The sequence below is a fragment of the Shewanella sp. SW1 genome (assembly GCF_025653545.1).
Classification (GTDB): Bacteria; Pseudomonadota; Gammaproteobacteria; order Enterobacterales; family Shewanellaceae; genus Shewanella; species Shewanella oncorhynchi.
Genome location: NZ_JAKKSG010000009.1, coordinates 115,344 through 173,014 on the forward strand (window position 1 = coordinate 115,344; position 57,671 = coordinate 173,014).

General features: G+C 45.4%; 47 protein-coding genes, 3 tRNA genes and 1 other RNA gene (2 of these 51 cut by a window edge). 25 read left to right on the top strand and 26 right to left on the bottom strand.

Annotated elements, in window-relative coordinates:
• The 3 genes from L5M71_RS10050 to L5M71_RS10060 all read right to left on the bottom strand — a co-directional run.
• On the bottom strand, nt 1–1,493 hold the 5' portion of the coding sequence (locus tag L5M71_RS10050) for a TonB-dependent receptor (RefSeq protein WP_028760444.1). The gene continues 1,144 nt to the left of window position 1, outside the view; 1,493 of the gene's 2,637 nt are visible here — the first part of the coding sequence; the start codon lies at nt 1,491–1,493; the stop codon falls past the left edge of the window.
• A gap of 270 nt (nt 1,494–1,763) precedes the next feature.
• Entirely contained in the window at nt 1,764–2,975 is a 1,212-nt protein-coding gene (locus L5M71_RS10055; RefSeq protein ID WP_263205629.1) for a porin, read from the bottom strand.
• Nucleotides 2,976–3,197: 222 nt separating this feature from the next.
• Nucleotides 3,198–5,627, bottom strand: a complete 2,430-nt coding sequence (locus tag L5M71_RS10060; protein ID WP_263181112.1) for a DNA polymerase II — start codon at nt 5,625–5,627, stop codon at nt 3,198–3,200.
• Nucleotides 5,628–5,764: 137 nt separating this feature from the next.
• On the opposite strand from L5M71_RS10060, the gene dinG reads away from it, so the two are divergent.
• Genes dinG through L5M71_RS10090 form a run of 6 tightly spaced genes read left to right on the top strand, consistent with a single transcriptional unit; the run spans nt 5,765 to nt 11,241 of the window.
• The gene (gene dinG / locus L5M71_RS10065; protein WP_106650158.1) at nt 5,765–7,837 is read left to right on the top strand and encodes an ATP-dependent DNA helicase DinG; all 2,073 of its coding nucleotides are present in this window, start codon (nt 5,765–5,767) and stop codon (nt 7,835–7,837) included.
• Nucleotides 7,838–7,846: 9 nt separating this feature from the next.
• Entirely contained in the window at nt 7,847–8,620 is a 774-nt protein-coding gene (locus L5M71_RS10070; protein ID WP_263205632.1) for a sulfite exporter TauE/SafE family protein, read from the top strand.
• Nucleotides 8,611–9,279, top strand: a complete 669-nt coding sequence (locus L5M71_RS10075) for a primosomal replication protein (RefSeq protein ID WP_411568970.1) — start codon at nt 8,611–8,613, stop codon at nt 9,277–9,279. The genes L5M71_RS10070 and L5M71_RS10075 overlap by 10 nt, the downstream gene beginning before the upstream one ends.
• Nucleotides 9,280–9,289: 10 nt before the next feature.
• Nucleotides 9,290–9,979, top strand: coding sequence for a DUF2057 domain-containing protein (locus L5M71_RS10080; RefSeq protein WP_261274054.1), 690 nt, complete (start codon nt 9,290–9,292; stop codon nt 9,977–9,979).
• A gap of 29 nt (nt 9,980–10,008) precedes the next feature.
• Entirely contained in the window at nt 10,009–10,917 is a 909-nt protein-coding gene (locus L5M71_RS10085) for a histone deacetylase (protein ID WP_263203203.1), read from the top strand.
• A gap of 33 nt (nt 10,918–10,950) precedes the next feature.
• Entirely contained in the window at nt 10,951–11,241 is a 291-nt protein-coding gene (locus L5M71_RS10090; protein WP_028760452.1) for a late competence development ComFB family protein, read from the top strand.
• 217 nt (nt 11,242–11,458) lie between these two features.
• Here L5M71_RS10090 and ffs read toward each other — a convergent pair.
• The 8 genes from ffs to pspA form a co-directional block, all read right to left on the bottom strand.
• Nucleotides 11,459–11,556, bottom strand: an RNA gene (ffs, locus tag L5M71_RS10095) — signal recognition particle sRNA small type.
• A gap of 259 nt (nt 11,557–11,815) precedes the next feature.
• Nucleotides 11,816–12,178 (bottom strand): ComEA family DNA-binding protein, encoded by a 363-nt coding sequence (locus tag L5M71_RS10100; protein ID WP_263178541.1) that lies wholly within the window; start codon nt 12,176–12,178, stop codon nt 11,816–11,818.
• 226 nt (nt 12,179–12,404) lie between these two features.
• Nucleotides 12,405–13,598, bottom strand: coding sequence for a methionine gamma-lyase (gene megL, locus L5M71_RS10105; protein WP_263205635.1), 1,194 nt, complete (start codon nt 13,596–13,598; stop codon nt 12,405–12,407).
• A 341-nt stretch (nt 13,599–13,939) separates the two neighbouring features.
• The gene (locus tag L5M71_RS10110; protein WP_263205638.1) at nt 13,940–15,148 is read right to left on the bottom strand and encodes a YcjF family protein; all 1,209 of its coding nucleotides are present in this window, start codon (nt 15,146–15,148) and stop codon (nt 13,940–13,942) included.
• Nucleotides 15,145–16,605 carry a YcjX family protein gene (locus L5M71_RS10115; RefSeq protein WP_263205641.1) on the bottom strand — a complete coding sequence of 487 codons (1,461 nt, stop codon included), beginning with the start codon at nt 16,603–16,605 and terminating at the stop codon, nt 15,145–15,147. Before L5M71_RS10115 ends, L5M71_RS10110 begins: the two co-directional genes overlap by 4 nt.
• Before the next feature lie 113 nt (nt 16,606–16,718).
• On the bottom strand, nt 16,719–17,105 hold the full coding sequence (gene pspC / locus L5M71_RS10120) for an envelope stress response membrane protein PspC (RefSeq protein ID WP_028760457.1): 387 nt from the start codon (nt 17,103–17,105) through the stop codon (nt 16,719–16,721).
• On the bottom strand, nt 17,092–17,331 hold the full coding sequence (pspB, locus tag L5M71_RS10125; protein ID WP_006081138.1) for an envelope stress response membrane protein PspB: 240 nt from the start codon (nt 17,329–17,331) through the stop codon (nt 17,092–17,094). Before pspB ends, pspC begins: the two co-directional genes overlap by 14 nt.
• Nucleotides 17,332–17,348: 17 nt before the next feature.
• Complete coding sequence (gene pspA, locus L5M71_RS10130) at nt 17,349–18,032, bottom strand: phage shock protein PspA (protein WP_263205644.1); 684 nt, start codon at nt 18,030–18,032, stop codon at nt 17,349–17,351.
• Between the two features lie 177 nt (nt 18,033–18,209).
• On the opposite strand from pspA, the gene pspF reads away from it, so the two are divergent.
• From pspF to L5M71_RS10170, 8 genes are all read left to right on the top strand, one after another.
• Entirely contained in the window at nt 18,210–19,301 is a 1,092-nt protein-coding gene (pspF, locus tag L5M71_RS10135; protein WP_219250257.1) for a phage shock protein operon transcriptional activator, read from the top strand.
• Nucleotides 19,302–19,370: 69 nt separating this feature from the next.
• The gene (locus L5M71_RS10140; RefSeq protein WP_028760460.1) at nt 19,371–20,996 is read left to right on the top strand and encodes an ABC transporter substrate-binding protein; all 1,626 of its coding nucleotides are present in this window, start codon (nt 19,371–19,373) and stop codon (nt 20,994–20,996) included.
• Nucleotides 20,996–22,027 (top strand): ABC transporter permease, encoded by a 1,032-nt coding sequence (locus L5M71_RS10145; RefSeq protein ID WP_028760461.1) that lies wholly within the window; start codon nt 20,996–20,998, stop codon nt 22,025–22,027. The genes L5M71_RS10140 and L5M71_RS10145 overlap by 1 nt, the downstream gene beginning before the upstream one ends.
• Nucleotides 22,014–22,904: an ABC transporter permease subunit gene (locus tag L5M71_RS10150; RefSeq protein ID WP_263205647.1), complete on the top strand. Its 891-nt coding sequence runs from the start codon at nt 22,014–22,016 to the stop codon at nt 22,902–22,904. Before L5M71_RS10145 ends, L5M71_RS10150 begins: the two co-directional genes overlap by 14 nt.
• A 3-nt stretch (nt 22,905–22,907) precedes the next feature.
• Nucleotides 22,908–23,915 (top strand): oligopeptide/dipeptide ABC transporter ATP-binding protein, encoded by a 1,008-nt coding sequence (locus tag L5M71_RS10155; protein ID WP_028760462.1) that lies wholly within the window; start codon nt 22,908–22,910, stop codon nt 23,913–23,915.
• A complete protein-coding gene (locus L5M71_RS10160; RefSeq protein WP_105252932.1) occupies nt 23,896–24,681 on the top strand; it encodes an ATP-binding cassette domain-containing protein in 786 nt (261 codons plus the stop codon). Before L5M71_RS10155 ends, L5M71_RS10160 begins: the two co-directional genes overlap by 20 nt.
• Nucleotides 24,682–24,786: 105 nt before the next feature.
• Nucleotides 24,787–25,989 (top strand): enoyl-ACP reductase FabV, encoded by a 1,203-nt coding sequence (fabV, locus tag L5M71_RS10165; protein WP_263205649.1) that lies wholly within the window; start codon nt 24,787–24,789, stop codon nt 25,987–25,989.
• Between the two features lie 138 nt (nt 25,990–26,127).
• A complete protein-coding gene (locus L5M71_RS10170; protein ID WP_263205651.1) occupies nt 26,128–26,340 on the top strand; it encodes a molybdopterin-binding protein in 213 nt (70 codons plus the stop codon).
• A gap of 194 nt (nt 26,341–26,534) precedes the next feature.
• On the opposite strand, the gene L5M71_RS10175 is transcribed toward L5M71_RS10170, so the two are convergent.
• The 9 genes from L5M71_RS10175 to L5M71_RS10215 all read right to left on the bottom strand — a co-directional run bounded on the left by L5M71_RS10175 (nt 26,535) and on the right by L5M71_RS10215 (nt 35,631).
• Complete coding sequence (locus L5M71_RS10175) at nt 26,535–28,400, bottom strand: SurA N-terminal domain-containing protein (protein WP_028760465.1); 1,866 nt, start codon at nt 28,398–28,400, stop codon at nt 26,535–26,537.
• 225 nt (nt 28,401–28,625) lie between these two features.
• Nucleotides 28,626–28,898, bottom strand: coding sequence for a nucleoid-associated protein HU-beta (gene hupB / locus L5M71_RS10180; protein WP_006081127.1), 273 nt, complete (start codon nt 28,896–28,898; stop codon nt 28,626–28,628).
• 259 nt (nt 28,899–29,157) lie between these two features.
• Nucleotides 29,158–31,515: an endopeptidase La gene (lon, locus tag L5M71_RS10185; RefSeq protein WP_105252934.1), complete on the bottom strand. Its 2,358-nt coding sequence runs from the start codon at nt 31,513–31,515 to the stop codon at nt 29,158–29,160.
• A gap of 132 nt (nt 31,516–31,647) precedes the next feature.
• A complete protein-coding gene (gene clpX / locus L5M71_RS10190) occupies nt 31,648–32,928 on the bottom strand; it encodes an ATP-dependent protease ATP-binding subunit ClpX (RefSeq protein ID WP_028760467.1) in 1,281 nt (426 codons plus the stop codon).
• 84 nt (nt 32,929–33,012) lie between these two features.
• Nucleotides 33,013–33,621 carry an ATP-dependent Clp endopeptidase proteolytic subunit ClpP gene (clpP, locus tag L5M71_RS10195; RefSeq protein WP_063883148.1) on the bottom strand — a complete coding sequence of 203 codons (609 nt, stop codon included), beginning with the start codon at nt 33,619–33,621 and terminating at the stop codon, nt 33,013–33,015.
• 89 nt (nt 33,622–33,710) lie between these two features.
• A complete protein-coding gene (gene tig / locus L5M71_RS10200; RefSeq protein WP_263205654.1) occupies nt 33,711–35,015 on the bottom strand; it encodes a trigger factor in 1,305 nt (434 codons plus the stop codon).
• A 261-nt stretch (nt 35,016–35,276) separates the two neighbouring features.
• A tRNA-His gene (locus tag L5M71_RS10205) sits at nt 35,277–35,352 on the bottom strand.
• 9 nt (nt 35,353–35,361) lie between these two features.
• Nucleotides 35,362–35,438, bottom strand: a tRNA-Arg gene (locus L5M71_RS10210).
• Nucleotides 35,439–35,554: 116 nt separating this feature from the next.
• Nucleotides 35,555–35,631: transfer RNA gene (locus L5M71_RS10215), tRNA-Pro, on the bottom strand.
• A gap of 268 nt (nt 35,632–35,899) precedes the next feature.
• Between L5M71_RS10215 and folD the strand changes: the two genes are divergently transcribed.
• Nucleotides 35,900–36,754, top strand: a complete 855-nt coding sequence (gene folD, locus L5M71_RS10220) for a bifunctional methylenetetrahydrofolate dehydrogenase/methenyltetrahydrofolate cyclohydrolase FolD (protein WP_014610292.1) — start codon at nt 35,900–35,902, stop codon at nt 36,752–36,754.
• A gap of 98 nt (nt 36,755–36,852) precedes the next feature.
• Here the strand turns inward: folD and cysS are convergent, their stop codons facing one another.
• Nucleotides 36,853–38,232: a cysteine--tRNA ligase gene (cysS, locus tag L5M71_RS10225; protein WP_105252936.1), complete on the bottom strand. Its 1,380-nt coding sequence runs from the start codon at nt 38,230–38,232 to the stop codon at nt 36,853–36,855.
• A gap of 140 nt (nt 38,233–38,372) precedes the next feature.
• Between cysS and L5M71_RS10230 the strand changes: the two genes are divergently transcribed.
• Both L5M71_RS10230 and L5M71_RS10235 read left to right on the top strand, forming a co-directional pair.
• Nucleotides 38,373–38,867: a peptidylprolyl isomerase gene (locus L5M71_RS10230; protein WP_105252937.1), complete on the top strand. Its 495-nt coding sequence runs from the start codon at nt 38,373–38,375 to the stop codon at nt 38,865–38,867.
• An 8-nt stretch (nt 38,868–38,875) separates the two neighbouring features.
• Nucleotides 38,876–39,601: a UDP-2,3-diacylglucosamine diphosphatase gene (locus tag L5M71_RS10235; RefSeq protein WP_263205656.1), complete on the top strand. Its 726-nt coding sequence runs from the start codon at nt 38,876–38,878 to the stop codon at nt 39,599–39,601.
• A gap of 166 nt (nt 39,602–39,767) precedes the next feature.
• Here L5M71_RS10235 and miaE read toward each other — a convergent pair whose 3' ends face one another.
• Nucleotides 39,768–40,538 (bottom strand): tRNA isopentenyl-2-thiomethyl-A-37 hydroxylase MiaE, encoded by a 771-nt coding sequence (gene miaE / locus L5M71_RS10240; protein WP_263205658.1) that lies wholly within the window; start codon nt 40,536–40,538, stop codon nt 39,768–39,770.
• 283 nt (nt 40,539–40,821) lie between these two features.
• On the opposite strand from miaE, the gene L5M71_RS10245 reads away from it, so the two are divergent.
• Nucleotides 40,822–41,418, top strand: coding sequence for a Yip1 family protein (locus L5M71_RS10245; RefSeq protein WP_263205660.1), 597 nt, complete (start codon nt 40,822–40,824; stop codon nt 41,416–41,418).
• A gap of 179 nt (nt 41,419–41,597) precedes the next feature.
• On the opposite strand, the gene glnS is transcribed toward L5M71_RS10245, so the two are convergent.
• From glnS to L5M71_RS10260, 3 genes are all read right to left on the bottom strand, one after another.
• A complete protein-coding gene (gene glnS, locus L5M71_RS10250; RefSeq protein WP_219250251.1) occupies nt 41,598–43,268 on the bottom strand; it encodes a glutamine--tRNA ligase in 1,671 nt (556 codons plus the stop codon).
• A gap of 216 nt (nt 43,269–43,484) precedes the next feature.
• On the bottom strand, nt 43,485–45,779 hold the full coding sequence (gene feoB, locus L5M71_RS10255) for a Fe(2+) transporter permease subunit FeoB (protein WP_105252942.1): 2,295 nt from the start codon (nt 45,777–45,779) through the stop codon (nt 43,485–43,487).
• Entirely contained in the window at nt 45,772–46,011 is a 240-nt protein-coding gene (locus L5M71_RS10260; RefSeq protein ID WP_028760477.1) for a ferrous iron transport protein A, read from the bottom strand. The genes feoB and L5M71_RS10260 overlap by 8 nt, the downstream gene beginning before the upstream one ends.
• Nucleotides 46,012–46,451: 440 nt before the next feature.
• Here L5M71_RS10260 and L5M71_RS10265 point away from each other — a divergent pair, with 440 nt between their 5' ends.
• From L5M71_RS10265 to L5M71_RS10280, 4 genes are all read left to right on the top strand, one after another.
• Entirely contained in the window at nt 46,452–47,411 is a 960-nt protein-coding gene (locus L5M71_RS10265) for a DmsE family decaheme c-type cytochrome (protein ID WP_263205662.1), read from the top strand.
• Nucleotides 47,412–47,424: 13 nt separating this feature from the next.
• Nucleotides 47,425–49,575: an MtrB/PioB family decaheme-associated outer membrane protein gene (locus tag L5M71_RS10270; protein ID WP_263205665.1), complete on the top strand. Its 2,151-nt coding sequence runs from the start codon at nt 47,425–47,427 to the stop codon at nt 49,573–49,575.
• Between the two features lie 35 nt (nt 49,576–49,610).
• Complete coding sequence (locus tag L5M71_RS10275; RefSeq protein ID WP_263205669.1) at nt 49,611–51,527, top strand: OmcA/MtrC family decaheme c-type cytochrome; 1,917 nt, start codon at nt 49,611–49,613, stop codon at nt 51,525–51,527.
• Nucleotides 51,528–51,775: 248 nt separating this feature from the next.
• Nucleotides 51,776–53,968, top strand: coding sequence for an OmcA/MtrC family decaheme c-type cytochrome (locus tag L5M71_RS10280; protein WP_263205671.1), 2,193 nt, complete (start codon nt 51,776–51,778; stop codon nt 53,966–53,968).
• 42 nt (nt 53,969–54,010) lie between these two features.
• Here L5M71_RS10280 and L5M71_RS10285 read toward each other — a convergent pair whose 3' ends face one another.
• Nucleotides 54,011–54,172, bottom strand: a complete 162-nt coding sequence (locus L5M71_RS10285; RefSeq protein ID WP_263205673.1) for a hypothetical protein — start codon at nt 54,170–54,172, stop codon at nt 54,011–54,013.
• A 138-nt stretch (nt 54,173–54,310) separates the two neighbouring features.
• Here L5M71_RS10285 and L5M71_RS10290 point away from each other — a divergent pair, with 138 nt between their 5' ends.
• From L5M71_RS10290 to L5M71_RS10300, 3 genes are all read left to right on the top strand, one after another.
• Entirely contained in the window at nt 54,311–56,263 is a 1,953-nt protein-coding gene (locus L5M71_RS10290; RefSeq protein ID WP_263205676.1) for an OmcA/MtrC family decaheme c-type cytochrome, read from the top strand.
• A gap of 68 nt (nt 56,264–56,331) precedes the next feature.
• A complete protein-coding gene (mtrA, locus tag L5M71_RS10295) occupies nt 56,332–57,333 on the top strand; it encodes a decaheme c-type cytochrome MtrA (protein WP_263205680.1) in 1,002 nt (333 codons plus the stop codon).
• A 12-nt stretch (nt 57,334–57,345) separates the two neighbouring features.
• On the top strand, nt 57,346–57,671 hold the 5' end (the start) of the coding sequence (locus L5M71_RS10300) for an MtrB/PioB family decaheme-associated outer membrane protein (RefSeq protein ID WP_173245655.1). It continues 1,762 nt past the right edge of the window; 326 of the gene's 2,088 nt are visible here — the first part of the coding sequence; the start codon lies at nt 57,346–57,348; the stop codon falls past the right edge of the window.

A 57,671-nucleotide genomic window follows, 5' to 3' on the forward strand; every position in this document is an offset into this window, starting at 1 on the left:
TTTGCTGCTTCTTTACGATTCTCGTATCCAGCAGCAAAGCCCATCATACCCGCTGGTAGCTCAACAATATCACCCGATAAGGTTGCAGCAATAATATCTAACTCACTTCCACCACTATTTACTTCGGTATAAATGAATGGAGTGATGCTCTCACCTTCCCATGAAGACTGTAAAAAAGGATCAAATTCCCCCTTTAAAACTGCTGCATTAATTGAACCTAAATTATGTAGATTTGCCAGAGTATCGACAGAGTCGTTGCGACCTTTATTATAAGAGGCATCCCAACTCCAGCCATTATCAAATTCACCTTCTACGCCTAAAACAATACGAATAGTGTCTACAACTTGACTAAAGTCACGGGTACCGGACTCAACCATGCGACGACCATAAGAGAGTTCCTCTCCAGGCTTAACCCATGGCAGCAGGTCATCGGTCATCCAACCACCAGCTGAAATAGGATTATAAACCCATGCATCGCTGTTCCAAATTGGTTGAGGAGCCATTTGTTGATTTGACCAACGCTTTGAATACATAGCCTCAGTAAAGAAACGAGTTGTATCTGTCAACTCATAGGTTCCAGCAGCCGTGAGATTCAAGCGTTCCATTGGCGTCGATAGATAACTATCTTTCGCATAGTTATATGCATCATTTGCAGTAACATAATCATGGTAAGTACCACCTCTACCACTTAGATCTGCAGTATCGCCCCAAATATGACCACCTTGAGAATAACCACTACCACCGCAAAACAAGCTAATTTTACCACTTGCATCAGGCTTAGTTTCTGTTACAGGGCAATCAGAAAAATCACGGTCAGCTTGGCTTGCCTCGCCACGCTTTGTATACTGTGCGCCTATAACGACATTGCCTTTATCAAAGGTGTTACCCAAAGTCATATCAATCGTAGACTCGTCAGCATCACCTTCTCCAGAAATGCCGGTTTGGGCGTTGACTTCAAAACCTTCAAAGTCTCTTTTCAAAATTACGTTAACCACACCAGCAATAGCATCTGTACCATAAACCGCAGAAGCACCATCTTTAAGTACTTCAACTCTTTGGATCATAGAAACTGGAATCGTATTAAGGTCAACAGTAGAAGCAGCTCCTGTACCAGAAGCAATCATTCGACGACCATTAACCAAAACTAGAGTACGGTTAGTGCCTAATCCTCTGAGGTTTATGCGAGAATTACCACCAGAACCATTATTTATGCCAGCGTTAGTCATAGCACCGCCAGCCGAAGTCATTTTCTGCAAAACATCATCAATCGATATTGCACCAGAGGAAATAATGGCTGAAGCATCAATCACGCTAACAGGACTAGCAGTTTCCATATCTGCGCGTTTAATTCGCGAACCAGTTACAGCTATACGCTCAACTTTTGCTCCATCTTTATCATCTGCAAATGTAAAAGGTACATTTAATACCGTAGCAGTCACACCGCTAATCAGTGCAAAGCGCACAGATTTTGCTATCAAGTTTTTTTTATGCATTGTCAATCTCCCGGGAAAATCATGTTTTTATTATAATTTGCTTATTTAATAAGCAGTTTTAAACAAGGGCACCTTAAACATTTCGAAGTGCTGCGGAAGCATAAAATCATATGAGAGACATTTAATCAACAAAAAGATAACTAAATACAAACAAAAAATACACAATGTTTTTTTTATTACAAATTGACTTATTGTTAAAAACAAAAAGCCAGTCATTGCTGACTGGCTTTTTGTTAAAACAGTGGTTTCTACTATATAGAAACTGAAAACTTAAAGTGTGTAACGGATACCAATGGCAACGCCGTCAGATTCAGAAAGCGCCATTCTAGCTTCTTGTTCTTTATCTGCACTGGTAAAATCGCTGTAATCTTTACGTGCTTCTACGTAAAGCACTGTGTTTGGGTCCCATACAAAGTGCAAACCAACCACGACAAACTGACGTTTGAACTCATCGTTAGGATCGGCATTAAAGTTAGGTTGAATGACATAGTCTTTACCGGCATCAAGCACGTTGTAAGAAATGAATGGGCGTAATCCATTGTCAAACTTGTAAGAAACTAAACTTTCAATACCATAGGCGTCTTTAATCAAACGACCAATATTGTCTGTGTCATGATTTTCTTGTCTGTTAACGTTTGCAGCAGCGTATAAGCCATTGCTATCGAAGTTACCCCAAGTGATACCCGCACCGTAGATAAGATCAACCGCAGTGGTTTGTTCGCCGTTACCAAAACTCACATCAAACTCACCGCGGTTAACACCCGCAGTTAAGGTCAGCATATCAGTGGCTTTATAGGTCAGCGCGCCACCATAAGTATAATTGTATTCTACTTGTTGAGCCGCTTTATCACCGCTTTCCCAGTTCGCTTGACACTGAGCTTGTGAAATATCATCCGTTGTATCACAGGTATAGAAGCTGCTGTTTTTCAACTGTGCTTGAACTGCAAAGCTTACATCGCCAAATGCATTGCGATATTGAACTGTTTTATCACCACGACCAACACCGTTTACCGCGCCATCATCTTTATTATAAGTGTAAACACCTGCAGTGTTACCGTCCCACACAAAACCATAGTTAGTGTTGTAAACGACATCGTACCAAGCGCCCCACTGCTTACCAATAGTCAGTGTTCCATAAGTGTCATGGGACAGACCAGCGTAACCTAAACGGTTATAAAAGAACTCTTCTTGAACAGATTCGAAGCGATTGTTATAGACGATGTCGCTACTACCTACAGGGTTCACACCCCATTCCAATTTAGCAAATGCTTTCCAACCGTCAGTCAACTCACGATTAAAACCAAAATTAATGCGAGATGCGCCGTTAACAACCTCTGTTTCCCCTTGAGTGTTGATCACGCGTGCATCAATAAAACCACCGATTTCTACGGCATTTTTATTATCTTTATAGCTCTCGATAGCTGAGACTGATGGAACTAAAAAAATTGCTGCAAGCGCAGTTGCTACTAACGTCTTGTTCATTTGGTGCTTAACCTTTTTTGTTTATGTTCTGTCAACGTCATTCCGTTGTTATATTTCCTTACAATTTCCTCTTAAAGGGTAGCAAACTTTCAATATTCCCTCAAAGCTAAACCTAAAGAATATGTCGATTAACATCACAAAAACAAACCAGTTAACCTCTATAAAACAGGTTAAAACGCTACATTCGCCACCCTGCGCAACACATAAAGAACATTAAAAACACTATATTAACAGTAACTGCTTTGACGCAATATCCATGTAGTTTAGTTTCATTATCGAAAAAACAGGCTCGGCAATAGGGCCAATTTGCTTATCAATGTAGTATTGGTAATCAATTGGTGACGTTCTGTACAGTAAGGATTCCGGTCCATTTACAGTAATCTGATAATCAATCTGCGCCCCACGCTTGCCAAAAGAGGCATCTCCTGTTAAGTCGCATAATTGTTGAGCGACTTTAACATGAGGAGAAGATTTAGCCGTGTAATCTTCAATATTGCGTCGCATACGTTTGCGAAATACCAAATCATCATCCAACTCGCCATCAAGCAGCTTTTCAAACACACTGGCCAAATAAACACTGATATCCCTTTGGTTAAACATCCGTTCATAGAGTGACTCTTGAACTTTGCGCGCTAAAGGGCTCCAATCACTGCGCACTTGCTCCATACCTTTAAAAGTAAGCTCAAGTTCATCGCTCGCATTACGCCACGCGCCAACATAACGTTTTTTACTGCCTTCTAACGACCCTCTTAAGGTCGGCATAAAAAACTGCTCATAGTGGCGTTCAAACTGTAACTCGAGAAAACTCTCAACTTGATGATCTTCACCGATCTTAGCCTGCCACTTAGCATTAATTTCCCGCGCCAGAGTGTTACCTAAGGCGTTAATGTCTGAGAGATCAGGCTCGCTGCCAAGCCAGACAAAGGTCGAATCCGTATCGCCGTAAATCACTTGATAGCCCATCTCTTCTATCCATGCGCGGGTTTGTTTCATGATTTGATGGCCACGCATAGTGATCGAACTTGCTAACTTTGCATCGTGGAAAACACAACCTTGAGAACCTAAAACCCCATACAACGAGTTCATGATAATTTTTATCGCTTGGGATAAAGGCGCATTGTGCTCACGTTTGGCCTTTTCGCGCTGCTCAGATAATGTTTGGATAAGCTTAGGTAAAATGGGCTGTTGCCGACTGAAACGCCCACCGAGAAACCCCGCAACACAGTCAGACTCGGGCAATCGCAAACCTTCAATTAATCCCTTAGGGTCAATCAAAAAGGTACGAATAATGGAGGGATACAGACTTTTAAAATCGAACACTAAGATGTGCTTATAAAGTCCCGGTACAGAATCCATCACATAGCCACCGGGGCTTTCGATCCCATCACTCGCAGGAGCATCGGGTGCGACGTAACCGGCTCGATGTAGATGCGGTAAATACAAATGATTAAACGCCGCCACCGAAGCCCCTACCCGTCCCAGTTCTAAACCTGTCAGTTCGGCACGCGCGAGGGCAAAATCCCACAATTGAGTGTGAGTAAAAATATCCCACACTAGGCGGCTATCGGTAAGATTGTAATGGGCTAATGCTTGTTTATCGGTCTTAAACAGCTGGTCAATTTCTTCAACGCGATTATCGACGTTATGAATGGCCTTGCCTTCACCTAATAGTTGCCGCGACACAAATTCCAACGAGAACCGCTCAAAGTGATAAAAAGCAGCTTTAAGCCAATCGATACCATCGAGTACCACACGGCCCGGTAAAACTAAGGTTTCTGGGCGAAACTTATTATCAACTTTCCAATCGAGCTTGGCACCGCCGCGGCCAATGGTGAGCGGAATACGATGTAATAATGCACGGCGTGACAATAGCGCGAGATCGAAACTCACCACTGACCAACCGATAATAAAGTCAGGATCAAACTCATGGAACCACGCGATTAATCGATGAATGAGTGCAGCCTCATCGGCCACCCATTCAATATATTCGGGAGAGTTTGATTCAGCCTCACCCACCATAATCACTTTTTCATAAGTCTGCTTGAGGCTATCTTGCTCACCGTCTCGGCCACTGTCTTGACCATATAGTGCAACCGAATAGAGTAAACCCTCAAAGCTACATTCAAAATCCAGTGAGATACAGCGCAAATGTACACCCGTTAAAGGGGCAATACTCTTAGCCCGCTCGGCGATAAACACGGGCAGCGAGTTAGCCTCAAGACTGTCGCTAGTCGGCGCAGAGAAATGTCCTAAAAACGCCACATCAAGTGCCACAAACCGCTCGATTAAATAACGCTGTTCAGGGCGAATGTCGGCTTCAAATAAGGGGATGTCGGCATCTTTAGCGATGCGCTGTAAGGTACGTAAGCTGTTGCTCGATTTAGCATAAACACCACTGACTGCGCCGCCTTTAAAGCTTTTGAGCGCTAACGGTACAAACCGCAATGCTTGACCCGGCGTTTGCAACTGCAAAGCCGTGACATCAGTTTGATGACAAAAACAAATGTGTTCAGTGCCTTGCACTTCCACCAGCACAGGGCCTTGGGCGGTAGCCAGATAATACTGCAACACTAAACTCCCATGACGATGAATCGCATGGCGTGTTAAGACTCGACCTTGTACACTAACGGCCGCGGTAGCCTCTGACTTCATCGCATGGGTTCCCAAATCGCATAGCTAGTCAATTTAGATGGTTCCTCAATTAAAATGCCGCCAAATGGCAGAAAAGTTTCTTAGGCTATGCAATCACTGTTATTATGTACAGCATTAATTCGATAAAGTAGTGACGCATGTTACCTGACAATGTAAAAACCCAGATCCGCGCCATCTATAAGGATATTGCTACCGCCTTGCCTAATTTTAGGCCGCGCCGCGAACAAAACTATATGGTAGCGGAAATCTCTAAGACCCTCGCCGGCGACTATGATAAAGATAGGCGCATCATTGTGGTCGAAGCAGGGACTGGGATCGGTAAATCATTGTCTTACATCCTCGGTACCATTCCACTGGCATTAGCGAGCAAGAAAAAGGTCTGCATCGCTACCGCAACTGTCGCTTTGCAGGAGCAATTACTGCATAAAGATTTACCCTTTTTTCTTGAGCAATCTGGCTTAAATTTCCGCTTTGGCTTAGTTAAAGGTCGACAACGTTATGTGTGTCTATCGAAACTGGCGATGCTCATCGGTGACGACAACAGTACACAAATGGCCATGTGGCAAACTAAACCTGACAATAGCCAAGTGGCTATGATGCATGGCCTGTTAAAAGACTATAACGAAGGTCGCTGGAACGGCGAAATCGACACCTTAGCCGTGCCGCTGCCCGATCACCTGTGGCAACAAATCGCCTGCGACAAACACAGCTGTCATCGCCAAGTCGCCAGCCACAGAAATTGCCCGTTCCATAAAGCCCGCGAAGATGTCGATACTTGGGACGTGCTCATCGCCAACCATAGCTTGTTATTCGCCGATTTAGAGCTAGGTGGCGGCGTGATTTTGCCCGATCCTGAAGACGTGTTTTATGTTATCGATGAGGCACATCACTTACCGATTGTGGCGCGGGATTTCTCCAGTGCGCAGGCCACGCTGAGGGGCGCATGCGACTGGCTCGAAAAAATTGGTAAAACCTGCGCCAAGTTACAAAACCAAATAAAGAGCAACAATATCATTGCCCCCGCGCAGGCGATGCAAGATCATTTAGGCGATCTTATCAGCCAGCTCAATCAAGTGGCCCACTACTGCGATACCCAGACCAAACACTTTGCCAATCCTGAAAACCGTCTGCGTTTTGAGCACGGCAAACTGCCTGACTCATTACTCATTCTGGCCGAAAACCTTGCAGTGACCTCTAATCTTGCCCTCAAACAGTTTAATAAAATGCTGTCACTGCTAGCAGAAGCGATTAAAGATGGCGACATTCCTAAACATCAATCCGAAGCACTGTTAGCCGAAACCGGTTTTATGCTGCAAAGGCTCGAAAACCTGCAGAAACTGTGGAGGATGATGGCCAAGGAAGATAAGCACAAAGGCGCACCTATGGCGCGCTGGGTCGAACTCATCACAGGTAAACAAGTGGATTATCTGTTTAGCGCCTCGCCGATTGAAGTCGGTTTTATGCTGGAATCCATGCTGTGGCAAAAGGCCGCAGGCGTAGTCTTATGTAGCGCCACGCTGCGCGCACTCAATAACTTTGACCATTTCGTGCATCAAGTTGGGTTGTCACTCAATGATGGCAGTCGTTATTTAGCCTTACAATCGCCCTTCGATTACCCCAATAATGCGACACTTTATTTACCCAAAATGCGCACTGAGCCGACGGATGATGCCTATACGGCTGAACTTGCCGAACAAATCATCACCCTTATTGAAGGCGAAATGGCAACCTTAGTGCTATTCGCCTCCTACTGGCAGATGGAAAAAGTGGTTGAATTACTTGAAGGCAAACTCACCACTGAACTACTTATTCAAGGCAATGCGCCACGGCAACAATTATTAGAAAATCATAAAGCTAAATGCGATAAGGGCGAACCAAGCATCTTGTTTGGCACCGGCAGTTTCTCTGAAGGTCTCGACTTACCGGGCGATTATCTGACTAATTTGATCGTCACTAAACTGCCCTTTGCCGTGCCAACCTCGCCCGTTGAGCAAGCGCATGCAGAATATGTCAAAGTCAAAGGCGGTAATCCCTTCTTACAACTGACGATCCCAGATGCTTCACGTAAGCTTATTCAAAGTTGTGGTAGATTACTGCGTAAAGAGCAAGATTATGGCCGAGTGACTATTTTAGATAGGCGGTTAGTCACTAAACGCTATGGTAAGTCCTTACTGGATGCCTTACCGCCCTTTAGACGTGTTATAGAGTAGGATTAAAATTTGGAGTTGTTACTCGAGCCCAGTCATTGGGCCCTGTTGGCAGTCATAGGTCTTATCGCTGGATTCATTGATGCCGTCGTGGGTGGCGGTGGCCTATTGTCGATCCCCGCACTGTTAACCTTAGGCATTGCGCCGCATACCGTATTAGGCACTAATAAGTTAGCCGCAAGCTTTGGCTCTTTTATGGCGGCTTGGACCTATTATCGCAAGCACCTCTTTAAACCCTCGTTTTGGTACATGGCTTTTATCGCCACCTTTATCGGCGCGGTATTGGGCAGTTTCTTAGTCTATTTAGTCGATACTCAATGGCTCGAAAAAGTCCTACCCTTGCTGATCATTGGCATCGCCATTTACAGTTTAGTCAGCCCCAATGCGATGTCAGACGTTAACTGCCAAGCACCAACCAGCAAGCCGCCAGCCAAGCAACAATGGCTACAGGGACTGGCTTTAGGCACTTATGACGGTTTTGCTGGCCCAGGCATTGGCGCATTTTGGACTGTCACATCCGGCTCTTTGTATAAACTGCCTTTACTGCACAGCTGTGGCCTCGCCCGTGCGATGACCTTCACCAGCAACTTGACCTCATTGACTATCTTTGGCTGGCTTGGGCAGGTAGAGTGGCAAATAGGTTTGTGGATGGGATTGTGCATGATGTTAGGCTCATTTATCGGCGCCCGCTGCGCGATTAAATTTGGCATGCCCTTTATTCGTCCACTGTTTATTTTGATCGTACTAATGATTGCAGCGAATTTGGCATGGAGCGCATGGTTGTGAACACCCAACAATTACTGGTGATGCTAAAAAATCAGCTCAAAGCCCTAGAGCAAGAAGTACTGCAACACGATAATCGACTCGCGCCGCCACAGCGCAAACTCCTGCAAGAAACAGAGCGTTTTAATCACTCGCTGTTTGTCCAACACGGCGCCCAACTCGGCCCCTGTATTGAACAAATTCGTAACAGTATTATGCAGCTCGAAAAACAAATTAAGCTTAAACTCGCCCCCCAGACCATTGCCCTGAGCTGTGAGCGGATCCAAGATAGATTTACCGCAGTCAAACGAGCCTTGCTGACCACTTCTATCGACATTAAGTCTAAAACTCAGCAGCGTGCCAGTAGCCGTGCCCGTTTTGCACAGCGCCAGAATCAGTCTCACCAAGCCAGTGGTTTCGATTGGATCGCCAATAACGTGATGCAAAATAGTCATGAGATCTACGAAGAATTGAACAAACATCTGAATTGGGCGAAAAAATTTGAACAAAAAATTGAAGAAATGGAATCAAAACTTGAAAACTGTCATAGTGCTGACAAAATAAAATTGCAAAATGACATCCTTTTGATGCATCGTCGTCTAGGGAAATGCAGGCAAGCTATTAGTTATATAGAAGATCGCATTCAAATATTCGAACGTCCGTATCAGAGTAATAATCGTTAAGGAGTAACAATTGAAATCACTTTTGCCAATCAGCAGCCTGCTAGTATTACTCGGTTCTGCTTCAGCCTTCGCCGCAGATCTCAACATTCCGATGTCTTTTGAGTACCTTGCACTCGATGGTAAAAAAGTCGAGTCTAGCGTGTTCAATCATAAAAGCAGCTTAGAATTGACACCTGGCACTCACAAAATCGCCATTCGTTACCATGAAATGGTAGAGGATGATTTTAGCGATAGCCAAACCTTTGTTAAATCAGCCCCTTTCATCGTGACCTTAGACGTTGATGGCGACTATCAATATTACCTCCAAGCGGCCGAAGGCAAAGTCGTTAAAAAGCCTAAAGTTTACGCGCAAAACCCACAAATCAAATTAACCCGTAGTGACAAAGGCAACGTTAATTACCAAGTGGTGAATACCAATTTAGAAGAAGAAAGCTTCGTCTCTCGCCTTTTCAGTGGTAATCAAGCCGTTGACGTATCCGGTACTGCCGCAGCAGCAACTGGTGCAGCTGGAGCAGTAGTAGCCGTTGCACCAGCACCCGTGGCAACATCGGCGACCGTTAGCGCGACGTCACTCACTGCCCCCGTAGACACCTCTAAAGCAACAGCTGCTAATCCACAACAAATGTTGCAATACTGGTGGCTACAAGCGGATGAGAAAACGCGTAAAGAATTTATGAGCTGGGCAATTTCACAGCTATAACAACTTGCGATAACGAGGTTTAGTCAATATTGACTCTGATCCCACTGGTTTATCACGCCAGCTATTCCAAGCTGGCGCTTCCTCCCCATCACAGATTTCCCACCACTAAATACGCACATTTACGGCAGTACTTACTCGATAACCACATTGCCACGACTGCACAATTCCACGCACCAACGGCCATGAATGCAGAAGATGTAATACAAGTGCATCAACGCGAATATGTAGAGCAATTTATCGCGGGAACCTTGCCAACAGCGGCGCTAAGACGGATTGGTTTCCCGTGGAGTGAAGCCTTAGTTGAGCGTACCTTGCATTCTGTAGCAGGCACCACACTCACAGCTTCATTAGCCATAAATCAGGGTATTGCCCTGCATCTCACGGGTGGCTACCATCACGCCCATTACAATTTTGGCAGCGGCTATTGTATTTTCAACGACCTTATCCTCGCGGCCAGAAATGCCATCGCGAGCCAGCAAGTACACAAGGTACTGATTTTTGATTGCGATGTGCATCAAGGTGACGGCAGTGCAACCCTTAGCCACCAACATCAAGGGATCATCAGTTGCTCGATTCACTGCAAAGAGAATTTCCCGAGTCGTAAGCAGTATTCCCACCATGATATTGAACTAACCAAAGGCAGCGATGACAATCTGTATCTCGAAACCGTGGAGCAGACACTCGCCCTCCTTATCCGAATCCATCAACCAGATCTGATTCTTTATGATGCAGGGGTCGATATTCATCAAAATGACGATCTTGGCTTGCTCAATATCAGCCAAGAAGGACTGTTCAGACGGGATTTAACTGTGTTATCAATGGCAAAATCGGAAAATATTCCAATTGCAGCCGTGATAGGCGGCGGCTATAGCAGAGACGCACTACAATTAAGCCAAAGACACGGCCAACTTTTTATTGCGGCAAATCATTTGTGGTAGCAAACTCAATGAAAACCGTCATGGAGCATAACAATGCAACTCGAAATCCGTAATTACTACGAAGTTCTTTTAATGGAAATATTGTCAGATGAAGGACTTATGGACGAACTTCCTGAGGACTATCTCGCCGACTTATGTTGCGTGACCTTAAATCAACTGCCAGTCCGCTACATACGCCACCTCGTCGATACTTACTTCTTTGAAGACTATAACGAGCTGCAGGAATTAAAGCGTGAGATCCAAACCGCACTCGAAAAGTCCCGCGCTTTTCTTAAACAAAATCTGCAAAAAAGATTACAGGAAGAAGCCGAAGCCAATCGTTAATTTCGTTAAAGGTTACTGTTGAGAGTATTTTTAGCCGTTGTAGTGGCAAGAACAGAAGCAGGCAATGGATTATCTCATTGTGCAGAAATATTAACGCTATAAATGATTAACGGCAGAAAACGGAAATAGTCTGCAAACTAAAATATTGAATAACATAAATTGAGTAGATATAGAGAAGTACAAAGGAATAAACAGAGGGAAAGTTGAATTGGAGGTTCCCCTAGAGCCGACACCCCGGCACACGAGTCGCTTGCTGCGGTTGCTCCCTTCCGGGCCTGGCCGAGTTCACAAGTTATCATTGCGGGGGGACCCTAGGGTCACCATAACTTCGAACATTACTTTGAATGACATAAACCAAAGCATTGCTTGAACGCGAAGGATTATCCCCCATGGACCCTATGGGATCAAGCGCTAATCGATAAGATCTCTTAATATCCCACCTAACTGCACAATCTATAAGCAAATGAAGTGATTGAAATGATAAAAGCCTGCAAATGCAGACTTTTATATATGTTTTATTGGATCTCTTATCATAAAAATCAGCAGGCTACAGCGCAATCATCGCCAAAGGTGGTTACAACTTGATCAAATGGCGATTTTGCTCAATTATCTTAGCCCCAACACCAGAGACATTGGCTAAGTCATCTATAGCATTGAACTTACCATTTTTAGTGCGATAGTCGACAATCGCTTGAGCCTTTGCGGCACCAATCCCTTTGAGCACGAGTAACTGCTCGGCTGAAGCGGTATTGATGTTGACTTGAGCGGCATCTGGCATAGCTTTCTTCACATCCGATGCCATTTCACCTGCTTCAGTTTTAGCCTGTACTTTCACGGCGGCCTTGGTTGGGGTTTCTGTTGCGATTGCTAGGCTTGCCAAAAAAGCCGTTAATGCTATAGCACTCATAAAAGCAGGTATACGATTTGTGGTTTTCATAACAATTCCTCTATTCCATGATTTGCGGCCTTTCGTCCTACTTCCGTGGCCTCAAATCAAAAATAGTCTAAGCTGTCCCGAAATACCAAATCGGCGTCATAAATATTCACTATCGCTAAACTTCTGTCTTCAGCTCAATGAGCCAGTGCTTGACTATGATAAAAAGATGCAAAAAGCATCCTTTTATCATTCAAATAGCTAACGGTCTTTAAAATAACAACATTCATTAAGCTAATCGAGCTAGCGCTTGGTTCAAGTCGGCGATGATGTCGTCACAATCTTCTAAACCAATAGAGATCCGCAGCAAATTATCACCAATCCCAGCGGCAGCCCTTGCCTCTGGCGTATAAGGTGAATGCGTCATCGATGCAGGATGTTGAATCAGGGATTCAGCATCACCTAGACTCACCGCAATTGAGAACAACTTTAGATATCCGACAAAGGCCATGGCTTCTTCTAAATTTGCCGCCAGTTCAAACGCGATAACACCACCAGCACGTTTCATCTGCTGGCCAATGAATTTATGCCCTTGATGAGATTTAAGCCCGGGGTAATACACACGTGTAATGCTTGGATGTTCCGCCAAAAACTCCGCCACACGCTGAGCACTATCGCAATGGCGCTGCAAACGCACATCTAAGGTTTTAAGGCCGCGTAAGATCAGCCAAGCATCATGTGGCGATATCACAGCGCCAATATCCTTTAAAATTTCATACTTCACTTTATGGAGCTGTTCTTCACTGCCACACACTATCCCCGCAATCACATCACCATGGCCATTCAGATATTTAGTCGCACTGTGGATCACCAAATCAATACCAAAATCCAGCGGCCTCTGCAGTAATGGGGTCATAAAGGTATTATCGACAATACTGACCAACTGATGACGTTTGGCAATATTCGCAATTGACGCTAAATCAAATACCTGCAAATGCGGATTGACAGGGGTTTCACAGAAAATGACCTTAGTATTGGATTTAATCGCCGCTTCTATTTCTGCTTCCGATGAAAAGTCCACTAGGGACACTTCAATACCAAAGCGGGCAAACTGAGTCGTCATTAGCGCATAAGTACAACCGTATACGGCATTCGACGCCACTAAGTGATCGCCCATCTGCAAATTAGCCAGCAATGCGGCGGATACTGCGCCCATACCAGAAGCAGTTGCTGCTGCGGCCTCAGCCCCTTCTAAAATCGCCATTTTACGTTCAAGCTCGGCAGTTGTCGGATTCCCTAAGCGCGTGTAAATATACCCCGGCTCATTACCCGCAAATCGCTCACCGCCTTGCTGTGCAGACTCAAACACAAAAGTCGCACTTTGGTAAAGCGGCGTCACTAAGGCACCAAAGGCCTCTCGCTCATGGCCGCCATGAATAACCTGTGTTGCCGCCTTCCACATCTTGCCTGACTCATCTTGCATACCTAGCTCCTTGTCATTGGCATTGAGCAGTTCCCGTTCTTGATTGATTGTTGGTGTGGAGCGCTCAATGCCCGCATTATGGATAATCTAATAGATAAGTTAATGAAACATTAGCCCTATCGAATAAGCCCTACCATAACGCGGCCAAGCACTGAAGCCAGTGGCATGACGAAAATATCAGCGTTCAAAAGTGTAATTAACTTGTTACATAGCACTTTTACGTCGCACTTAGTCATTCTCTTTATCTGCAAAAATCATAAAAAATGCGCTAAGGAACAAGTCCATTAGCGCATCTACTTTCGGCTATTTGAATCGTTTAATCATATGATATTCAATAGCATCTACTCTTTAGACTTATCTTTAGATGACCGCGATACCCTATCATCAACATCGGCGAACTGGCCTTTTAATGCGTCGCGACCTTCCTTGGTAAACAGCTTGCCTGAAAACTGCTTAAGTTCGATCAACAATTCCTGATGCACTTTAGACAATTTAGGCCTTTGATCTTCTCTAAACACAATCGGCCGACACAGCGCCATGGCTTGATATCCAAGACGCGCCGTTAGCATACCGCCGCCTAAACCTTGGGCCAAGCGAGCAGACAATTTACCGGTCATTTCAACCGATAACAGCTGTGTTCCTAAATCGGTAACTAACTCACTGGTACCCGCATAAATAATATTAATGATAATACTGCGGATAAGTTTAATCCGGCTCCAATAACCTAACTCAATGCCATAACAACGGGCCACATCGCGCAGCATGCGTTGATTACGCCATAGGATAATCGCCATATCGAGCACAGCTAAAGGGCTGGCCGCCAGTAGCACTGCCGACTCGGCTGCATATCTTCGCACCACTTTCTTTGCCAGTTCATCCCGCTCAGTCAGCACTAAGTCCTCGAATAACAATACTTTCTCGGCATCATTATGTTCATCTTTTAATGAACGGCGAAGTTGCTGCAAACCTTGGCTGTCTTCATAGTGACAAACGATATTATCGATAAAGCCGTCTGCTTCACCCATTTGCATGCTCTGCGCTAGCCTTGCACCCGTTTCTTGAGTATCGGCGACCTGTTTGAGTCGCTTGAGCTTACGGTATTCACTGACTGCACTCGCCAATGCCCACGCACTGACAACCCCAAGCACCACACCATAAAAACTGAACAACCAAGGACTCTCAAGCCAAGCATCCCTCAGTCCTAATCCTGTTTGAACGACTACAAGCAGCAATAAACTCACAGCTGCTAGACGAGCGAGCCAAGACCAACGGCGTGATTTTACAAGTTGAGGCGATACCGATTTAGCATCGATCATTTTAGGATGGGATGACAGCGTTTCATCCATCAATTCCTCAATATCAGCAGCCACTTCTTGCACTGGCGTATGGGGATCAAAGGCTTTCGCCCCTTTGAGCTCCTCTTTGCTAGGTTTGAGCTCCACTATTTGTGGGTCAAACAGTTGCTGCTTTTTCAGCGCCTTATGCTCAAATGAGTATACAGAGAAATTAGAGGCCTGCTCATTAGCGTTATCCGATAGCTTTAACGTCATTCCAACTTATCTCCCAGTAAGTACTGCAGCAGATGATCGAGACGAATATGGTCAAAATGCACTTGAGAAGGGTCAACATTAACATTGCTCGGCGGCGCGAACCCAACAAAATTAAACCCTTGGTCACGCCAAAAATGCGCTTCAGGTAAGCGAGTGGGCACTTCGCCGGGAAACAAGGTCAGGGCTTTACCATTGAGTCCCATCCCCTGCACGACTTCCACCTCGCCCTCTTGGGTCGTTACCATGCCATGGCGAGTCGCTTTAATGGCGCTAATCGCCATAGTCTCCACTTTACAACCATCGAAACTGGCAAAATGCTGGCTGTGTTTCAACATATCGGTCAGCAGGGACAAAACATGGCTCTGCTGATCGCGAGTCACATGGTCAACCTTGCTCGCGGCAAACAACAAACGGTCGATGCGGGGGGCAAATAAACGCCGTAAATAACTCGATTGGCCAAACTGAAAACTTTCCATAATGGCATTGAGCGCCGCGCCCATATCCTCAAATTGCTTTTTACCGCGATTCAACGCACTAAAACAGTCAACGAGTACTAGCTGCCGATCAAAACCGGCAAAGTGGTTTTTATAGAAAGGCCTAACCACTTTAGCCACGTATTCTTGATAGCGTTTTTCCAGTACATGGAATCCACTGTGTTTATCGCTTTGCGAAAGCGCAGCAAACTTTTCATCATTAACCAATAACAGGGGGAAAAAAGCCAATAAGGGAGCGCCCTGCCATTCACCCGGCAATAACATGCGCCCAGGTTGCGCTTGGTAATAACCTTGCACGTGCACTAAATCATTGAGTAATAGCTGATATTGATCGGCAATCTGCTTTAATTGCTGCTCATCGGCGCTGGCGGCTAAATCCAATAAAATCAAAGATTGTTCAAACTCAGCATACAAGGGTGAGCTTTTAAGATTCTCGATGCGAACTTGTTGAGCGCGACACCAGGTTACAAAGTCTTGGCGCAACATAGGTAAATCGAGTAACCATTCGCCAGGATAATCGACTATGTCTAAATACAAGGTGGCGGTATCAGAAAACTTTGCCAGTAAGCCCTTCTTAGGTTGGTATTTAATCGCCAATCGTAACTCAGAAATAGTACGAGTGGAGGCAGGCCAGATCGCAGGTTCGGAAGTGAGCGCTAACATGGCGCCTTGATAATCAAAACTGGCGATTTCAAGATCCGGCTGCATGGCACGCTTAACACCGAGTAAACGCTGATCGCGGCTCACCTGCCACAGTGGCAAAGCACTGTTGTTGCGGGCATGGGGTAACGTTGAGACAGGTCCAGAATTGAGTAACTGATTGACTAACCCCGTAATAAACGCTGTTTTTCCTGCACCAGAAAGCCCCGTCACGGCCAAACGTAAATGCCGGTCCGCGGTGCGATGTAACAGGGATTGGCCCTTTTGGGTTAATTTATGGAGCGAGGCATCAAGCATTCCCATAGAGACTTCCCTTATGTCGAATGATGTTAACTTATGTCAAGTGATGTTGACTATACACTGGAATGGAGCAGAGATTAAGCAACAAGGGCGGACATGGCCGCCCTTTAGAAGGGTTACAAACTATTGATTTGTCTTTTTAAATCAAAGTTGTCAGAGGTGACATGGCGTTCTAAATTTTGTAGCCTAACTTCTAGACTTCGAAATTGACGACTCACGTCGCTTAGCGCTTGCTTTGCGGGTTCTCCCGACTGCCACGGCTTCTTCTTCACCTCGATATCGTCTCTATCGTAATGCTTTTGCGGCTTGATGTCTAAAATCACCCACAAAGCGACATAGATGATAAATACCACACCTGAGCCGCCGAGTAAGAAGATAGACACAGTCAGCACTCGCACTAACCAAGTTTCAATCGCAAAGTACTCGGCAATCCCTGCACATACACCCGCTATTTTGCCTGACTGGGGAATGCGGTACAAAGTACGGCCATTAGATCCTCTCATGTTTCCCCCTCCATTCGGGCGATTCTGTATCCAGAATGGCCTCTAAGGTCTCGATACGCGCCGCCATTTTATCGGCCTTGGATATCAAATCATTGAGTTGTGAAAACTCTTCCTCAGTGAGTCCCTGGCTCACTTGTCGCTTACTGCGATAATGAAGAACTAACCATATTGGCGCGACTATCACCATGAAAATAATAATCGGCGCCATTAGCACGTCCATATCCATAACTCACCTCTGAATTGTTATTCTTTTGACTTAGTTGGCACTTTACCTTTTACCTTGGCTTTGAGCGCTGCCAGCTCTGCATTCACAGAATCTTCCGCTTCTAGCGCCGCAAACTCATCGGCTAAGGTCTTCTTGCTGCCAAGATCGTAAGATTCAACTTGGGCTTCTAAGCCTTCGACACGACGCTCATATTGCTCAAACTTGAGCATAGCATTGTCGATCTTGCTTGAATCTAGCTGCTTTTTCACCTCTAAGCGTGATGACGCGGTTTGAGTGCGCAAAATAATGGTCTTTTGACGCGCTTTTGCATCGAGCAGCTTTTCTTGCAACATGCCCACTTCATCTTTCAAGCGTGCGATATGTTCATCGATGACGGCTAACTCTTGATTCAGCGTATCGGCTAAACCGGTCGCTTTTTGTTTTTCAACTAAAGCGGCTTTCGCTAAGTCTTCACGGTCTTTGGACAGTGCCAGTTCAGCCTTATCTTGCCAATCTTGCACTTGCTCTAACACGCGGTTGATACGACGTTGCAGCTCTTTCTTTTCAGCTAACACTTTAGCTGAGGTAGAACGCACTTCAACGAGTGTGTCTTCCATTTCTTGGATAATCAGTCGAACCATTTTTTCTGGGTCTTCGGCTTTATCCAGCAATGCGCTGATATTAGAGTTAATGATATCGGCGAAACGAGAGAAAATTCCCATAATCCTATCCTCAAATTGATGTTGGTCTCGCACAAGGTAATACACTAACCGTGCCAACTTTTACTTCTTGTTTAAATACAGCAACTTAAACAAAATATTAACTTTTACTTCCTTTTACGCTTCAAGCCACTTATTATCATTTTCACCAAATTTTAGCGCGAAAGACTAAAAAATATCGTGGATAATAAATTTCAGCAAGACAACCTTATCGGTCAATCCAACGCCCTACTCGAAGTGTTAGAACATGTGTCGCAAATAGCGCCTCTGTCTAAACCCGTACTGATTATTGGTGAACGTGGTACAGGTAAAGAGCTTATTGCCGAACGCTTACATTATCTGTCTAAGCGCTGGGATCAAAGTTTTATTAAGCTAAACTGTTCATCTTTGAGTGAAAATTTACTCGAGAGTGAATTATTTGGCCATGAGTCAGGAGCCTTTACTGGCGCCAAAGGCAAACACGAAGGCCGCTTTGAGCGCGCCGACGGCGGCACCTTATTCCTCGACGAATTAGCCAACACCTCAGGACTTATCCAAGAAAAGCTTCTGCGTGTCATTGAATATGGCGAATTTGAGCGGGTCGGCGGCAGCAAAACGGTGCAGGCTGATGTTCGTTTAATCTGCGCCGCCAACGAAGATTTACCATCACTTGCTGACGCAGGCGAATTTCGTGCCGACTTGCTCGATAGACTCGCCTTCGATGTAATTACTCTGCCACCACTGCGTTGCCGCCCAGAAGACATAATGACGCTGGCGGAATATTTCGCCGTTGGCATGGCGCGCCAATTAAAGCTGCAGCTATTCAGCGGTTTCAGCGCCCATGCGGTCGAGCAATTAATGACCCACGACTGGCCGGGTAATATCCGTGAACTTAAAAACGTAGTCGAGCGCAGCGTTTACCGTAATGGTGGTGAAAATAGACCCATCGATCATATTACCCTCGATCCCTTTGCTTCACCGTATCGGCCTAAAACTCGGATCAAGACCCGCGAACGTCAAATCACCTCAGTTGCGCCAACAACTGTTGCCAGTACGCCACAATCTGCGCCGATATTTGAGGCTGAAGTACAAGTCAATACTGAGTATTCAACAAATTGCTTTAATTTTCCGTTAGATTTTAAAGAGCAAACGGAGCAGTACGAAATGGATCTGATCCAGCAAGCACTTTCAAACAGCCAATATAACCAAAAGAAAACCGCCGACATGCTAGGGTTAAGCTACCACCAACTGCGTGGCATCCTTAAAAAGTACAATTTACTTGATAAAGCATAAGCAGATTGCCCACGGGGGAGATGCACTGCTAAAATAGCCGTTCATAGTCGATAAAATAATGATTTATAAATGAGTGTGCTAATTAGACGCCTGTGCCTAACAACTGCAGTTTCTTGCATGAGTTGGTTGTTGGTCGCGTGTGGCCCCCAACGACTCCCTTCTGGTTTGGTGTATTGCTCCGAAGGGAACCCTGAGTCTTTTAATCCACAATTGGTGACATCTGGCACGACAATCGATGCCACCTCACATCAAATTTATAGTCGCCTAGTGGATTATGACACCCAGTCAGGCAAGCTTGTCCCTGCCTTGGCGACGAGTTGGGCCATGTCTGATGATGGCTTAAGCTATCGTTTCACTCTCAGGGAAAACGTGCAGTTCCAGCATTCAAAGCGTTTTTACCCAACTCGCCCCTTTAATGCCGACGATGTGTTGTTCTCCTTTAATCGTATTATCGATACCCAGCATCCTTATCATTTTGTCTCCCGCACGGGTTATCCCTTCTTCCAAAGTATTGGCTTTTCTCAGCAAGTTAAAGGGATAGAGAAGATAAACGATCATGAAGTGGTCTTTTACTTAACCCGCAAAGACGCTTCTTTTCTGTCGAATTTAGCCACCGACTTTGCGGTGATCTTATCAAACGAATACGCGCAGCAGCAGTTAGCTTTAGGTCATCCTGAAAACGTCGACCACTTTGCCATTGGTACAGGACCGTTCACCTTAGTGCAATACGCTAAAAACGAATATATCCGCTATCGCCGTAATCCCGATTTTTGGGGAGAGCCAGCAAAAATCGATATGCTGGTATTTGATATCACGCCCAAAAGTACAGTTAGGCTCGCTAAGCTTATCGCGGGGGATTGCAGCGTTTCTGCGCTGCCCAAAGCAGGTGAACTGCCTGTTATCAAACAGCATCAAGAATTAAACATCGAATCACAACCAGGTCTTAACGTAGCATTCTGGGCCTTTAATACGCAAAAGCCACCGTTAGATGATGTTCGCGTACGTCGTGCACTTGCCTATGCTGTTGATAAACAAAATATCCTGCGAGCGGTTTATCAAAATACTGCCATTGAAGCCACCGGCGTTCTGCCGCCAGCATCATGGGCCTACGAAAATAACAAAGGACTTGTCGATTACAATCCGCAAAAAGCACGTGACCTATTAAAAGAAGCCGGTATAAAAAATCTCAGCATCAATATTTGGGCCATACCGGTTGCCCGCGCTTATAACCCCAATTCGTTGAAAACGGCCGAATTAATTCAATCCGATTTAGCAAACATCGGCGTAAAAGTGAATATCGTCAGTTACGATTGGAGCGTATTTAATCAGAGACTGAGCCGCGACGACTATGATTCTGTGCTGATTGGCTGGAATGCTGATAACAGCGATCCCGATAACTTTTTTAATCCGCTGCTGAGCTGCGCAGCAATGCAATCAAACAACAATCGTTCTCGCTGGTGTAACCCTGAGTTTGATGCAATCTTAAACAGCGCAAGGGAAGTATCAGATCAAGCGGAACGTAAAGTGATTTATCAACAAGCAGAAGCCTTTTTAGCTGAACAAGTACCTATGCTGAGTCTGGCCCATGCCAAACGTGTAGCGTTAACTCGCAGTGATATCAAGGATATGCAGCTTACGCCTTTTGGTGGGATTTCCTTCACCCATACTAGCCAAGCACCACAGGAGGCGAATTAATGTTTACATACCTACTGCGTCGCCTCAATTTATTTCTTGCTACTTCGTTAGTCATGGTGGGTGTCTTATTTTACGCTACAGGCTTGTTTCCAGTTGAGCGCACCTATGCACTCACTGGCATACATACACCGACGGCGACCCAACTGGTTCAAATAGAACAAGACTACAAATTAGATAAAAACCAAGCGTGGCAATTTATCGCTTACCTACAACAAAGGCTTAGCGGTAATTTAGGGATTTCAGTCACGTCACATCAAGAAGTCGCCGAAGAACTCAGTGCCGTCCTACCCGCCTCCTTCGAACTTGCTGTGATGGCGGGCATTATCGCAATTTGCTTGGGCGTGCCCTTAGGCGTGCTCGCCTCCCAGAGTCAACATAAGCTCACCCAAAATACCATTATGGCGATTACCCTAACAGGCTACTCTGTACCCGTATTCTGGTTAGGCCTGTATCTTTCACTTTGGTTTGGCGTCGATCTTGGTTGGTTACCAATTTCGGGACAAATCAATTTGCTCTATGAAATCAAGCCCGTGACTGGCTTTATGCTAGTGGATACCTTGTTGTCAGAGTCAGAATACGGCATGTCGGCATTTAAAGATGCCCTGCTGCATATCATTTTACCTGCCACAACACTGGCCGTGTTACCTTTTACTGTAGTGGTTCGTAGCACCCGTTCGGCAATGGTGAATGTGATGAATCAAACCTTCATTCGCGCCGCCGAAGCCAGAGGCATGCATACTGGCACGATTATACTGCGCCACGCCCTGCCCAATGCGCTGATCCCCGTACTTAAACATTTAGGGCTAATGCTTGGCTCATTTGCCAGTTATGCCATAGTGGTTGAAATGATTTTCTCTTGGCCTGGTGTAGGATCTTGGCTAGTTTCAGGGATTTACCAACGGGACTATACTGTTATCCAAGGTGGGATTTTGGCCGTGGCCCTATTGATTATCTTCCTAAGTATCTTGATTGAAGTGCTGCACACAGCCTTTAATCCACTGAGCAGAAAAGACCTTTATGCCACCAGTTAAAATTTATCAAGAAGATCAAATTGCCTCTCCGACTATGCGGGTTTGGATTAACTTTTCGGCTAATCCTTTCGCCCTAGCGGGTCTATGGACGATTGCATTTCTGCTCTTGCTAACCCTGTTTGGCCCTATGATTGCGCCCTTTCCGCCAGAAGCACAAGATCCAAGAGCCTTGCTATTGCCACCCTCTTGGGACCCTTCAGGGACAGTGGCGCACTTTTTAGGGACTGACGATCTCGGCCGCGATATTTTCAGCCGATTATTACACGGCGCGCACTTGACCTTTGGCATGGCGCTGCTGATCGTCGTTACTGCATTATTCACAGGCTTTATCATAGGGTCGTTGTCGGGCATGATGCGGGGCTTAAAATCCAGTATTCTTGGTCATTTGCTCGATGCGCTGTTATCAATTCCTTCATTATTAATGACCATTTTAGTAGTTGCTGTAATGGGACCAGGGCTTGAAAATGTGTTCTGGGCCGTCGGGATTGCCTTAACCCCACAATTTGTGCGCTCCATACACCAGTCAGTGCATGAAGAATTACAAAAAGAATATGTCACAGCCGCGCGTTTAGACGGCGCTAACTCAATGCAAATTTTTTGGTATGTCATTATGCCAAACGTGTGGGAAGTGGTGATTATTCAAACCACACTTGCCATTTCAGCTGCTATTTTAGATATCGCGGCCCTGGGTTTTTTAAGCTTGGGCGCACAGGCCCCGAGTCCAGAATGGGGTGCTATGGTCGCCCAAGGGATGGATAATTTACTAACTGCACCTTGGGCCGTAACTATCCCAGGCTTAGCGATTCTTTTCAGTGTGCTTTCCATTAACTTGGTTGGCGATGGCCTACGGTCGGCGCTTGCGCCCATCAGAAACTAACTTATGCCCTTACTCGACGTACGAAATCTAACGATTGAACTCGATACGCCCCACGGTAGAGTGCGGGCGCTAGAAAAAGTCAGCTTAACACTCAATGCGGGCGAAATTCATGGGCTAGTTGGTGAATCTGGCTCAGGACGAAGTTTGTTAGCCAGAGCGATTTTAGGCATCCCCGGACCCAACTGGACTATTACTGCAGACCGCATGATGTGGGATGGCAATAACTTGATGGCCATGAGCTCAAAAGAGCGCCGTAATCTGATGGGTTCAGACATGGCGATGATCTTCCAAGATCCGTCTGGCAGCTTAGATCCAGCACAAACCGTCGGCAGTCAGTTAATGCAAGCTATGCCTAAAAATCCTAGCGCCTATTTTTGGCAACGGCGCAGGCATGCAAGACTTACAGCACAGAAATGGCTGCATAAAGTCGGGATCAAGAATCCGCGGCAGGTGATGTCTAGCTACGCATGGGAATTATCCGAAGGCGAATGCCAAAAGGTGATGATTGCGATGGCGGTTGCTAACCAGCCTCGCCTCTTGATTGCAGACGAACCCACAAGCTCGATGGAGCTCAGCACTCAGGCGCAAATTTTCAGATTATTATCCCAATTAAATCAATTACAAAACGTATCGATTCTATTGATCAGCCACGAGCTGGAAACCTTAGCCCAATGGTGTGATCACTTATCCGTGCTCTATTGCGGTCAAGTCATGGAATCTGGGCCGACGGACGAAGTGATTAAGCAGCCTTATCATCCTTACACTAAGGCGTTACTCGAAAATATGCCCGACTATTCAGGCTCGGGTGGTCACAAGGCGATTATGCCTACCCTACCGGGTTCTGCGCCCGCCTTACAGCATTTGCCAATTGGTTGTCGTTTAGGGCCACGCTGCCCTGAAGCACAAAAAAAATGCGTTAATCAGCCAAATTTGAGTCATATCAAAGACCGCTATTTTGCCTGTCATTTCCCTTATCACGGCGAAACCCATAATGACGACCCCACTGCTTAAAGTTAATGACCTTTATAAAAGATATGATACTGGTTATAAGGGCTTTTCCCGCCAATATAACGATGCATTAGCGCCCGTATCCTTTGAACTCGAACGCGGTGAAACCTTAGCGATAGTGGGTGAAGCGGGTTCAGGTAAAAGTACCCTCGCCCGCATTTTAGTCGGTGCAGAGCCCCGCAGCGGTGGTGAGATTTTTTTCGAAGGTGAAGCCTTAGATAGCCGCAATGTGAAGCAAAGATGCCGCTTAATTCGGATGATTTTCCAAGATCCGAATACTTCACTGAACCCGCGCCTAACGATTGGTCAATTGCTCGATGAGCCGCTGCGTTTCAACACCCAAATGTCTGCGCAATCGCGGCACACCCAAGTGGTCGATACCTTACGAAAAGTAGGTTTATTACCTGAGCATGCGGAGTTTTATCCGCACATGATTTCCGAAGGGCAAAAACAACGAGTCGCAGTAGCACGAGCCTTAATGCTCAATCCTAAAATTATCATTGCCGATGAAGCCTTAACCGCTCTGGACCTTTCGGTGCGTTCGCAAATTCTTAATTTGCTGTTAAAACTGCAAAAAGATCTCGGCTTGTCTTATATCTTCGTGTCCCATAATCTCAATATTATTCGCCATGTCAGCGATAAAATTATGGTACTGCACAAAGGTGTAATGGTTGAAAAAGCTGATACAGAACAAATATTTAATTCACCAAAACATGAATACACCCAGAGGTTGGTCCAAGAGCAGAGTCTGTTTGTTCACAAACGCTAAACTGCTCCAACCACTTAAATAATCTGGTGAATTGGCTAAAAATAGGTGCCATTTACCCGCCGAAATATTTATCCTATTGGTCATTTTGATAGAAGAAGCTTAAACATGATTATCAAACCAAAAATTCGTGGATTCATTTGTACCACTACACATCCTGTCGGTTGTGAAGTAAACGTTCAAGAACAAATCACCTTAACTAAAGCAAAAGGCAAGATCGCTAACGGCCCGAAAAAGGTATTAGTAGTCGGTTCATCAAGTGGCTATGGTCTGTCTTCACGTATCGCAGCCGCTTTTGGCAGCGATGCCGCAACGATTGGCGTGTTCTTCGAAAAGCCAGGTACTGAAGCGAAACCAGGTACTGCAGGTTGGTACAACTCTGCCGCTTTCGACAAATTTGCTAAAGCGGAAGGTTTATATTCTAAAAGCATTAACGGCGATGCCTTTAGCCATGAAGCTAAACAAAAAGTCATCGAGCTTATCAAGCAAGATCTTGGTGAAATTGACATGGTTGTTTACTCACTGGCATCACCAGTGCGCAAACTCCCTGATTCAGGTGAGCTTATCCGATCAGCTTTAAAACCCATTGGCGAAACTTACACAGCAACTGCCGTTGATACCAATAAAGACTGCATCATTGAAGCCACCGTTGAGCCAGCAACTGAGCAAGAAATTGCTGATACTGTCACTGTTATGGGCGGCGAAGATTGGGAACTGTGGATCAAAGCCTTATCTGAAGCCGGTGTATTAGCCGATAACTGCAAAACTGTAGCCTATAGCTATATCGGTACTAAATTGACGTGGCCAATTTACTGGCACGGCGCCCTTGGCAAGGCCAAGATGGATCTGGACCGCGCAGCAAAAGCGTTAAATAAACAACTGTCAGCCACTGGCGGCAGCGCAAATGTTGCAGTGCTAAAGAGCGTTGTGACTCAAGCGAGTTCGGCCATTCCTGTCATGCCTTTATATATCGCTATGGTATTCAAGAAAATGCGTCAGGAAGGTCTCCATGAAGGTTGTATGGAGCAAATCTATCGCTTATTCAGTGAGCGCCTATTCCGTGCCGATGGTGCAAAACCTGAGACCGACAGTGATAATCGCTTACGTTTAGATGACTGGGAACTGCGTGAAGATATTCAGCAACACTGCCGTAATTTGTGGCCACAAGTGACCACAGAAAACTTATCAGAATTGACTGATTACCGTGAATACAAAGCTGAATTTATTAAGTTATTTGGTTTTGGTATCGAAGGCATTGATTACGATGCCGACGTTAACCCATACGTTGAATTTGACGTTATCGAACTCTAATCAACTCGATAGCGAATCACTGCTTATCACAAACGTTAAACGCCACTTTTTAGTGGCGTTTTTATTTATAACTCCCAGATTAAGATGCGCTACACTAGCTGCAGTTGACCCCTAATAATCCCTAAATAAGGAAAATCAATGAAAATTAGCGCAAGAAACACCCTCAGCGGTACAATCAAATCCATAGAAATGGGCGCTGTAAACAATGAAGTGACAATCGAACTTGCACCCGGTGTCGTACTGACCTCTGTGGTGACTAAAGCTTCCTGTGAGCGCCTAGGGCTCAAAGTGGATGATTCGGCTTATGCCCTCATCAAAGCCAGCAGCGTAATGATTGGCGTTGATGATTAACCATTCAATTCAGTAACGTGGCGATTGAAGTAATGGAATATGGAGTCTGACAGTGTTGCTATAGCGGATATCCTTCGAACTTCATAGGTACACTTTATCGAATTAAAAAAACAAAAAGGCCAAGTGAACTCACTTGGCCTTTTCTATTTAATCAGTCGGATAGTAAATTTAATAACTCGCTATCCTCACTGAAATTATTCTTCTACAGGGTAAAGCACCTTAGCATTGGCTTTAAGCGAATCGATCAAGCCACGGTAGTCTGCTTCACTGTATTGTGCGTTCAGACGTTGTTTAAGTGCATTAACTAGCTCATCACTCACACCTTCTGCAGCGTTGACTTTATCCAGTGCAACCACAGCATAACCGTTTGCTAAACCAACGGTATCAACAACAGGAGTTGTACTTGGTGTTGGCATTTGGAACGCTTTGCCTACAATCGCAGCATCAACGTCTTGCGCGCCACGGCCTAGTTTCGCTTTAGACACTAAACCAAGATCAGTTGCACCCGCTTTAACTTGTGCCATCAGTTCCTGTGCTTTTGCACGGGCGGCTTCGTTTGCTTGATCTTGCTTCAAGCGCTCAGTGATGTTGGCTTTCACTTCAGCTAAGGCCAAAGTACCCGCATCGTGATGTTCTTTCACTCGGATAACAACCACATGGTTAGGTTCAAGCTCAATCACTTCACTGTTTAAACCTTTCAGCATCACAGTTTCAGAGAACGCTGCTTTAACTAAGTCAGGCTTGTTTAGCTCAGCAGGTGCGTTATCGCGAGAAAACAGTGCTGTAGTCTTAACATCAACGCCAACAGCTTTTGCGGTCTCAGATAGTGTATCTGGCACTTCATAGCTGGTATCCGCTAATTTACTTTGTAAGCTATAGAACTGGTCAACCGCTTTCTTATCTTGCAATTGAGCCACTATCTTAGCTTTCACATCAGCAAACGGTACAGTCGCGCCAGATTGCACATCTAATAGCTTGATAATGTGGAAACCAAAGTCTGTTTTAACCACCGCAGAATGTTGGCCTTTATTTAATGCAAATAAAGCGGCATCAAATGCGGGGTCCATAACACCAGGTTCAAACCAATCCAGTTTACCGCCCTGCTCTGCACTCAAAGTATCATCAGAGTTAGCTTTAGCCAGATCAGCAAAATCGGCACCGCTATCTAATTGCTTAGCGAGATCTTCAGCCTTGGCTTTTGCTGCAGCTTCATCATTACCTGGCATAACCAAAATATGCGCGGCAAGACGCTTCTCGTTAGAAACATATTGTGCTTTATGTTCTTCGTAATACGTTTGTGCTTCTTCATCAGAAACTGGATTATTTTTAGCAAAATCAGCAGCATTCAGTTCAACATATTCTAAGCTCACCATCTCAGGACTCATAAACTGCCCTTGGTTTGCGTCGTAATAGTTTTTCACTTGCTCGTCAGTCACAACCGCTGTCGCTAAGAATGGTGCAGAATCGACAATAACATAGCGCACATCACGGGTTTGGCCTTGTAACTCAGCCAATTGCTTAGCTTCGCCAGGTAACACGAATTCAGTACCCACAAGGGCCGCAGTTAACTGACGACGGGTCATATCGACACGCATCATGTCTCTGAAAGTCTGTGGCTGATAACCTAACTGACGCAGAATCGCCTGATAACGATCGTTATCAAATTTACCATCAGTTTGAAATGCCGGTTCAGCTCTCATTGCAGCAACAATTTGCTCGTCAGATACACGTAGACCCATAGCCTTAGCAGCTTGATCTATCAACTTGTCAGCCACTAAGCGTTCTAATACGCTCTGCTTAATGCTTTGTAAGTATTTTTCGTCAGCAGATAACGCAGCAAACATTTCACCTAGCTGTTGCTCCATGCGAGAGCGCTCGCTCTGGTACGCCTGCTCTAGCTCGGCTTTAGTGATCTTGTCACCGTTCACTTCTGCCGCAGGCACATCAGTTGTTGAACCTAAGTAACTACTGACTCCTGCAAATGCAAAAGATAAAATCACAAGTACGAGAATGCCTTTAGCAATCACGCCTTGCGAACCATCGCGGATCTTTTCTAACATCAGATTTCTCGCTTGTTGCGATTAACAAAATAAAAAGGCGCATCAGGTTGAGATGCGCCTTTCTGTAATTTATGGGGAATATTCAGACGCTACCACTGGTAAATTCTAAAACCCCGAGTAATGGTAGAAATTAAGCTTCATATTCCATTACTTTCAATTCGTAAAAAGCACTGATAAACAGTGCTTGTCATTACGAACGCCTTACAAAGGCTACGATATTAATGATTAATTAACAGCGTCTTTCAGTGCTTTACCAGCTTTGAATGCAGGAATTTTAGCTGCTGCGATTTTGATTTCTTCACCCGTTTGTGGGTTGCGACCAGTACGCTCAGCGCGTTCACGCACTTCAAAAGTACCAAAACCAACAAGAGAAATTTTATCACCTTCTTTCAGACCTTCGGTCACAGCAGCGATAAAAGAATCCAGTGCTCGGCCAGCAGCGGCTTTAGAAATGTCAGCACCAGATGCGATTTTCTCGATTAGTTCAGATTTGTTCATGTCATCCCCTTGAATGTAATTTTTTTGCGCCGCAACCAAATCCGTCTCTAGAGCGGTCTGCGGAGGCTTTTATAACAAGCTTGAATTCAAAGTTCAAGCTGAGTTCGAAAACCAAAGAATTAAAACTGGATACAGCTCAAAGCCAGTTGCGCCAAGGGCTTGGAGCAGCTGGCTCTCCACAGACCTAGGCTACCACAGGTCTGCGCTTTGTTAAGCCCCTTTTTTCATTTTTTTTAACGTGATAGCGCAATTTCTTGCGTTATGCCAAGTTTTTAACCACTTCGAAGCCTTCCACCGGCCTTTCTAGTGCCAGTTTTAACACTTCATCGACCCAACGCACGGGACGAATTTCTAAATCGGCAATCACATTGGCAGGAATTTCTTCCAAATCACGCTCGTTTTCTTTTGGAATAAGCACCAATTTTATGCCGCCGCGGTGTGCTGCTAGCAGTTTTTCTTTCAAACCACCGATAGGTAACACTTCACCACGTAAGGTTATTTCACCTGTCATGGCCACATCAGCACGCACGGGGTTACCCGTTAAGCTTGATACTAACGCGGTACACATAGCCGCACCGGCAGATGGACCATCTTTGGGTGTCGCACCTTCTGGCACATGCACGTGGATATCACGCTTCTCGTAGAAATCCGCATTGATACCTAATTGTTCCGCACGGGCGCGAACAACTGTCATCGCTGCTTGAATCGACTCTTGCATCACGTCGCCAAGGGAACCGGTATAGGTTAACTTCCCTTTACCTGGCACTGAGGTTGCTTCAATCGTCAGTAAGTCACCGCCCACCTGAGTCCAAGCTAAGCCAGTCACTTGACCGATTTGGTTCTTAGACTCGGCTTTGCCGTAATCAAAGCGCTGCACGCCAAGGAAAGACTTAAGATTCTCTTGGTTGACAGTCACAGACTTTACCGACTTGTCGAGCAAAATCATTTTCACGACTTTACGGCAAATCTTAGACAATTCACGCTCGAGTGAACGCACACCCGCTTCACGGGTGTAATAACGGATAATGCCAACGATAGCACTATCATCTACTTTAATTTCAGTGGCTTTTAAACCATTGCGCTCGATTTGCTTATTCAGCAAATGTTGCTTAGCAATATTCAGCTTCTCGTCTTCGGTGTAACCCGATAAACGAATGACTTCCATACGGTCAAGTAGTGGCCCAGGAATATCCATAGAGTTTGACGTTGCAACAAACATCACATCGGATAGGTCGTAATCGACTTCGAGGTAATGATCGTTAAAGGTCGCATTTTGCTCAGGATCTAACACTTCTAATAAAGCAGAAGCCGGATCGCCGCGCATATCAGAACTCATCTTGTCGATTTCATCAAGCAAGAATAACGGGTTTTTCACGCCGACTTTAGCCATCTTTTGAATGACTTTACCTGGCATAGACCCAATGTAAGTACGGCGATGACCACGGATTTCCGCTTCATCACGCACGCCACCGAGGGCAACACGCACATACTTACGACCGGTCGCCTTAGCGATCGATTGACCTAGCGAGGTTTTACCCACACCTGGTGGCCCCACTAAACACAGGATTGGCCCTTTAAGCTGACGCACTCGGCTTTGGACTGCCAAATATTCCAAGATACGTTCTTTGACTTTTTCAAGGCCAAAATGATCGGTGTCGAGTACTTCTTGGGCTTTGGCTAAATCACGTTTGATTTTAGAGCGTTGGCTCCAAGGCACCGCTGTCATCCAATCGACATAACTGCGAACCACCGTCGCTTCAGCCGACATTGGTGACATCATGCGTAACTTGTTAAGCTCGGCGAGGGCTTTCTCTTTCGCCTCAGCGGGCATATTAGCCTCTTCAATCTTACGATTTAAGGCTTCAAATTCGTCATGGCCTTCATCTAAGTCACCCAGTTCTTTCTGGATGGCTTTCATCTGTTCGTTCAGATAGTACTCACGCTGACTCTTTTCCATCTGTTTTTTAACGCGAGTCCGGATACGTTTCTCAACCTGCAATAGGTCGATCTCCGATTCCATCATCGCCATTAGATATTCCAGACGTTCGCCGACGTTGACCATCTCAAGCACAGATTGCTTATCTTCAAGCTTAAGTGGCATGTGTGCGGCCATAGTATCGGCCAGACGCGCCGCTTCATCGATACCCGATAAAGAGGTCAAGACTTCTGGCGGGATCTTTTTGTTCAGCTTGATATAACCTTCAAACTGACCAATAGCACTGCGCACTAACACTTCTTCTTCTTTGTCTTCCAGCGGTTCTGATTCCAGATACTCAGCCTTAGCCACAAAGAATTCTGTTTCTTGGGTATAACGGGTAATACGGGCGCGACGACCGCCTTCAACCAGCACTTTGACTGTACCGTCTGGCAGCTTAAGTAACTGTAAAATAGAGGCAACCGTACCCACTTCGAAGATGTCATCTTTTGATGGTTCATCGAGCTCGGCATCACGCTGCGCCACTAAAATAATTTGCTTATCCTGCGCCATTGCCGTTTCGAGACATCGAATAGATTTTTCTCGTCCGACAAATAACGGAATTACCATATGGGGATAGACCACCACATCTCGCAGTGGCAGCACGGGGAGTTCGATATGCGCTTCACGCTCTTGGGTCATAGTTCGATTCCGTTTTGGTGAAATGGATTAATACTGGAGTATATTGGGACGCTTTATGGAGTTTCAATGGCTAATACGAAAAAAGGAGTCCATTGGACTCCTTGTTTTTCAGTTTATTAGCGATCAGTACAATTATTGTTCGCCTGATGCCACTTGGGCCTCATTGTGCTCGTAAATCAAGATTGGGGCAGATTCCCCTTTCACGACTGATTCATCCACAACGGCCTTCACCACACCGTCAACGGATGGGATATCGTACATAGTATCCAGCAGAATACTTTCAACGATGGAGCGTAGGCCACGGGCACCTGTCTTGCGAGACATGGCTTTGTGAGCAATCGCTTTAAGCGCATCTTCGCGGAACTCAAGCTCAACCCCTTCCATCTCAAATAACGCACTGTATTGCTTAGTTAGGGCATTTTTAGGTTGAGATAGAATTTGTACTAAAGCTTCTTCATCCAGCTCAGTCAGAGTCGCAACCACTGGCAGACGACCAATAAACTCAGGGATTAAACCGTATTTGACTAAATCGCCAGGTTCTACTTGTGATAACGTTTCAGAGATCGTCGCCTTCTCTTTCTCGCCTTTCACCTGTGCACCAAAACCAATACCCGAGCCAACGTGCGCACGTTGCTCAATCACTTTCTCAAGCCCTGCAAACGCACCACCACAGATAAACAGGATCTTAGAAGTATCGACTTGTAAGAATTCTTGCTGTGGATGCTTACGGCCACCTTGTGGTGGAACCGCGGCAACAGTACCTTCAATCAGCTTAAGCAGTGCTTGCTGTACACCCTCACCCGATACGTCACGGGTGATTGATGGATTGTCTGACTTACGGCTAATTTTATCGATTTCATCGATATAAACGATACCACGCTGCGCCTTCTCAACATCGTAGTCGCACTTTTGCAGCAACTTTTGAATGATGTTTTCAACGTCTTCACCCACATAACCCGCTTCAGTCAGCGTAGTAGCATCTGCCATAGTGAAAGGCACATTGAGTGAGCGCGCAAGGGTTTCAGCCAGTAGGGTTTTACCGCTACCCGTTGGACCGATAAGCAAAATATTACTCTTGCCCAGCTCGATACCATCTTTAGGCGATGCATTTTTTAAACGCTTATAGTGGTTATACACTGCCACAGAAAGCACTTTTTTCGCTCTGTCTTGGCCAATAACATAATCGTCTAAATGTGCACGCAACTCATGTGGTGTCGGTAATTTATCGCTATCACGCTTTGGAGAGATTTCTTTAATCTCTTCACGAATGATGTCGTTACATAACTCAACACATTCGTCGCATACATACACTGATGGGCCAGCAATGAGTTTTCTGACTTCATGCTGGCTCTTTCCGCAAAAAGAGCAGTACAGCAATTTACCGCTGTCACCATTATTTTTGTTGTCGCCCATTAATTACCTCATTTGCAGTCTGCTCTACTGCCTGTCTTAAATTTGCTTAACTTTTACAAAGCATAGCTCAGTCAAAAGCAAAAATCAGCCGCGTTTCGTCATCACAGAGTCAACTAAGCCATATTCGACGGCTTGAGTTGCACTCATGAAGTTGTCACGATCAGTATCGCGTTCAATCACTTCGAGCGGTTGACCTGTGTGTTCAGCTAGCATTAGGTTAAGCTTATTTTTAATGCCTAAGATTTCTTTGGCATGAATAGCAATATCTGATGCTTGACCTTGGAAACCACCCAGCGGTTGATGGATCATCACGCGAGAGTTTGGTAAACAGTGACGCTTACCCTTCTCACCACCAGCTAACAAGAAAGCGCCCATACTAGCGGCTTGGCCGATACAGACAGTGCTAACATTCGGTTTGATAAACTGCATGGTATCATAAATCGCCATGCCTGCGGTGACAGAGCCACCAGGAGAGTTAATGTATAAAAAGATATCTTTATCTGGGCTTTCTGATTCTAAGAATAATAATTGCGCCACGATAAGGTTTGCCATGTGTTCTTCAACTTGACCTACCAAAAAGATAATCCGCTCTTTCAACAAACGAGAATAAATATCGTATGAGCGTTCACCCTTAGCAGTCTGTTCGATCACCATAGGCACTAAAGCACTTTGTATGTCTGACGCATTATGCATTATTCACTTCCCTAAATAAAAATGGCTCGCATGAGGAGCCTCATACGAGCCATTATAAATGGCGAACAGCTAATCAAGTCAAGCTTAGCTTATGCGCGACCGGTAGCCTTGTTCATAAATTCTTCAAAAGCGACTTGTTTTTCGGTCACTTTGGCAGATTTCAACAGTGCTTCAACCGCTTGCTCTTCTAAAGCAACGTTGCGCATGTTTTGCATCAGCTCTTTGTTGCTGTTGTAATAAGCAACTACTTCACTTGGATCTTCGTAGGCTGAAGCCATAGAAGCGATCAAGCTTTGTACGCGTTCATCTTCCGCTTTCAGTTCGTTAGTCTTGATGACTTCGCCTAATAGCAGACCGATTTTAACACGACGTGCAGCTTGTTCAGTGAACAATTCAGCTGGCAGTTCTGGCATGTTAGCCGATTGGCCGCCAAAACGTTGCATGGCTTGTTGACGCAGAACGTTAACTTCGCCATCGATCAATGCTTTTGGCAAAGTGATATCGTTGTTAGCTAACAGACCATTGATCACTTGCTCTTTCACGTTAGCTTTTAACGCTTGCTCAAGTTCACGGTTCATGTTTTTACGGATTTCAGTCTTAAGGGCTTCTAGGCCACCTTCGCTGATACCAAACAGAGCTGCAAACTCATCGTTTACTTCTGGCAGGTTAGCCGCTTGCACTTCTGTCAGCGTAATCGCGAACTTAGCCGCTTTACCTTTCAGGTTTTCAGCGTGATATTCTTCAGGGAAGTTCACGTCGATAACAAATTCTTCGCCCGCTTTGTGACCTAAAATACCTGCTTCAAAACCAGGGATCATACGGCCGCTACCTAATTGCAGTTCGAAATCATCAGCTTTGCCGCCTTCAAATTCTTCACCGTCAACTGAGCCAACAAAGTTCATTTTCACTTTGTCGCCATCAGCAGCTTCACGCTCAACAGCAGCGAAAGTCGCGTGTTGTTTACGTAAGGTTTCAATCATAGTGTCAACGTCAGCGTCAGTCACTTCAGCTTTTGGCTGTTCTACTTCGATTGCATCTAAGCCTTTCAGCTCAACTTCTGGATAGATTTCAAAGGTAGCGATAAATTCGAATTTTTCGCCATCAGTAGAACCAGGAACAAAAGTCGGTGCACCCGCTGGGTTTAACTTCTCAGCAATAATTGCTTCGATGAAGTTACGTTGCATCACTTCACCCATGATGTCTTGACGAATCGCTGCGCCGTAACGTTTGTTTATAACAGTAACAGGCACTTTACCAGGACGGAAACCTGGGATACGAGCACGCTTAGCTTCACGTTGTAAACTGTCTTTAACCAGCTTTTCAATTTGTTCAGCAGGAACAGAAATGGTCAGGCGACGCTCTAGGCCTTGGGTTGCTTCAACAGAAACTTGCATTGTTTTACCTCGAAATTTGTCTAACGTCCTTTGTAATAGCCGATTCATCAACTATTCAGGTATTCGTTTCTTGATCATTAAATTTGACTACAATGCCCACCACAACTGGCTTTAGGCACAGGTCGCTCATAGTTGATATCTATCAAGACGCGACATTATAGCCACCGTTTTCTGCAGAGTCGAGCCTCAACAGCCGAATCTGGGATATAAAAAAAGCGACACAAGGTCGCTTTTTTTAATTTGTACTCAAAGTACTAAAAATGGGGTGACTGATGGGGCTCGAACCCACGACAACCGGAATCACAATCCGGGACTCTACCAACTGAGCTACAATCACCACTGAAACTGGTACGCCCGGCAGGATTCGAACCTGCGACCACCCGCTTAGAAGGCGGGTGCTCTATCCAACTGAGCTACGGGCGCATGGTTTACAGAATTTTCTGTATCCTAACCGATTTGGAAAGCATTTATGCTAACCCTATCATTTGCCTATTTTAGTTCAAATTATTTTGAATTCATCGAAGCAAACGACAATAAAGTGGTCGGTGATAGAGGATTCGAACCTCTGACCCTCTGGTCCCAAACCAGATGCGCTACCGGACTGCGCTAATCACCGAAGGTCTTGCATGAAAGTTTCAGCGCAAGATGAACACATCTGCCTGAGAACGGAGCGCATCTTATCCCCTCACTTTACACCCGTCAACGATTTTTTTATCGTTCGACTCTAGGTGCTGAATTATCAGGCTAATCTGGTTTTTTTTATCCACTTGGCAACGGCTTTAACCATGACACAGTAGCGGTGCCCTGTTAAAATAGCCACGATTGCCAATCTCTGTGTTAACTACTGTTTTCACCATCGCCCATATAAAGGATATCCTACACCCATGACAGCCCAAATAATCGACGGCAAGGCGATTGCTCAATCCATCCGCACTAAGCTCAGCGAAAAAGTCACCGCCCGCAAAGAGGCTGGACAACGCGTACCGGGTTTAGCCGTAATATTAGTGGGAGCCGATCCGGCATCACAAGTTTATGTTGGCAGTAAACGTAAGGCTTGTGAAGAAGTTGGATTTATTTCTCGTTCATACGATTTAGAAACAAACTGCACTGAAGATGAATTACTCAACCTGATTGATAGTCTTAATGATGATCCGACAATTGATGGCATCTTAGTGCAACTGCCATTACCCGCACATATCGAAGACTCAAAAGTCATCGAGCGTATCCGCCCAGATAAAGACGTCGATGGATTTCACCCGTACAACGTCGGCCGTTTAGCCCAGCGTATTCCGGTGCTGCGCTCTTGCACCCCAATGGGCATAATGACACTCATCAAATCCACCGGCGTTGATACCTATGGTTTAGATGCTGTTGTGGTTGGCGCATCGAATATTGTCGGCCGCCCAATGACCTTAGAGTTGCTGCTGGCTGGCTGCACCACCACTACTTGCCACCGCTTCACTAAGAATCTCGAACAAAAAATTCGTCAGGCAGATCTCGTGGTCGTTGCAGTGGGTAAACCTGGCTTTATTCCTGGTGAGTGGATCAAGCCCGGCGCTATCGTCATTGACGTAGGCATTAACCGTTTAGATAACGGCACCTTAGTCGGCGATGTGCAATATGACATTGCAGCGCAAAATGCCAGCTTTATCACTCCAGTCCCCGGCGGTGTTGGCCCGATGACAATTGCAAGCCTATTAGAAAACACCTTATATGCCGCCGAGCAGTATCATGACTAGGTTCTAGGTTCTAGGTTCTAGCAAGCATAAAAAACCTGCATGATGCAGGTTTTTTATTTACTGAAGATTTTCTTGAATTAAAAATATAGCGAATAAGCTTATTTCTTACGCCAAGTGGTGCCACTTGGACCATCTTCAAGCACAACGCCCAAAATATCTAAACGATTACGCGCCACATCCGCAGCAGCCCAATCCTTTTCGGTACGAGCACGGTTACGCTCAACGATTAAGGCTTCGATTTCGGCCACTTCATCGTCACTACCGCCGCCTTGAAAGAAGGCCTCTGGCTCTTGGCTTAATAGACCTAACACATCCGCTAATTGCTTCAAGGTGACCGCTAATGCCGATGCCTGTGCCATATCGGTCAGTTTTAAACGATTGATTTCACGCACCATATCAAATAGAACGGAATAAGCTTCAGGTGTATTAAAGTCATCATCCATCGCCGCTTTAAACTTAGCAATAAACTCTTCTGCAGGCGCTGCAACGACAGTTAAGTCGACATCTTTAATCGCGGTATACAAACGCTCCAAGGCTGAACGCGCTTGTTTCAAGTTATCTTCTGAATAGTTCAGTTGGCTACGATAATGACCAGATAATAAGAAATAACGCACAGTTTCAGCATCATAGTGACCAAGTACATCGCGAATAGTGAAGAAGTTGCCTAAGGACTTAGACATTTTTTCACGGTCAACCATCACCATGCCTGTGTGCATCCAATAGTTGACGTATGGCGTGTCATGGGCACAGCAAGACTGAGCGATTTCATTCTCATGATGTGGGAACTGTAAGTCAGAGCCGCCGCCATGGATATCAAAATGCAGACCTAAATGTTTGCTGTTCATGGCCGAACATTCGATATGCCAGCCAGGACGACCCGGTCCCCATGGGGATTCCCACGTTGGCTCGCCAGGTTTAGACATTTTCCACAACACAAAATCCATTGGATTTTGCTTGGTTTCGTCCACTTCAACCCGAGCACCTGCTTGCAGTTGATCTAAATTCTGGCCCGATAAACGGCCATAATCAGGATATGAGGCCACACTGAAAAGCACATCACCATCGCTCGCCACATAGGCATGGCCACGGGCGAGTAATAACTCAACCATGTCGATGATTTCAGCAATGTGAAGGGTCGCGCGCGGTTCAAAATCGGGGCGCAACATATTTAAGGCATCGAAGTCTTGGTGCATTTCACCAATAAGACGCTCGGTTAAGGCTTCACAGCTTTCGTTATTCTCGTTAGCGCGCTTGATGATTTTGTCATCAACATCAGTAATATTGCGCTGAAAATTCACTTCATAACCCGCGTAACGCAGGTAGCGCACTATCATGTCGAAGGAAACAAAAGTACGGCCATGACCAATATGACAGAGATCGTATATGGTCACACCACACACGTACATCCCAATTTTCCCGGGATTAATTGGCTTAAATTCCTGTTTTTGGCGGGTAATACTGTTGTAAATCTTCAACATCGATATTCTCTTCAATGATACATTCAGGTGTAAAATCAAGGAGTCAGTCTATCACGGCCTGACAGGTTTTGAATACTGCACTTTGCGCGCAATCCGAGATAAGTTAGAATCGCGCCACTATTTACACTGAGTATGAAAACATGATCACATTACACACTAATTTGGGCGACATTAAACTGCAACTGAACGCTGAAAAAGCGCCGTTAACAGTAGCAAACTTCATGAAATATGTTGACGAAGGTTTCTTCGACGGCACTATCTTCCACCGTGTGATAGACGGTTTCATGATCCAAGGTGGTGGCTTCAACGAAGACATGAGCCAAAAGCGTTGTAACGAGCCAGTGAAGAACGAAGCCAATAACGGTTTATCAAACCGTACTGGTACTGTCGCTATGGCGCGTACTTCAGATCCACATTCAGCTACTGCGCAGTTCTTCATTAACGTGAACGATAACACTTTCCTCGATTTTAAATCAGAAACCTCACAGGGCTGGGGCTACTGCGTATTCGGCGAAATCGTTGAAGGCATGGATGTTATCGAAAAAATCAAAGCTGTTAGCACTGGTAACCGTGGTATGCATCAAGATGTGCCATTAGAAGCCATTGTGATTGAAAAAGTCAGCGTCGCGGCATAATACGGCGAATGCGAACTCTATTTATAGGCGATCTGCACCTGAGTGCAGATCGCCTTGATATCACCCAGGCGTTCACTCGCTTTCTCGACACTGAACTCGATGATGCCGACGCCCTTTATATCCTAGGCGATTTGTTTGAAGTCTGGGTTGGTGATGATATTGCCTTGCCTTTTGCCCTCGACATCGCCGAAAAACTCAAGCAAGTATCACAAAAGTTGCCCGTGTATTTTATCCATGGCAACCGTGACTTCATGCTAGGCAAACAATTTGCGCGCGCCGCAGGCATGCAAATTTTACCCGAAGTCACTCGCCTCAATTTATACGGTGTCGACACTGTAATTTTGCACGGCGACAGCTTATGTACTTTAGATAAGGCCTACCAACGCTTTCGAAAACTGCGCAGTTTATCGCTGTCTCGTTGGCTGTATGGTTGTTTATCCAAGAAAACCCGTCAGGGTATTGCTGATAAAATTCGCAGCAAGAGCAAGAACAGCAATAAGCAAAAAAGCTACACTATCATGGATGTAGAGCCCAATGCGGTCGATATGTTATTTGCCAAGACACACACTAAGCATATGATCCACGGTCATACCCACAGACCGGCCATTCATCAACTTGCTAATGGCTGTAAGCGTATAGTGGTTGGCGATTGGTATGAACAAGGCAGTGTGCTCAGTGTGAGCGCTGAAGGGATTAATTTACAGTCCTTACCCTTTGACCAGATGATGACCTAAAGGCATTGGCTTAAGTAGGCCTCATTTAGCGATACTTAAGCTTAAATGGCTTAAATTTTTAGCTTTAATAGATTGAAAATACTGCGATTAACGGTTTTTCGAACCGTTAATCGTTTCTGCTATATGGACTTAACTCTACTCGTTTGGGGAAGCAAAGCCGTTCAAATTAATTTAATAGAGGCGACCCACTGTGGAAACGAAACTCATCATCCTGCGCCAAAATCAACTCAGCTTCTAACTCGCCAAAGTACTTCACTCGCTCGCTAATATCCTCAGGTGAAACCAACTGAGCTAACGCAAGATAATCTTGATAATGTCGCGCTTCAGAGCGCAGCAGTGACACATAAAACTTACTCAGCTCACCGTCTAAATAAGGCGCGAGTTTAGCGAAGCGCTCGCACGAGCGAGCCTCAATATATGCCCCTACAATCAACTTATCCCGCAAAATATCTTTCTCATGGGTTGTCACATGACTCATCATGCCCTTGGCATAACGCCCCGCGCGAATATTGCGGTAATCAATACTGCGCTTGTGCATTAAATCCAATACTTGTTCAAAATGATGAAACTCTTCTTTAATCAAGCGGATTAAAGGTGAAACAAAATTCGCAGCAAACTTAAAGTTGGGCTTAGGTATAAGGTCAGTTACCAACTCATTCTTTTTCACATCACGGGCCAAAAAACTCACCACATCATGCTCTTGCGAATAAATAAACTCTTCATAGGGTTTAGCCCACGCCAACAGGGTTCGACCACTGTCTTTATCTAACGCATATTTTCGTAGCAAAAAAATCGCTGTCTGAGCGGCTTTTAACTCACAGTTACAATGGTCGATCAGCAACTCATCCAAGGAATCTGATTTTATCGCAACATCAATCCAAGTTTGCGGTGTTTCACAGTGAAGAAATGCGTGGATGGGGGCAAGAAGTTGCTGCATGGACTCACTCAATATCATTCTGAATATCGCGCTATTTTACGCATATTTACTCATAAGCTATAGCATTAGGCTTAAGTAAACTTGACGCGCTGAACTTTTTGTTCAATAAATAATCTACACTCTAAAGAACTGAGACCCTGATCACACAGCCTCTCACTTCTCTATGTGTAACCAATCGATGGATAAAGAGACAGGACACCATTTTAACCTCGATTGTAGAGCTGTTATCAGCTCGTCTGACGTTTGGCGAGCCATTCATCAATGCTGAACAAGGATAATTATAATGATACTGAATCACTTAATGGGGCTATACACTCATCCAAAACAAGAGTGGCAAACAATTGAAAAAAACCATGAGGCACTGAAAAGTAGCTTAAGCCATGTAGTTCTTATCGCCTTAATTCCCGCGGTGTGCAGCTATATTGCTACGGCTTACATTGGCTGGAATCCTGGCGCTGGTGATCCTATTTACCTCACACCTCAAAGCGCCATGTTTATGTCGGCGGGCATGTATTTAGGCCTAATTGCGGGCGTATTCGCCCTCGCCTACTTGGCCTATTGGATGGCAAAAACCTTCGATGCAAACCCAACCTACACCCAAGCGTTAGAACTCGCGTCCTATACCGCTACGCCATTATTCATGGTCGGTTTAGCCGCATTATATCCAGTGCTATGGTTTATCATGATAGTGGGGTTGATTGGTTTAGCCTACTCAGTGTATTTACTGTACGCGGGGGTGCCTATCATTATGAATATCCCTGAAGAGAAAGGTTTTATCTACGCCAGCTCTATGGTGACAGCAGGCTTAGTACTCTTGGTGGGGCTAATGGCAACTAGTGTCATTTTATGGAGCTTAGGCTTTGGTCCTATGTACCAATAACCACTTTAATTCATCACAAATTTAATCAACAGCAACTCAAGCTCTGCGTCGCAATTGATTTGTAGCAGAAAATAAAAAAGAAGGCCGCAAAGGCCTTCTTTTTTGAGTTGAATTAACGCTCTGAGCGAGTTAGCAGATCTGTTTTACTCATTCAGTCAAACAGATCCACTTAAGCAAAATCATTCGAAAGAATCACGCAGCGCTACAGTTAAGTTAAACACTAAATTATCCGCTGACGAATCTTTGCTGTCAGCACAGAAATAGCCTTCACGCTCAAACTGATAGGCTTGTTCCGCAGGTGCATTCACTAGGCTTGCTTCTGCAAAACCTTGTACAACGATCAATGATTCAGGGTTTAACACTTCATCCACAGTCTCTGCCGCAGCAGGATTAGGATCGGTAAATAAACGCTGATAGAGACGGAATTCAGCAGGCTTAGCAGTAGATGCCTCAACCCAATGGATCACGCCTTTAACTTTACGGCCATCAGCAGGGTTTTTGCCTAAAGTTTCAGGATCATAAGTACAGTAAACCGTCGTGATATTGCCTTCGCTGTCTTTGTCACAACGTTCAGCTTTAATCACATAGGCATTACGTAAACGCACTTCTTTGCCTGTAACTAAGCGTTTGTATTGTTTATTGGCTTCTTCTTTAAAGTCAGCCACATCGATCAATATTTCTCGGCCAAAGGCTAATTCACGCGTCCCCATGCTCTCATCATTTGGATGAGCGGCCGCTTGAATGTACTCAAGTTCACCTTCAGCATAGTTTTCAATGATGACTTTCAATGGACGCAATACGGCCATCGCACGCGGTGCATGTTCGTTCAATTCTTCACGAATACACGCATCTAACATGCCGACTTCAATCATATTCTCTTGCTTAGTCACGCCGATACGTTGACAGAACTCGCGAATTGACGCCGGTGTATAACCACGGCGACGTAAGCCTGCAATCGTTGGCATACGTGGGTCATCCCAACCTGACACGAGTTTACGGGTCACAAGGTCATTCAGCTTACGTTTAGACATCAAGGTATATTCGAGATTTAAGCGTGAAAACTCGTATTGACGAGTACGATTCGGCGCTTGAAAATCATTCAAATTATCCAACACCCAGTCGTATAAACGACGGTTGTCTTGGAACTCTAATGTACATAAAGAGTGGGTAATATGTTCTAACGCATCAGAAATACAGTGCGTGAAGTCGTACATAGGGTAAATGCACCACTTGTCACCTGTTTGATGATGATGGGCAAAACGAATACGGTAGATGATAGGATCGCGCATACACATGAATGGCGATGCCATATCAATTTTGGCACGCAATGCGCACTCACCTTCTTTAAAACCACCGTCGCGCATCTTAGCGAATAAGGCGAGGTTTTCTTCGACTGATGTGTCGCGAAAAGGACTGTTTTTACCTGGCTCTTTTAACGTACCACGGTATTCACGGGTTTCATCCGCATTCAAAAAACACACATAAGCTAAACCTTTATTAATCAGTTCAACCGCATATTGATGTAACTGATCAAAATAGTTTGATGAATAGCGAACATCACCATCCCACTGGAATCCAAGCCAACGCACATCCGCCTGAATAGAATTCACATAATCAATGTCTTCTTTTTCAGGATTAGTATCGTCAAAACGTAAATTACACAGACCGTTATAGTCTCGCGCTATCCCAAAATTTAAGCAGATAGATTTAGCATGACCAATATGAAGATAGCCATTCGGTTCCGGCGGGAAACGAGTCTGTACACTCGTGTGCTTACCGCTTTGTAAATCTTCATCTATGATATTACGAATAAAGTTACTCGGACGTACTTCAGTGTCCACATGACTCATGGAATTCCTCTTTGCGAACAATGGCAATTTTAAGAAAACCAGCATGATCCTACAGATCACTACTAGTTACAATGCCTAGGGTTAAAAACTCTGGTTTTTGACTGTTTAGGGTTATAACCGCGATAGTAAAACAATAAAAGCAGCCATGAAAGCTGCTTTTATCTTTGACCTAACTAAGCTGACATTTATTATTCAGTCATGCTGACTCAGTAAATCTTACTCGGTGATAATGCGGATCCCAGGAATAATCTGCTGGCTTCTTTTACCCTTACGTTTCAACCACAGATAAAAAGCGGCTAATGCAAACAAGAAGAAACCAATCCACAGACTTGATTGAACTGGGTGCTGCGTAAAGGTAGCGGCTTGATAAACTACCGTTGCAGAACCATAAGCCAGTGAGAAAGTCCACGTTGCCGCGAACGTCGCCCACCGAGAACCAAACTCATGCACTAAGGCGCCCATTGCCGCAACACAAGGAGTATAAAGTAAGATAAACAGCAAATAGGAGAAAGCCGCAACTTTACCACTAAAACCTGCTTGTAAAGCACCGAAAGTCGATGTCGCAACACCTTGTTCTTCAGCAACGGTTTCTTTATTGGTTAAATCACCGACCGACAGTTTAAGCGGATCTTCAAGATCTAAACCAAACAAGTTAGCTGGAATCGTTGCCAGAGCCGCATTAAAGCTTTCGCTCAATGGTGCAAGCTCTTCATCTGTCGGCGCCGCGCTGCTGTATAGACTGTTTAAGGTACCAACAACCGCTTCTTTGGCGAAAATACCCGTGATAATACCGACGGTTGCAGGCCAGTTATCCTGCTCTATGCCCATAGGCGAGAAGATAGGCGTGATTTTTTGACTCGCGACACTCAGCAAAGATGCTTGGCTATCTTCATGGCCAAATGTGCCATCAACACCAATAGCATTGATGAAGTTCAATAAGGTCACGACTAGAACAATCGTTTTACCTGCGCCTAAGATAAAACTCTTAGTGCGTTTACCTGTACGAACCATAACAGCTTTCAGCTTAGGTAGTTCATAACTTGGCAGCTCCATCACCACAGCGCTACTGCTGCCGGGTAATAAAGTGCTTCTGAGTAATAAACCCGTACCGATAGCGGCAAAGATACCAATAATATACAGCAAGAAGACTAAATTCTGACCTGAATCGGGGAAGAAAGCCGCCGCAAATAGTGCATAAACAGGAAGACGTGCACCACAGGACATAAATGGTGCCATCATCCCTGTCACAATACGCTCACGCTCACTGCCTAAGGTTCGCGTCGCCATAATTGCAGGCACTGAACAACCAAAACCGACAATCATAGGAACGAATGCTTTACCAGGCAGGCCAATACGACGCATTAAACCGTCAACCACAAATGCAGCGCGCGCCATGTAGCCAGAACTTTCGAGGATCGACAAACCGAGGAAAAGCGCCGCAATAACAGGAATAAAGGTTGATACGGTTTGAATGCCTTGGCCGACACCGCCCGCTAAGATAGTGACCAACCAAGCCGGAGAGCCCATGCTCGTCAAGAATGAACCGAAGTGATCGACAAACAGTGCGCCAGCAAAAACATCAAAGAAATCAATAAAAGCACTGCCAATATTAATGCTGAACATAAACATCAAATACATCACAAACAAGAACACAGGAATGCCAAGTACAGGATGTAAAACGAGTTTATCTAATTTGTCACTGAGGGTGAGGAACCCTGACTCTTTCACTGAACCTTGAAAAACTTGTTCAACGAAATTAAAGCGCGTGGTCGCCACCATCACTTCAATATCATGGCCTTGCTGAGCGATAATCTGAGTACAGGAATTCACTTCATCCTGCAGTTCAGCATTTTTACAGCTACCACAACCCGAACCATTACCTAGCATAGCTAAAGCGCGGCCGCGACTTAATTGGGCATCTTTGCTGCAAAGTAACTGCACGCCCGCTTCAATTTGTTCATCATAATGAAGCACTAATGGGGCTTCTGAGACTCGGCCTTGAAGTAAATCGAGTACCTGTGCCTGAACTTTAGCGACATCGGCAGGATCTCGCGAACACACGCCAATCACAGGGCAACCCAGCTCTTGGCTCATTTTCTTTAAATCGACTTTAATCCCACGTTTGACAGCCGAATCAATTTTATTCAGCACCACTACCATAGGGATAGCGAGTTCACGCAATTGGGCCGTGAGATATAAGTGACGTTCGATATTAGTGGCATCGACTAAATTGATAATGCCATCGACACGTTGCTCGGCAAGGTATTGCTGCGCAATTTGCTCATCAAGTGAACAATCGCAACTATTACCCGCAGGAAGAAGGTCGTAAATACCCGGTAAGTCTGTCAGATAGACGTCAGCACCGTTTAAGGTGAAATGACCAGTCTTTTTTTCGACCGTAACACCAGACCAGTTACCCACTTGCTGATTTGCGCCTGTTAGCGCGTTAAAGAGTGTAGATTTACCCGCGTTAGGGTTTCCTACTGTGACGCAATGAAACTGCTTAGCCATTCGTCTTTTCCACCTCAATGATGTCTGCCAAATCTCTGCGCATACAAAGTTTACTACCACGAATATCCAGTTCGAGACCAGAACCCATAGGTGCGTATCGGATCAATAAAAAACGCGTATTTGGCGTGATCCCCATGGACAACAACTTGCGCTTCACGGTTTGTGGCAGCGCCAAACGCCCCACTTCAGAAATAAGACCGCGATCGCCGGGACTGAGTTCGCTTAACTTCATTACGTATTCCACCTTGCAACAGGTTCAGCTCGAAAAACTGCACCCATTGTAACCGAGCGATGACACTAATAACTTTACCTAGATCAAGATTTTTGATTGGTAACGATAATAGTTTTCAATTGTGTTGGGTATTATGTGATAAAAATTCCAATGAATAAACGACCAACCGAAAATAAAAATCTGCACCTTTGCATTAGTGACTATAAAGCGATGCACAGAAGTCAAAACGCTGTAAACAAATCCCACCCGAAACAAGTGTGATCAAAATCACACTTAATCTATATCGCCTGTAAAATCATCCCTCTTTACAGTGAAAAGACCACGCAATGTTAAGCACGTGTCACGCACTTGTTCTAATATTAACCGAGCTCAATAAGCTAAATTAGCAATGTCGAAAGCGTAAAAATAACAAATATAAATGCACTCGGGAAAACATAACCATGGAAATAGGGCTAAAGTTCAGAAGCATAGCTAAGGCTATGCTATGTATTTTGTTATCAATCGCGAGCGTTTCGGCCTCAGCGACCCCTTGGGATGACAAAAAACCAGAAGAAGTTGTTGCGACATTAGACAAAAAATTCGCCGAAGGTAAGTATTCCGCTAAAGGCGCTGATACTTGCCTGATGTGCCACAAAAAAAGTGCCGTGGTGATGGCGATATTTGAGGGGGTTCATGGCAACCCCAAGGTGAAAGGTTCACCCATGGCCGATTTGCAGTGCGAAGCCTGCCACGGCCCGTTAGGGAATCATAATAAAGGTGGCAAAGAGCCGATGATCACCTTTGGCGCAAACTCCCCTGTTCCCGCGCAAAAGCAAAACAGTGTCTGTATGAGTTGCCACAATGACAGTCAACGTACCGCATGGAAAGGCAATCACCACGATAACGCCGATGTCGTCTGTAGCAGCTGCCATCAAGTGCATACCGCAAAAGATCCTATCAGCGATAAAGCCAATGAAGTCGCCATTTGTACCCAATGCCATACCCAACAAAAAGCCGATATGCACAAGCGCTCGGCGCATCCATTACAGTGGCAACAAATGGTGTGCAGTGACTGCCATAATCCCCACGGCAGTTTAAACGATTCAAGCTTGAAGCAAATGAGTGTTAATGAAAATTGCTATAGCTGTCATGCCGAAAAGCGCGGCCCTAAACTGTGGGAACATGCCCCCGTCACCGACAACTGCGCTAATTGCCACAATCCCCATGGCAGCGTGAACGAAGCCATGCTGATCAGCAAACCGCCACAACTGTGTCAGCAGTGTCACGCTTCGGATGGCCATAGCAGTAATGCCTATTTTGGCAATCAAACCAATGCCTTCACTTCTGGTAATTCCTGTATGAATTGTCACGGACAAGTGCATGGCTCTAACCATCCTTCTGGCAAATTACTACAGAGATAACAAGGGAATGATCATGCGAACAGCTAAAATGTCCTACCCTAGCGCTTATTTCTCCCTCACTTTGCTGGCTTGGGCGATAAGCGGTGTTTTGACTCAAGCACACGCCGAAGGTTATGAGCTGCAAGAAGCGAATCGAAGTAACATAAAGACCGAGGCATGGAGCTGTAAGCAATGCCAACCTAAGACAGGTCATATTGGCAATGTCAGTACCAGCCTCGCTTACAACGATAGTGAGGACAGCCGTTTCGGTAACAGTACTGGGACAGATAACGAGGGTCTCGTTGGCGCCGTCGGTGCGGATATGATGTACAAAACACCGTCGGGTTATCAAACCGAGCTGGTCGCGGACAAGTTAGGCTTTGACGCTGGCTCTGCCATGCTCACAACCGGAAGGCTGGGAAACTATCAAATCAACTTGGGTTATAGAGGCTTAGCAAACTATAACCATAATCAACTCAAAAGCCCCTATACCTCAGCGCAAGATAAAATGTTATTGCCCGATAACTGGATAACAGGCGGCACAACGCAATCTATGCCTATGTTACAGAGCAGCCTTGTTAGCCAAGATTTAAGCATTCAACGTGATCGCTTTAGTATTGGTGGTTACTACGCGGGCAAAATATCACCTGAAGGTGACAATAACAGTCACTACAAAGCCTCGCTAAACTATCAGCATGAAGACCGTAGCGGCGCCAAAAAGACCAGCGCCAATATACTCACCAATAGCGTTATGCTAGCCCAACCAATTGATGACAGTACTGATGAAGTCGATGCGAGAGTTTATTTTAACGGTTCAGGCTGGCAAGCAGGCATCAATAGCCAAATCAGCCAATATAAAAATGATCACCAAGCCATGCAGTGGCAATCAGCCTACACACCCACCTTTGGTGCAGCATACTTAGGCCAGAATGCGGTCGACCCCGACAATAAAGCCTACCGAGTTGCCGCAGAAGTCTCAGGGGGGGCAAATGGTCAAAATGTATTGATGCACGCAGGCTTTAGCCGCATGACCCAAGATGACACCTTTATTCCTGCCACCATCAATGGCCCATCGCCCGTCCTGCCTGCGGATACCTTAAATGGCCAAGTCGATATTGTAGAGATGGACCTTAAATATTCAGGACGGATCAACCAAGATTTAAGTATGCAGGCAAGTTACAACTATCAAGACAGAGATAATAAAACGGCTCAATTAGACTTTCCGCAGATCGTCACCGACAGTATTAATCAAGGCACAGCCCAAAATAGCCTTTATGATAAGCGCACCAAAAAACTCGAACTTAAAAGCAAATACCGTTTTACCTCAGCGGCTTATGCCGAAGCGGGTTACAGCCATAATGAAAACGATTATGCCGAACTCGACCGCCAATCCATCGATGAATCTGGCGTGTTTGCTAAACTAAGTTATCGCTATTCGCCCGCATGGTCAGCTTGGTTGAAAGGAGAAGCACTAGAGCGAGATGGCAGTGAATATCATCCCGTCGCAACCACTCAAAGTTCAAGTAATCCTTGGCTACGTAAATCCTACCTTGCCGATAGAAAAAGACAGAAAGTCACCTTACACACGGATTATCAGAGCGACATTGGTCTATCTCTTGGTGCCAGCTTACACAGTATTAATGACGACTATCATCATACCCTAGTAGGTCTAACAAAGGTGTCCTATCTCGGTTACGACTTGTCAGCCCAATATATGCTGAGCAGTGACCTCAATTTAACCGCCTTTGTTAACCAAGATTGGCGCGATTCAGACCAAGCGGGCAGTAATTCCTTCTCGACACCCGATTGGTACAGCACTGCAGAGGAAAAATCGACCTTGATTGGTGCAGGGCTTAGTTATCAAAACCTGCTCAATCATCACCTCGATATTGGTTTGGATTACAGCTATTCCGATGGACAGAGTGATACCGAAGTGACCTACGGCATCACCAGCCCCTATGGCGATTTTTACGCCCGCAAACACAATATTAATGCCTACGCCAAATATAAGTTTGCCGACAGTATGTCGCTGCGCGTCGATTGGTTATTTGAAAAATATCAAGATGCTAACTGGCAAAACCAAGGCACAAGCTGGGACACGATTCCCAACGTACTCAGTTTTGGTGATATGGGCCACGACTACAACGCTCACTACTTAGGCTTGACCTTAAGCTACCAAATGTAACTTAGGCACTGACAGCGCATTCCAAGGATAGAAATATGAACAAGTTTGCAAAAATTCGCACTCAATTCAGTCTTATGCTGGCCTTAGTCTCGCTATTAAGCGCCTGTGGCGGTGATAACGGCCAAGATGGTAATCCCGGTGAGCCTGCGAAACCGCCAGCATTAACGATAACTAGCCTTAACATCATGGTCGATAAAGTCGCGATGACAGATGGCATTGCTCAAGTGGATTTTCAAGTAAGCAATCAAGATGATGAAGCCGTGATTGGTATCCCATCGGCGACATTTATTGCTGCGCAGCTTCTCCCCCAAGGTTATACAGGAGCGGGGAATAGCAGTGAATGGCAGCACTTTACCGCTGAAACCTGCGCGACAACTTGCCCTGGCAGTCTCACAGATCATAAAAATGGTCACTACAGTTATACCTTCAGCACCGCATTTAATGGCATGAATGGAGTGACGTTTATGCCCGAAGCGACCCAAAGAATGGTGGTCAAAATTGGCGGCGATAAACTTGCCGATAACACGCCCTTACCTATAACCAATCAGCATTATGACTGGCAATCTTCAGGTAGTAATGTCGCTTACACCCGCAACTTAGTCACAATAGAGACCTGTAATAGTTGCCACAGTAATCTAGCTTTCCATGGCAGTAGATATGATCAAATCGAAACCTGCGTCACCTGCCATAACAGCAAAAAAGTCAGTAACCCTGATATTTTCCCACAAATGATCCACAGCAAACATTTAACCGGCTTCCCGCAACCCATTAGTGACTGCCAAACCTGTCACGTCGATAAGGCTGAGTTAACCGAACAGCAAAACTGGCGCAGAGTCCCGACCATGCAAGCCTGTGGTGCCTGTCATACACAGATCAATTTCCCCGCAGGCGAAGGACACCCAGTGCAAACAGATAACAGTAACTGCGTGGCGTGTCATAATGCCGACTGGACCGCAAGCGTACACAGTGATGAAGCTAAAACTGCGGCATTGATGCAATTTAGCCCAAGTATCACCAGCGCCAGTATGGATGCCAATGGTACGGTCACTGTTGCGGTTAAGCTGATGAATCCAGCCACAGGAACTGTGTATAGCGAAAGTGCCGATAAGCTAAAACTTATCAATGATTTAAGGGTATATGCCAACTGGGGAACCAGTTTTGATTATGCGACCCGTTCAGCTCGCTCGATTAAACTGCCGGAATCCACACCCATATCAGGCTCTAATGGCATTTATACCTATACGATAGCGGGCCTTACCGTGCCAGCAGGCACTGAAACGGATCATGGCGGACTTGCGATTCAAGGCAGAGTCTGTGCCAAAGATAAAGTACTGGTTGATTGCACGACTGAACTGGCGGAAGTGTTAGTGATTAAATCCAGCCACAGTTATTTTGATATGGCAGCATTGAGCAATGAAGGTCGCCGTAGCGTTGTGAGTAATGCAAGCTGCGGTAATTGCCATGGTGATCAAAAACTGAATATTCACGGCTCACGTAACGATCTCGATGGTCAATGCCAGCTATGCCATAACGCCAATATGCTGGCCGATGCGACGGCAGCCAATCCTTCAATCACGTCATTTGACTTTAAGCAGCTGATCCACGGTATTCACACCAGTCAATTCACGGGGTTTGAAAGCCTAAACTACCCAGGAAAAATCGGTAACTGTGCCCAATGCCATGTTAACGATACTGCGGGAATTTCTACCGTCGCCCTCCCCTTAAATTCAGCGGTGCAACCCCTTGCCCTCAATAACGGCACTTTTACCAGCCCAATTGCCGCTGTGTGTAGCAACTGCCATTCAGATACCAGCACTCATAACCACATGGCTCAGCAAGGTGCTGTTTTTGCAGGTACAAAATCCGATGCAACCGCAGGAACTGAAACCTGTGCTTTCTGTCATGGACAGGGCGGAGTCGCGGACGTGTTGAAAGTGCATCCAATAAACTAACCCTATGATGCTGGCCTAAAAAGGCCAGCAACTGCAGATATAAAAGGAACTCATACGATGCAGCCATCTACTCCTAAAGAAATAGTCAGATCTCAGTCACATTACCCGCCTAAAGTGACTGATAAATACCAGTGACTTAGTTAGCCTTACAGATGGAAAACTAATTCCACACATCTTATGCGGGTAATGAGATTTATTCTTATTTGCCAAGCGTTTGATGATGATTACAACTATTGCAGGGAAATATCATGATGAAACGGTTCAATTTCAATACCGCAACAAAAGCGATGTTGGGTGCCGGTTTACTCTCTCTACTACTCGCCGGTTGCGGTGGTAGTGACGGTAAAGATGGTGAAGACGGAAAACCGGGCGTTGTCGGTGTTAATATCGATTCAACTCCTACACTGAAAGCAAGTTTCACTAACGCCACAGTCGATGCAGGTAAAGTGACTGTTAATTTCACATTAGAAAATGCGAATGGTGTGGCTGTACTTGGCTTGAATAAAGATCACGACATTCGCTTTGGTATTGCGCAACTTAGCCACGTAACAGTAGCAACAGAAGATCCAGCAAAACCCGCTGACCGCGGTTACCAATGGCAAGCCTATATCAATACGAAAAAAGAACCTGGCACAGTGCCTTCTGGCGTGGATAACCTCAATCCATCCGCTCAATATCAAGCCAACGTTGAAGCTGCAGCCAAGTGTGATACATGTTTAGTCGATCATGGTGATGGCAACTACAGTTATACCTATCAAGCCAATATCGCCAATGTCACTGAGCCCTTAGCCATCACTTACAGCGCTGAAGCGACTCAACGTGCAACCTTAGAGCTTGAGTTACCACAACTTTCAGCAAACGCACATTTTGACTGGCAGCCTTCAACAGGTAAAACAGAAGGAATCCAAACACGTAACGTTGTTTCAATAACAGCCTGTTACACCTGTCACCAACCAGAAAGTTTAGAGTTACACGGCGGCCGCAGAGTTGATATTGAGAACTGTGCATCTTGCCATACGGCAACCTCTGGTGACCCTGAATCAGGCAATAGCATTGAATTTACTTACATGATTCATGCTATCCATAAAGGTGGCGAACGTCATACCTATGATGAAACTGGAGCGGAAGTTCCTGCACCATATAAAATTGTGGGGTATGGCGGTAAAGTCATTGACTATGGCAAGGTTGGTTTCCCATTAAAACCTGCCGCGGATTGTGCAGCCTGTCACGTAGAAGGAACGAACGCGCCAGCTAATGCCGATCTATTTAAGGCTGATTTAAGTAATCAAGCCTGTATTGGTTGTCACACTGAAAAACCATCTGCTCACCACAGCAGCAATGACTGTGTTGCCTGTCATAATGCAACTCAACCCTATGGTGGAACAGGCAGTGCGGCTAAACGTCATGGCGATGTGCTGAAAGCTTACTCTGACACTAAAACTATGGGTATTAAGTTCAGCAATGTAGGTATCAATGCCACAGGCAAAATCACTTTCGATGTTCAAGTTATTGATAAAGATGGCAATGCGATTGACAAAGCCTTCGTGAACCAGGGCTCGCGTGTTGTAGTTGCATGGGATTCTGATAAAGACTTCCCGAGTTCTGCTACGGCTTCTTACAGTAACCGTCGCATTGCTCTAAGTGAAGGTACCTATAACGAAGCCAATAAAACCTACTCATTGACTGGCACTAAGTTCAATTTACCCGCAGATGCAAATGGTAAAACATTCGAACTATGGTCAACATTGGAAGTATGTTTCAACAATGGTGGCTATGGCGTTGCGGATGTTGTGATGACAGATTGTGCGACAGCTAACACACACAAAGTCCCAGTCAAAGAAGCTCCTTATCACTTCGTTTGGAAAGATAATGCTGTGGATAGCACAGCTAAAGCAGCTACTCGTCGTGATATTATTGACCCAACAAAATGTCAAGGTTGTCACAATCAAGAAATTCACCACTATGACAATGGTGTAAACTGCCAAACTTGTCATACATCAGACAAAACCCTTAAAGCCGATTCAAGCTATCCTGGTGGCAAAATCCCAACTAGCTTTGCTTGGAAAGCTCACGAACGTGAAGGCCATTATCTAAAATATGCAGGCGTACAATCGGGCACTGTGCTTAAAACTGATTGTGCTACATGTCATACTGTAGATAAATCAAACGTCATTACAGGTATTACCTTAGGCCGTGCACCTGAACGCACATGGCGTTTTGGTGACATCAACAATAACGGTACCGATATTTGGGTCTCTTCTGATGCAGGCGCATGTTTAAGCTGTCACCAGAAATATCTCTCTGATGCCGCTAAATCTCATATTGAGGCTAACGGTGGTATCTTAAACGGTACTAGCGCAGCCGATGTGCAAACCCGTGCATCTGAAAGCTGTGCGACTTGCCATACACCAGCTCAATTGAGTGAAGTCCACGGTAACTAAACAGATGTAACGCTCTCATTCAGAGCAATGTTTTTATTGTTATTAAAGAGAGAGGTTGTTACCTCTCTCTTTATATTCTTCCCTTTCAAAACCCCGCTGTTTTTTTGTTCTAGAATCATTTTTACCTCTCGCTTTAAATACCTCTTTAGAAATAGAAAGATCCAAGTCACACATTAGCAAAGGCCTTGGAGATTTTAAGGTCATGTTAGGTTAGCCTTTCCTTGGGGAATTCTATTTCCAGCATCCACTTAAGTCGCTTCTAATGACCAAAAACACAGACATAGAATCTGTTGGCTCTAGAACATAGCGTTTAAGCAATGCCAAACCTATGCAGGGAAAAAAATGATGAACGCACAAACAACTAAAATCGCACTGCTGTTAGCAGCAAGTGCAGTCACTATGGCCTTAGCGGGCTGTGGTGGCAGCGATGGTAATGATGGTAATCCCGGTGAACCTGGTGGCGAACCTGCTCCAGCGATTCAAACCCTTAATTTCGCCTTTGACAAATCTGTCGTCACTAACGGTATTCCGAGTGTTGAGTTTACCGTCACTAACGAAAATGATTTACCCGTTGTTGGCCTACAAAAAATGCGTTTTGCCGCAGCACAATTAATCCCACAAGGCGCAACTGGTGCAGGTAATGCGTCACAATGGCAGTACTTTGGTGATGAAACCTGTGATGTCGCTGCAACATGCCCTGGGACTTTCGTTGACAAGAAAAACGGTCACTACAGTTATACTTTTAGCATGAACCTGACTGCTAACACTAAAGTCACCTATAACGAACAGTTAGCTCAACGGGTATTAATCCGCGCTTATAACACTCCGCTTCCCGATGGTACTCAAGTACCAAACAGTAACGCCTTTGTCGACTTCACTGCCGATACTGGCGCACTGCCAACATATAGTCGCAAAATTGTCGCCACAGAAAGCTGTAATACTTGTCACCAAGATTTAGCCAATGTTAAACATGGCGGCGCGTATTCTGACGTTAATTACTGTGCAACTTGCCACACAGCCGGAAAAGTCGGTGTTGGTAAAGAGTTCAATGTTCTCGTTCACGCTAAACACAAAGACCTCACCTTAGGCTCATTAGAAAGCTGTCAAAGCTGTCACGTTGCAAATGAGGCTACGCCTGATTGGAGTAATTGGTCACGTATCCCAACTGCTGCCTCATGTGGAAGCTGCCATAGCGCAGTGGACTTTGCTGCTGGTAAAGGTCACTCACAACAGCTAGATAACTCCAACTGTATCGCCTGTCATAACAGCGATTGGACTGCAGAACTGCACACAGGTAAGACTGCAGACAAAAAAGCCGTTATCGCTCAGTTAGGTATGTCAGCAGCACTTGCTGGTCAAGCTGATGATACTGCAGTATTAACCGTGTCTATCTTAGACAAAGATGGTAACGCAATTGATGCGGCAACCGTTCAAGATAAGATTAAACGTTTAGAGTCCGTTACCAACGTTGGCCCTAACTTCCCGATCATGGGCTACAACCCAAGTCCAGGTAGCGGTAAAGCGAAAATAGCGAAAGACTTAGTCAAAGATGGCGCCCTGCAAGAAGGTGTAACCTTAGTTGACGGTAAATTGGTCTTTACAACACCCGTTCTACCTTTCGGTGCAGGCGATACTGATACCGCCTTTACCATTATCGGTTTAGAAGTGTGTAGCACTGGTACAAGCTTAACTGCATGTACCGCAGACAGCGCAACAACGAGCATGAAAGCCGAACTAGCTTTTGGCACTAAGTCTGGTAAAGCACCGAGCATGCGTCATGTTAACTCAGTTGAGTTTGGTACCTGTCAAGGTTGTCACGGTGATAGCTTCGAAATTCACAAAGGCCACCATGCGGGTTTTGTGATGACAGAACAGCTATCACATGCAAAAGATGCCAGCGGTAAGCCAATCGTCGGTGTGGATGCGTGTGTCGCTTGTCATACCCCAGATGGTACCTATGCAAGTGGTGCTAACAAAGGTGCGTTGGAGATGAAATTACACGTTGTTCATGGTAAACAAGGTGTCATCAAAGAATGTACCCAATGTCATAACGACTTCAACCTAGATGCATTCAAGGTCAAAGGCGCTCTGGCAACAACTGCGGGTAAATACACCACGCCAATCACTGCCACTTGTACTTCATGCCACGCGCCAGAATCTATTGGCCACGGCTTAGAAAATATGGGCGCGATTGTGAACGGTGATTATGTTCAAGCCAATCAAGCGGCGCAGTCAGAAACCTGTTTCTACTGTCACAAACCCACACCAACAGATCACACTCAGGTGAAGATGTAATTTGCCCAAGCAGGGGGAGTTCGCTCCCCCTTTCTTGAATTTTGTTGGGACAAATTGGGAAGCCTATTATGAAGAACAGCCTAAAAATGAAAAACCTACTGCCGGCACTTGTCATCTCCATGGCAATGTCTGCAGTGATATCTTTATGCATCACACCGAGTGCACACGCCTCAAAGTGGGATGACAAAATGACTCCAGAACAAGTCGAAGCCACCTTAGATAAGAAGTTTGCCGAAGGCAGCTACTCCCCTAAAGGTGCCGATTCTTGTTTGATGTGCCACAAAAAATCTGAAAAAGTGATGGACCTCTTCAAAGGTGTTCATGGCGCCATTGATTCATCAAAGAGCCCAATGGCTGGCCTGCAATGTGAAGCCTGTCATGGTCCTATGGGTCAACACAATAAAGGCGGCAACGAGCCGATGATCACTTTTGGTAAGCAATCGACCTTAAGTGCAGAAAAACAAAACAGTGTCTGTATGAGCTGTCACCAAGATGATAAACGCGTATCTTGGAACGGTAGTCACCATGACAATGCCGATGTTGCTTGTGCCTCATGCCACCAAGTGCATGTCGCAAAAGATCCTGTGTTATCAAAAAACACCGAAATGGAAGTCTGTACTAGCTGTCACACTAAGCAAAAAGCAGACATGAATAAACGCTCAAGTCACCCACTAAAATGGGCTCAAATGACCTGTAGCGATTGTCATAATCCCCATGGGAGCATGACAGATTCCGATCTAAACAAGCCTAGCATTAACGAAACCTGTTACTCCTGCCACGCCGAGAAACGCGGCCCAAAACTGTGGGAACATGCACCCGTCACTGAGAACTGTGTGACTTGCCACAATCCTCACGGCAGTGTGAATGATGCCATGTTGAAAACCCGCGCACCGCAGCTGTGTCAGCAATGTCACGCTAGCGATGGCCACGCCAGCAATGCTTACTTAGGTAACACTGGTTTAGGTTCAAACGTCGGCGACAATGCCTTTACGGGTGGAAGAAGCTGTTTAAATTGCCACAGTCAGGTCCATGGTTCAAACCATCCATCTGGCAAGCTATTACAGCGCTAAGGAGACGAGAAAATGAAATTTAAACTCAATTTGATCACTCTGGCGTTACTAGCAAACACAGGTTTTGCAATAGCGGCCGACGGGTATGGCCTAGCCAATGCCAATACAGAAAAAGTCAAAATGTCCGCTTGGAGCTGTAAAGGCTGCGTTGTTGAAACGGGTACGTCTGGCACTGTGGGTGTTGGCGTAGGTTACAACAGCGAAGAGGATATTCGCTCGGCGAATGCCTTTGGGACTTCAAACGAAGTTGCGGGTAAATTTGATGCCGATGTCACCTTCCGTGGTGAGAAAGGCTATCAAGCCAGCGTTGAAGCTTATCAACTGGGCATGGATGGTGG

Excerpts from the sequence above, each read along its gene's own strand:
- L5M71_RS10055 (WP_263205629.1), bottom strand. The coding sequence starts at position 2,975 with ATGAACAAGACGTTAGTAGCAACTGCGCTTGCAGCAATTTTTTTAGTT.
- L5M71_RS10060 (WP_263181112.1), bottom strand. The coding sequence starts at position 5,627 with ATGAAGTCAGAGGCTACCGCGGCCGTTAGTGTACAAGGTCGAGTCTTA.
- dinG (WP_106650158.1), top strand. The coding sequence starts at position 5,765 with ATGTTACCTGACAATGTAAAAACCCAGATCCGCGCCATCTATAAGGAT.
- L5M71_RS10075 (WP_411568970.1), top strand. The coding sequence starts at position 8,611 with ATGGTTGTGAACACCCAACAATTACTGGTGATGCTAAAAAATCAGCTC.
- L5M71_RS10090 (WP_028760452.1), top strand. The coding sequence starts at position 10,951 with ATGCAACTCGAAATCCGTAATTACTACGAAGTTCTTTTAATGGAAATA.
- L5M71_RS10100 (WP_263178541.1), bottom strand. The coding sequence starts at position 12,178 with ATGAAAACCACAAATCGTATACCTGCTTTTATGAGTGCTATAGCATTA.
- megL (WP_263205635.1), bottom strand. The coding sequence starts at position 13,598 with ATGCAAGATGAGTCAGGCAAGATGTGGAAGGCGGCAACACAGGTTATT.
- L5M71_RS10110 (WP_263205638.1), bottom strand. The coding sequence starts at position 15,148 with ATGACGTTAAAGCTATCGGATAACGCTAATGAGCAGGCCTCTAATTTC.
- L5M71_RS10115 (WP_263205641.1), bottom strand. The coding sequence starts at position 16,605 with ATGGGAATGCTTGATGCCTCGCTCCATAAATTAACCCAAAAGGGCCAA.
- pspC (WP_028760457.1), bottom strand. The coding sequence starts at position 17,105 with ATGAGAGGATCTAATGGCCGTACTTTGTACCGCATTCCCCAGTCAGGC.
- pspB (WP_006081138.1), bottom strand. The coding sequence starts at position 17,331 with ATGGATATGGACGTGCTAATGGCGCCGATTATTATTTTCATGGTGATA.
- pspA (WP_263205644.1), bottom strand. The coding sequence starts at position 18,032 with ATGGGAATTTTCTCTCGTTTCGCCGATATCATTAACTCTAATATCAGC.
- L5M71_RS10140 (WP_028760460.1), top strand. The coding sequence starts at position 19,371 with ATGAGTGTGCTAATTAGACGCCTGTGCCTAACAACTGCAGTTTCTTGC.
- L5M71_RS10145 (WP_028760461.1), top strand. The coding sequence starts at position 20,996 with ATGTTTACATACCTACTGCGTCGCCTCAATTTATTTCTTGCTACTTCG.
- L5M71_RS10150 (WP_263205647.1), top strand. The coding sequence starts at position 22,014 with ATGCCACCAGTTAAAATTTATCAAGAAGATCAAATTGCCTCTCCGACT.
- L5M71_RS10155 (WP_028760462.1), top strand. The coding sequence starts at position 22,908 with ATGCCCTTACTCGACGTACGAAATCTAACGATTGAACTCGATACGCCC.
- L5M71_RS10160 (WP_105252932.1), top strand. The coding sequence starts at position 23,896 with ATGACGACCCCACTGCTTAAAGTTAATGACCTTTATAAAAGATATGAT.
- fabV (WP_263205649.1), top strand. The coding sequence starts at position 24,787 with ATGATTATCAAACCAAAAATTCGTGGATTCATTTGTACCACTACACAT.
- L5M71_RS10170 (WP_263205651.1), top strand. The coding sequence starts at position 26,128 with ATGAAAATTAGCGCAAGAAACACCCTCAGCGGTACAATCAAATCCATA.
- L5M71_RS10175 (WP_028760465.1), bottom strand. The coding sequence starts at position 28,400 with ATGTTAGAAAAGATCCGCGATGGTTCGCAAGGCGTGATTGCTAAAGGC.
- hupB (WP_006081127.1), bottom strand. The coding sequence starts at position 28,898 with ATGAACAAATCTGAACTAATCGAGAAAATCGCATCTGGTGCTGACATT.
- lon (WP_105252934.1), bottom strand. The coding sequence starts at position 31,515 with ATGACCCAAGAGCGTGAAGCGCATATCGAACTCCCCGTGCTGCCACTG.
- clpX (WP_028760467.1), bottom strand. The coding sequence starts at position 32,928 with ATGGGCGACAACAAAAATAATGGTGACAGCGGTAAATTGCTGTACTGC.
- clpP (WP_063883148.1), bottom strand. The coding sequence starts at position 33,621 with ATGCATAATGCGTCAGACATACAAAGTGCTTTAGTGCCTATGGTGATC.
- tig (WP_263205654.1), bottom strand. The coding sequence starts at position 35,015 with ATGCAAGTTTCTGTTGAAGCAACCCAAGGCCTAGAGCGTCGCCTGACC.
- folD (WP_014610292.1), top strand. The coding sequence starts at position 35,900 with ATGACAGCCCAAATAATCGACGGCAAGGCGATTGCTCAATCCATCCGC.
- cysS (WP_105252936.1), bottom strand. The coding sequence starts at position 38,232 with ATGTTGAAGATTTACAACAGTATTACCCGCCAAAAACAGGAATTTAAG.
- L5M71_RS10230 (WP_105252937.1), top strand. The coding sequence starts at position 38,373 with ATGATCACATTACACACTAATTTGGGCGACATTAAACTGCAACTGAAC.
- L5M71_RS10235 (WP_263205656.1), top strand. The coding sequence starts at position 38,876 with ATGCGAACTCTATTTATAGGCGATCTGCACCTGAGTGCAGATCGCCTT.
- miaE (WP_263205658.1), bottom strand. The coding sequence starts at position 40,538 with ATGCAGCAACTTCTTGCCCCCATCCACGCATTTCTTCACTGTGAAACA.
- L5M71_RS10245 (WP_263205660.1), top strand. The coding sequence starts at position 40,822 with ATGATACTGAATCACTTAATGGGGCTATACACTCATCCAAAACAAGAG.
- glnS (WP_219250251.1), bottom strand. The coding sequence starts at position 43,268 with ATGAGTCATGTGGACACTGAAGTACGTCCGAGTAACTTTATTCGTAAT.
- feoB (WP_105252942.1), bottom strand. The coding sequence starts at position 45,779 with ATGGCTAAGCAGTTTCATTGCGTCACAGTAGGAAACCCTAACGCGGGT.
- L5M71_RS10260 (WP_028760477.1), bottom strand. The coding sequence starts at position 46,011 with ATGAAGTTAAGCGAACTCAGTCCCGGCGATCGCGGTCTTATTTCTGAA.
- L5M71_RS10265 (WP_263205662.1), top strand. The coding sequence starts at position 46,452 with ATGGAAATAGGGCTAAAGTTCAGAAGCATAGCTAAGGCTATGCTATGT.
- L5M71_RS10270 (WP_263205665.1), top strand. The coding sequence starts at position 47,425 with ATGCGAACAGCTAAAATGTCCTACCCTAGCGCTTATTTCTCCCTCACT.
- L5M71_RS10275 (WP_263205669.1), top strand. The coding sequence starts at position 49,611 with ATGAACAAGTTTGCAAAAATTCGCACTCAATTCAGTCTTATGCTGGCC.
- L5M71_RS10280 (WP_263205671.1), top strand. The coding sequence starts at position 51,776 with ATGATGAAACGGTTCAATTTCAATACCGCAACAAAAGCGATGTTGGGT.
- L5M71_RS10285 (WP_263205673.1), bottom strand. The coding sequence starts at position 54,172 with ATGACCTTAAAATCTCCAAGGCCTTTGCTAATGTGTGACTTGGATCTT.
- L5M71_RS10290 (WP_263205676.1), top strand. The coding sequence starts at position 54,311 with ATGATGAACGCACAAACAACTAAAATCGCACTGCTGTTAGCAGCAAGT.
- mtrA (WP_263205680.1), top strand. The coding sequence starts at position 56,332 with ATGAAGAACAGCCTAAAAATGAAAAACCTACTGCCGGCACTTGTCATC.